The sequence below is a fragment of the Streptomyces sp. NPDC006174 genome, from assembly GCF_040614075.1.
Classification (GTDB): domain Bacteria; phylum Actinomycetota; class Actinomycetes; order Streptomycetales; family Streptomycetaceae; genus Streptomyces.
The window spans coordinates 1-56,824 of record NZ_JBEXTJ010000016.1; the positions used below are offsets into that span (position 1 = coordinate 1).

Here is a 56,824-nt window from a genome sequence, read left to right on the forward strand (position 1 = left end):
GTACCGAAGAGGTACAGGATCAGGTCCTGGTCCAGGGTGATACGTCCGAAGTCCATGGCCACCGTCGTGGTGGTCTTGTCCCCGGTGTGGGTCAGATCGTCGATGCCCGCGGACGCGGACGTCATCACGGCTTCGGTGCGCAGCGGATTGATCTCCGAAACGGCACCGACAAACGTGGTCTTACCCACGCCGAAACCGCCCGCCACCACGATCTTCGCGGAGGTAGTGGCGCGGGCCGTACCGCCGCTAGAGCTTGCGAAGTCCACTGAGCACCCTTTCGAGCAGTGTCACATCCGGCGCGCCGCCGGCCTCTCCGTTGCCCGGCTGGTGGATGGCCACCATGCCGGCTTCCGCCAGGTCCGCCACGAGGATGCGGGCGACGCCGAGCGGCATCGACAGCAGCGCGGAGACCTCGGCCACCGACTTGACCTCACGGCACAGGTGGCAGATCCGCTGGTGCTCGGGGAGCAGCGTCCCCAGATGCGCCGGGTCCGCGGTGGTGCTGACCAGTGCCTCTATCGCGAGCTGGTAACGCGGCCGGGTCCGGCCACCGGTCATGGCGTAAGGACGAACCAGCGGCTGGTCGCCTCCCTCGTCGTACGACGCGTGGTGCAGTGCGCCGTACGGATCGGGTGAGGCGGGTGGCGGGGTCATGAATCCTCCGGGCGTGACAGCAGGTTCTCGGCTTGCCGTCTGCAAGGGGCCGGTGAGGGGACTAAGGCGGCCTGACGGGTGAGGGTTGTGGGCATTACCTGGGGGGATCGTGTCGTGAATCCGCAGGACGGCCGCCTAGTGAAGCAGACTGCCCTGGAGCTCGGCGCGGAGGTCGGGCGTGAGGACGGTGCCCGCACGGTCGACCAGGAGGGCCATCTCGTACCCGACCAGACCGATGTCGGCGTCCGGGTGGGCGAGAACGGCGAGTGAGGACCCGTCGGAGATGGACATGAGGAAGAGGAATCCTCGCTCCATCTCCACAACGGTCTGGCTGACGGCGCCGCCCTCGAAGATCCGCGAGGCGCCCGCGGTCAGCGACGTCAGACCGGAGGCCACGGCCGCCAGCTGATCGGCGCGGTCGCGCGGGAATCCTTCGGACATCGCCAGCAGCAGGCCATCGGCGGAGACCACCACCGTGTGCGACACCCCTGGGGTGTTGTCCACGAAGTTGGTGATCAGCCAGTTCAGATTCTGCGCGGCCTGACTCATGGGGCTCAACTAACGCTCCTGCTGGTGAGTGGGGCCGAGATGGATACTGCCGGTCGACGGGCCGTTGTTGGCCTGCCGTCCCTGCTGGATGCCCCGGCGGAGATTGGTCAGACGACCGCGTACGTCATCGGGCGCACGCGAAACCTGAGGTCCGGACTGGTGATTCTGCTGCTGAGCGGTCCCCGGAACCAAATTGGCGCGGGGAACACGGCGGGGCAGCCCGGAAGTGGTGACCCCGCCGGCGGCCGGCTTCTTGACCCGCTCGGCCTGGCGTACGAGTTCGTCGTTGGGCGAGGCGCGCCAGGAGCTGGTCACCGGAGCCTCGGCCGCACCACGCCGCGGCGTGGGCGGAACGGGTACGCCGGTGGGCTCGGGAGCGGTCGGCGCCTGCGGCTCGGCCGCCTGCTGGCCGCCCTGGCCCGGGCCGTGGAACCAGTTGGTCTCCAGGGTGTCGTACAGCGGCGTACGACCGTCCCCGGGACCGGCCGGCGGCAGGGCCTCCGGCTGCTGCGGGAGCGCGGGACGGTACGGGGCTTCGCCCGCCGGGGACGCCGACGGACGCGGGGCGCCGAAGCCGTTGTCCTCCGGGCCGCGCTGACGCGGCGCGGGCAGGCCCTGGTTCTGGTTCGGCTGGAGCGGCGCGTTGAAGTCGGGCCGCGCGAACTGCGCGGTGGACGCCGGGTCCTGGCCCTGCCGGCCGTAGCCCTGGTTCTGGTTCGGCTGGAGCGGCGCGTTGAAGTCCGGCCGGGCGAACTGCGAGGTCGCGCCCGGGTCCTGGTTCAGCGGGGCGTTGAACGCCTGGTCCTGGCCGGGGCCCGCCGGCCGGGCGAACTGCCCGGTCGCGTCGTGCTCCTCGTGGCCGCGCGGAGCGTCCACGCCCCAGTTGGCGCCCTGGGGGCGCTGCTGCGGGTTGCCGCCGGGCAGCTCGGCCCGGGGACCGCCGGTCGGCGGCAGCTGACGGCCGGGGCCGCCGGGCTGCTGGAAGCCGCCCTGGCCGGGGCCGTTCTGCTCGTGCCGGGCCTGCTGGGGCTGCGGCGCGCCGGGACCCTGCTGGTGCTGGCCCTGCTGCTGGTGTCCGGGGCCCTGACCGGGCTGGTTCTGCTGGTTCTGCGGGGCGAACGCGTTCGAGCGGCCGTTCTGGCCGGGGGCGGCCGGAGCGCCGTGGCCGAACAGGTTCGGCTGACCCGCGTCCGTACGGCCGGGACCATCGCCCTGACCGCGTGCGCCGAGCCGGGCGCCGTTGCCGAAGGCGCCGGAGAGGCCGCCGCCCTGGCGCTGGGGCTCCTGGCCCGGGAAGGGCTGGCCGCCGTTGCCCTGGGGGCCGTTCTGCTGGCCCTGCGGGCGGCCGGGGCCGTTGTCCCGCGCGGGGAGGGCGGCGCGCGGGCCGGAGCCCGCCCCGACCTGGCCGCGCTGGGCGCCGGGTCCTGAGCCGAGGCTCTTGGCACCCGGGCCGCCGGGGCCGCCCGGTCCGCCGCCGATGCCGGGGCGCTGACCGGCGCCCGCACCGTTGCCGTTGCCGGCGAGGAGGCCGCCGGGAGCGGAGCCGTTCTGCTGGCCGGAGCCCTGCTTGGACGGAGGCTGCTTGCCGCCGTGGGCGACGTCGACGGGCAGCATGACCAGCGCGGTCGTGCCACCGGAGTCGGAGGGGCGCAGCTGGATCCGGATGCCGTGACGCAGCGACAGCCGGCCGACCACGAACAGACCCATGCGGCGGGAGACCGAGACGTCCACGGTCGGCGGCTGCGCGAGCCGCTCGTTGATCGCCGCGAGGTCCTCGGGCGAGAGGCCGATACCGGTGTCGTGGATCTCGACCAGCACCCGGCCGTCGGGCAGCGCGTGACCGGTGACCTTGACCTTCGTCTGCGGCGAGGAGAACGATGTCGCGTTCTCCAGCAGCTCGGCGAGGAGGTGCACGAGGTCGTTGACGACCCGGCCGGCGACCTCGGTGGCGGGCACCGCGGAGAGTTCGATGCGCTCGTACTGCTCCACCTCGGAGGCGGCGGCACGGAGCACGTCGACCAGCGGGACGGGACGGGTCCACCGGCGGCCCGGCTCCTCACCCGCGAGGACGAGGAGGTTCTCACCGTTACGGCGCATACGGGTCGCGAGGTGGTCGAGCTTGAAGAGCGAGGAGAGCTGGTCCGGGTCGGCCTCGCGCGACTCCAGCTCGGAGATGAGCGAGAGCTGGCGCTGGATGAGGCCCTGCGAACGGCGCGAGAGGTTGGTGAACATCGCGTTGACGTTGCCTCGCAGCAGAGCCTGCTCGGCGGCGAGGCGGACGGCCTCGCGGTGCACGTCGTCGAGGGCCGCGGCCACCTGGCCGATCTCGTCCCGGGAGTGCACACCGACCGACTCGACGGAGGTGTCGACGTCCTGCGGGTCGGTCTCGGAGAGCTGCTTGACGAGCTCGGGCAGCCGGTCCTGGGCGACCCGGGTGGCGGTGTCCTGGAGGCGCCGCAGCGAGCGGATCATGGACCGGGCCACCACGAAGGCGCCGACCAGCGAGACACCGAGGACGAGGAGGATGACCGCACCGTTGATGATCGCCTCGCGCTGGGAGGCCTCGCGCAGCTCGCGCGCCTTGGCCTCCATGTCGCTGAGGAGGGTGGTCTCGATCGTCTTCATCGCGTCGATCTTGGTGGACGACTGGTCGTACCAGTCCATGTACGAACGCACCTTCGCCCCGTCGATCCCGTTCGGGGTGTCGAGGATGTGCTTGGCGTACATGTTCGCCGCGTTGATCTCGGGGTTGTTCCCGTTGTCCAGCGGCGCCATCAGGTCCACCGCGCTCTCGCCGGTCGACCCGTAGATCGACTTGAACGAGCTGATCGCGCGGGTTTCCTTGTCGAGCGCGTTGGAGCCGAACTGCTTGTCGTTCTCGTTGAGGTGCGGTTCCTTGACCGAACCACCGGGCAGCGCGGCCGCGATGATCGCGCGCTGGATCGAGGCGTACTCCTTGGCGGAGGAGAACGCCGCCAGCGCACGGGTCCGCTTGATCATGTCCGGGTTGCTGGTCGCCTGGGCCATGTCCTGGGACAGGCTGAGCAGCGAGGTGATCAGCTGGCTGTACTGGTCGATGGTGTTGAGCGACGGCGCGCCGTCCTCGTACGCCGACTTGCGGATCGACCGGATGTCGCCGAGCTGCGAGGCGATCTGGGCGACGCTCGCGTGGATGCTCTCCAGCGCGTCGTCGTTCTCGAAGTCGCCGATCTCGTTGGTCGCGTCCAGGAACGCGTCCTTGGCCCGGTCGGTCTTCTCGCGCGGCTGGGAGACCTTGTAGTCGGTCGCCTTGGAGCCGTTGGAGAGCGGACCGGCGGACTGGTCGCGCTCCACCTGGAGGGCCTGCGCGAGCGAGGTCGCCTGCTTGGTCATCTGGGTCAGCAGCTGCATGTGCTCCAGCTGCTGCATGTCGGTCATGGACTCGTTGATCCTCAGACCGCCCAGGCTGGTCGCCGCGACCACGGGGAGGGCGAGGAGTGAGACCAGTCGCGTGCTGATGCGCCAGTTACGGAGCGCTATTCGCGACCCCGTGTCGACCGGGCCGCGGGAGGTGGGAGGCGTGCTCGGCTCGGCTCCGCCGCTCGGTGCGGAGCCCGGGCGCTGGGCACGGTCGCTGTTGTCGCCGGCAGCGGCCGGCCCGGGGTTCTGGGCGTGCTGGGGCGAGGAACCGCGGTCGGTCCCGCCGCGCGGCTCCTGTTCCGCCGGAGCGCTGCCATCCCTCTTGAAACGTCCCTGCACTAGCGTCGCAACCTCTGGACCAGGCGTTCCACCCGCGAACGGACAGAACGGTGTCGGCGTCGTGGGGCGCTGGACGCGCCCCATGGTGGTCGTTGAGTGACCGGCGTACTTCCCCCTCCCGCCGCCCCTCGGCGCTGCGTCGCGCCGCGGTGCGCCGGCCTCAAACCCGCGGCGGTGCGTGGAATTCCAGCACAGTGCAGGATCTCCAACAAGGGCCATGTACCGGGCTGTGACCTGCGTGACACGTTGTGATGAACGAGTAACAAGCAGTGGAGAGTGATCGTGGGTAAAAAGGACGATCGGGGAGGAGTCGCTTAGGGGTGGGGGGTGTCCCAGTCGCGATGATCAGGAGCGGAATAAGGGATTCAGGACGGTAATGTCCGTTTCTTGGGCCATGATCACCTGCCCGGAATAGGTCAATTGTCGATTAGTTCGTGAGCAAACTCACATGATGATCGTCGCCTCATCGCGGTTCCGGCGGGGAATCGGATGTTTAGCCTGACGCTTTACAGGGATGGCGAATCCGACAAGCAGGCGCCGCCGAGGCGGTGCCCTTCACCGACAAGGTCCTGACGGCAGATGAAGACGACGACGATCCGCAACATTGCCAACCCCCGGCGCACCACGCTGGCGCACCTCAAGGACGCCGAGGCGCTGCAGACGCCGTTCCTGCCGGAGCACACCGCCGACCTGCCCACCGTCACGGCCAACCCGCGCCGCACCATCCTCATGGAAGCCCCGGTCGCGGCCGCCCGCTGAGGGCACGGCTGTCCCCCTCACCGCGCCGGGCGAGGCGCTAGCCTGGAGCGTCAGTCTTCAGCCAGCCAGCAAGTGAGGGGCGACAGCATCCCGTGCGCATCGCCAGGTTCTCCATCGACGGCAATGTCGCCTTCGGCGTCGTCGAGGGACAGGGCACCGTGGAATCCGGTGACCTCGTCCTCGACATCATCAAGGGCATCCCGTACGCCGACTTCGAGCTCTCGGGAACCAAGGTCCCGCTGAACAAGGTCCGCCTGCTGCCTCCCGTGCTCCCGAACAAGGTCGTGGCCATCGGCCGCAACTACGCGGAGCACGCCGCCGAGCTCGGCCACGAGGTCCCCGACGCGCCGATCACCTTCTTCAAGCCCACCACCTCGGTGATCGGCTCCGGCGACGCGATCGAGTACCCCTCCTTCTCCAACGACCTGCACCACGAGGCCGAACTGGCCGTCGTCATCGGCCGCATGTGCCGCGAGGTCCCGCGCGAGCGTGTCAAGGACGTCATCCTCGGCTACACCTGCGCGAACGACGTCACCGCCCGCGATGTGCAGCGGCGCGAGAAGCAGTGGGCCCGCGCCAAGGGCTTCGACACCTCCTGTCCGCTGGGCCCGTGGGTGGAGACCGACGTGGACCCGCACGACCTCACCATCCAGGCGACGGTCAACGGCGAGCAGCGGCAGCTCGGCCGCACGAGCGACATGGTCCGCTCCGTCGAGGACCTGATCGTCCACATCACGGAGGCCATGACGCTCCTCCCGGGCGACGTGATCCTCACAGGCACCCCCGCAGGGGTCGGCCCCCTGCACGTCGGCGACGAGGTCGCCGTCACCATCGAAGGCATCGGCACTCTCACCAACAAGGTGATCAAGCGTGGCTAACGCATCCTCCCCCAAGCTCTCGGCTCCGCTCGACCAGGGGGTACCCCCTCGCGTCCGTTTCTGTCCCTCGCCGACCGGCAACCCGCACGTGGGCCTGGTGCGCACGGCCCTGTTCAACTGGGCCTTCGCCCGGCACCACCAGGGCACCCTGGTCTTCCGGATCGAGGACACCGACGCCGCGCGCGACTCCGAGGAGTCCTACCAGCAGCTGCTCGACTCGATGCGCTGGCTCGGCCTGGACTGGGACGAGGGCCCGGAGATCGGCGGCCCGCACGCGCCGTACCGCCAGTCGCAGCGGATGGACCTGTACAAGGACGTCGCCGAGAAGCTGCTCGCCGCCGGGTACGCGTACGCCTGCTACTGCACCACCGAGGAGCTGGACACCCGCCGCGACGCCGCCCGCGCCGCCGGCCGCCCGTCCGGTTACGACGGCCACTGCCGCGACCTCACCGCCGAGCAGAAGGCCGCGTACGAGGCCGAGGGCCGCTCCTCGATCGTCCGCTTCCGGATGCCCGACGAGGCCATCACCTTCACCGACCTGGTCCGCGGCGACATCACCGTCCAGCCGGAGAACGTCCCGGACTACGGCATCGTCCGCGCCAACGGCGCCCCGCTCTACACGCTGGTCAACCCGGTCGACGACGCGCTGATGGAGATCACCCACGTCCTGCGCGGCGAGGACCTGCTCTCCTCCACCCCGCGCCAGATCGCTCTGTACCGCGCGCTCATCGAGCTGGGCATCGCCAAGGAGACCCCCGCCTTCGGCCACCTGCCGTACGTCATGGGCGAGGGCAACAAGAAGCTCTCCAAGCGCGACCCGCAGGCCTCGCTCAACCTGTACCGCGAGCGCGGCTTCCTGCCCGAGGGCCTGCTGAACTACCTGTCGCTGCTCGGCTGGTCGATCGCCGAGGACCGCGACATCTTCTCGGTGGACGAGCTGATCGCGGCGTTCGACATCAAGGACGTCAACGCCAACCCGGCCCGCTTCGACCTCAAGAAGGCCGAGCACATCAACGCCGAGCACATCCGCATGCTCGATGTGAAGGACTTCACCGAGGCCTGCGGCCCCTGGCTGAAGGCCCCGTTCGCGCCGTGGGCCCCGGAGGCCTTCGACGCGGAGAAGTGGACGCGGATCGCGCCGTACGCCCAGACCCGGGTCACGGTGCTCTCCGACATCACCGACAACGTCGACTTCCTCTTCCTGGACGAGCCGGTGGAGGACGAGGCGTCCTGGACCAAGGCGATGAAGGGCGAGCCGGCCGCGCTGCTGACCACGGCCCGCGCCAACCTGGAGGCGGCCGACTGGAGCGATCCGGAGTCGCTGAAGAACGCCGTCCTCACCGCCGGCGAGGCGCACGGCCTCAAGCTCGGCAAGGCCCAGGCCCCGGTCCGCGTCGCCGTGACCGGCCGCACGATCGGCCTGCCGCTCTTCGAGTCCCTGGAGATCCTGGGCCAGGAGAAGAGCCTGGCCCGTATCGACGCGGCGCTGGCCAAGCTGACCGCGTAGACGACGAGGCACCCCGTGGAGGGCCGCAGCCGACCGGCTGCGGCCCTCCACGGCTTTTACCGCTCGCGGCCGACCGCGGGCGGCTAACGTGACGTACATGCCGATCCGAGCCGTGCTCTGGGACATCGACGACACGATCTTCGACTACGCGGGCGCCGACCACACCGGCATGCGGCTCCACCTGGAGGGCGTGGGACTGCCCGAGGCGTACGCGACGGTCGACGAGGCCCTCACCGCCTGGAAGGCGATCACGGTCCGGCACTGGGCCCGTGTCGCGGCCGGCGAGACGGACTTCCTCGGCCAGCGCCGGGACCGGGTGCGGGAGTTCCTCTCGCGGCCGCTGACGGACGCCGAGGCCGACGCGTGGTTCGCCGGCCACCTGTCCCACTACGAGGCCTCCTGGCAGCTCTTCCCGGACGTGCTGCCGGTCCTGGACCGGCTGGCACCCGCCTACCGCCACGCGATCCTCTCCAACTCCAGCACCGACCACCAGCACCGCAAGCTCACCGCGCTCGGCATCCGGGACCGCTTCGAGGCGATGGTCTGCGCGGTGGAGCTCGGCGTCTCCAAGCCGGAGGCCGGAGCCTTCCACGCGGCCTGCGAAGCGCTCGCGCTGGAGCCGCACGAGGTGGCGTACGTCGGTGACGAGCCGGACATCGACGCGAGCGGGGCCGTGGCCGCCGGACTGACCGGGATCTGGCTCGACCGGCGGGGGAGGGGCGGGCGGACGGACCTCGTGACGATCACCGGCCTCGACCAGCTCCCGGGCCTGCTGGCGGGCGATACCCGTTTTGGAGCGCCGGACACCTTCGGGTAATGTTCTTTCTGCGCCGCCCGAGCGGGCCGAAAGATCCGGCCGGGAAGCGCAGACAGAAGTGAAGCCCCCACCAGGGGTTGCATTTCAGTGGGCTATGGTGTAATTGGCAACACTACGGTTTCTGGTACCGTCATTCTAGGTTCGAGTCCTGGTAGCCCAGCGCAGTACCGAGCAAGACCAGCAGTATCCAGCAGGACAAGCCCCCGTTGTGTAGCGGCCTAGCACGCTGCCCTCTCACGGCAGTAGCGCCGGTTCGAATCCGGTCGGGGGTACAGATCCTTCCCGCGAGAACATCTGGGTCGCACCCACGTTCTTGATGCAGGATCGCTAGGGCCCCCGTTGTGTAGCGGCCTAGCACGCTGCCCTCTCACGGCAGTAGCGCCGGTTCGAATCCGGTCGGGGGTACTTGTCACACCATGGGCTATGGTGTAATTGGCAACACTACGGTTTCTGGTACCGTCATTCTAGGTTCGAGTCCTGGTAGCCCAGCGCAAGTCAGCAGTAACCACGCCCCCGTTGTGTAGCGGCCTAGCACGCTGCCCTCTCACGGCAGTAGCGCCGGTTCGAATCCGGTCGGGGGTACAACAGAGCGGTACGGGAAGGCCCTTCACCTCGGTGGAGGGCCTTTTCGCTTGTCCGGGTCAGGGTCGTCCTGAGCCAAGTCGCTTACGTCACAGCCCTGTTGGCAGGGAAAGAAAAGGGCCGCCACGGCGCTGGGGCGGCCTTCCGGAACAGGGGGAGAGACGTCGTACGGGTGTGAGGTCAGCCGGTGCGGCGCAGGGCCTCGCTCAGGCGGGCCGCCGAGTCGATGACCGCCTGGGCGTGCATCCGGCCCGGGTGGCGGGTGAGGCGTTCGATGGGTCCGGAGACCGAGACGGCGGCGACGACCCGGTTCGACGGGCCGCGCACCGGGGCCGAGACCGAGGCGACGCCCGGCTCCCGCTCGCCGATCGACTGGGCCCAGCCCCGCCGCCGTACGCCGGAGAGCGCCGTCGCCGTGAACCTGGCTCCTTGGAGGCCGCGGTGCAGCCGCTCCGGCTCCTCCCAGGCCATCAGGATCTGCGCGGAGGAACCGGCTTTCATGGTGAGCGTCGAGCCGACCGGCACCGTGTCCCGGAGTCCGGACAGCCGTTCCGCCGCCGCCACGCAGATGCGCATGTCGCCCTGCCGGCGGTAGAGCTGGGCGCTCTCGCCGGTGATGTCGCGCAGGTGGGTGAGTACCGGTCCGGCCGTCGCCAGCAGGCGGTCCTCGCCCGCCGCGGCCGCCAGTTCCGACAGTCGGGGGCCGAGAATGAACCGGCCCTGCATGTCCCTCGCCACCATCCGGTGGTGTTCCAGTGCCACGGCCAGCCGATGGGCCGTGGGCCGTGCGAGCCCGGTCGCCGCGACCAGCCCGGCGAGGGTGGCCGGACCGGACTCCAGGGCGCTCAATACCAGAGCTGCCTTGTCGAGAACGCCGACGCCGCTAGAGTTGTCCATACGACGATACTCCCGTCTCACTCTGTGAAACGCAAGTTCAATTTTCGGCGGAAGTTGCGAACCTGTACGGGCGGCCCCACAACGGCCCGCAGCCACCGCCCCGCAGGGGATCCGGACGGCGGCGCACCGAATCTCTAGTTGGGCCGGCGAAGACGCCGGCCGGAGGGAAAGCGATGGGTAGGACACTCGCGGAAAAGGTCTGGGACGACCACGTCGTCCGGCGCGCGGAGGGCGAGCCCGACCTTCTCTTCATCGATCTGCACCTGCTGCACGAGGTGACCAGCCCGCAGGCCTTCGACGGTCTGCGCCAGGCCGGACGTCCGGTGCGACGCCTCGACCTCACCATCGCCACCGAGGACCACAACACCCCGACCCTCGACATCGACAAGCCGATCGCCGACCCGGTCTCCCGCGTCCAGCTGGAGACCCTGCGCAAGAACTGCGCGGACTTCGGCGTACGGCTGCACCCGCTGGGGGACGTCGAGCAGGGCGTCGTGCACGTGGTCGGCCCGCAGCTGGGCCTGACCCAGCCCGGCACCACCGTGGTCTGCGGCGACTCCCACACCTCCACGCACGGGGCGTTCGGCGCGCTGGCGTTCGGCATCGGCACCAGCCAGGTGGAGCACGTGCTCGCCACCCAGACGCTGCCGCTGGCCCGCCCGAAGACCATGGCCATCACGGTCGACGGCGAACTGCCCGAGGACGTCACCGCCAAGGACCTGATCCTGGCCATCATCACCCGGATCGGCACCGGCGGCGGCCAGGGCTACATCCTCGAATACCGCGGCTCCGCCATCGAGAAGCTCTCGATGGAGGCCCGGATGACCATCTGCAACATGTCGATCGAGGCCGGTGCCCGCGCGGGCATGATCGCCCCGGACGAGACCACCTTCGCCTATCTGGAGGGCCGCGACGCCGCCCCCGAGGGCGCGGAGTGGGACGCGGCCGTCGCGTACTGGAAGACCCTGCGCTCGGACGACGACGCGGTGTTCGACGCCGAGGTCGTCATCGACGCCACCGAGCTGGCCCCGTTCGTCACCTGGGGCACCAACCCCGGCCAGGGCGCGCCGCTCTCGGCGAACGTCCCCGACCCCGCTTCGTACGAGGACGCCTCGGAGCGCAACGCCGCCGAAAAAGCCCTGGAGTACATGGGGTTGACCGCCGGACAGCCGCTGCGCGATATCAGCGTGGACACCGTCTTCGTAGGTTCGTGCACCAACGGCCGCATCGAGGACCTGCGCAACGCCGCCGCCATCCTGGACGGCCGCAAAGTCGCCGACGGCGTACGGATGCTGGTCGTCCCGGGCTCGGTCCGGGTCGCGCTCCAGGCCGTCTCCGAGGGCCTGGACAAGGTCTTCACCGGCGCCGGCGCCGAATGGCGGCACGCGGGTTGCTCGATGTGCCTCGGTATGAACCCCGACCAGCTGGCCCCCGGCGAGCGCTCCGCCTCCACCTCGAACCGTAACTTCGAGGGTCGGCAGGGCAAGGGCGGCCGCACCCACCTGGTCTCGCCTCAGGTCGCCGCCGCCACCGCCGTACTGGGCCATCTGGCCTCGCCCGCCGACCTGTCCGACACCCGTACCCCCGCCGGAGTCGCATAGCCATGGAAGCCTTCACCGCACACACCGGCCGGGCCGTCCCGCTGCGCCGCAGCAACGTCGACACCGACCAGATCATCCCGGCCCACTGGCTGAAGAAGGTCACCCGCGACGGGTTCGAGGACGGCCTCTTCGAAGCCTGGCGCAAAGACCCGGACTTCGTCCTCAACCGCCCCGAGCGCCAGGGCGCCTCGGTCCTGGTGGCCGGTCCCGACTTCGGTACGGGCTCCTCCCGCGAACACGCGGTCTGGGCCCTGCAGAACTTCGGCTTCAAGACCGTCATCTCCTCCCGCTTCGCCGACATCTTCCGCGGCAACTCGCTGAAGAACGGCCTGCTGACCGTGGTCCTGGAGCAGAAGGTCGTCGACGCGCTGTGGGAGCTGAGCGAGTCCGACCCGAGCGCCGAGATCACCGTCGACCTGGAGACCCGCCAGGTCCGCGCCGAGGGCATCACCGCCGACTTCGAGCTGGACGAGAACGCCCGCTGGCGCCTGCTCAACGGCCTCGACGACATCAGCCTCACCCTTCAGAACGAAGCGGACATCGCCGCTTACGAGGCGGCCAGGCCGGCCCACAAACCGCGTACAATTGACGCCTGAGCAGCGCTTTTCCATGACTGCGCCCCCTGCCTCCAGGCAGGGGGCGCAGTCGCTTGTTGAGCCCCCCTCGGGCGACAACTCGCCCCAGATGGCACAATCGGTGCATGGAACGCGACAGCCAACTCAAGCTCTATGGCCAAGTCGCCGACCGATTGAAGGAAGCGCACGCGAAGGTGCGTGCACTGCAAGTCCCGGAGAGCGTACGGATGGCGCTCTCCCGGAAGCTGCTGGTCGTCACGGCCGCGGCGAAGCACGATCTCCCGGACGCGGCAAGGCGTCTGGACCGGTTGATGAAGGACCTCGATGAGGGCCGATTCCCCGAAGGTGACTGACACGTGGAACTGCGCATCGGTCGACTTCGTTGCGGCACTAGGGTGATTAGCCCGTTTCGTGTTTGATTTGCGGTATATATCTGCCTAACGTGCGAAAAAGCCTGAACACTTTCGTTCCGGCAATGTCTCCGAAGGGGAAGACGTGAACAAGGCGCAGCTCGTAGAAGCGATTGCCGACAAGGTCGGCGGCCGCCAGCAGGCCGCAGACGCGGTCGACGCGGTACTCGACGCCATCGTCCGTGCCGTTGTCGCCGGGGACCGTGTCTCGGTCACCGGCTTCGGCTCGTTCGAGAAGGTCGACCGCCCCGCCCGGTACGCCCGCAACCCGCAGACGGGTGAGCGCGTCCGGGTCAAGAAGACCTCGGTGCCCCGCTTCCGCGCGGGTCAGGGGTTCAAGGACCTGGTGAGCGGCTCCAAGAAGCTCCCCAAGAACGACGTGGCCGTGAAGAAGGCTCCCAAGGGCAGCCTCTCGGGCGGTTCTTCCGCCGCCCGTACGACGGTCAAGGCCGCCGCCGCCAAGAAGTCGGCCGCCAAGAAGGCCACGGCGAAGAAGACCACCGCCAAGAAGACGGCTCCCGCGAAGACCGCCGCGGCCAAGAAGGCCACCGCCACGGCGAAGACGGCCACGCCGGCCGCGAAGAAGGCGACCACGGCGAAGAAGGCCACCGCGACCGCCAACAAGACCGCGCCCGCCAAGAAGGCCACGGCGAAGAAGGCGCCCGCGAAGAAGACCACGGCGCGCACCACCACGGCCAAGAAGGCCACCGCACGCAAGAAGTGAGACCGGGCAACCGCTCGCTTCGAGGAAACGCGCCGGGCCGGGCTCCCCTCCGGGGGAGCCCGGCCCGCGGGCTGTCCGGGGGCACTTCACCCCCCGTACGGTCTAGAACGTCTGCAGCGTCACCAGCGTGATCCGCAGCGCGGCGCCTTCACCCTCGCCCTCGATCCGCACCCGCTGCCCCGGACGCAGCAGCAGCAGGCCGCCCGCGTCGAAGGCCGGTGCGCCGAACTCCACCGGAGTGCCGTCGTCCAGGAGCACACTGCCGGTCCGGGTCTCGGGGTCGTACGTGTACGAGGTCGCCTGCATGGGCGGCAGCCTATCGGTCCGGGGTCAGAGCCATGAGCCGCTCCGTGTACGGCCCCACTCCGAGCGCCAGCGCCACCTTCAGGTCCTCGCCCGTATCCACGTCCCGGCGTACCGAGTCGACGCCGGGCAGCGTTATTTCCACCGCGCCCGAAGCCAGATGCCGGGCGGCGGACGGGCCGCCGAAAGCGGGGCGCAATTCCGTTCCTCCGGAGCAGGACAGAAATGTCGTTCCGATTCCCGCCGCATCCCGGAGAAATGCCCTGGGAAAAGCGGAGGCAAAATCGAGCACCCGAGCCAATTCGCCGGCGCGCAGGGCCGGCAGATCCGCGTTGAGAGCGGCCACCGGGACGGCGGGCGCGAGGGCCCGTACCGAACGCGCTCCGTACGCCAGCGCGGCGTTGAGCCCGGCCGCCGGGAGGTCCGCCACGATCCGCGCACCGAGCGCCGAAAGGGCCGCGCCGGCCGCCGTATCGTCCGTGACGACCACCACATCCCGCACTCGTGCGCAGGAGAGCGCCGCCGCCACCGTGTCCTGGGCGAAGGCCAGCGCCAGGCGGGGCCGGGCGAGCTCGCCCGCCGCCCGCCCCAGGCGGCTCTTGGCCCGCGCGAGCGGCTTCAGCGGAACGACCAGGGACCAGGGCCCCGCCGGATCGGTGTTCGTGGCGATCTCCCCCTCCGTACGTATGAGGACTTATTCTCGCCTGCCGGTACGACAACCCGGAGGCCCGGCCCCGAAGGCGAGGCGTACGGTGTTCTCGACAGAGGAGGGGCCTGGGGCGAGACTTGACCGTCGGTAGCCGGCAACAGGTCGAGAGTTCCGATGAGGTCCTTAGAGGAAGGTGTCCGAGTGTCCCGCCGCAGAATCGGCTTCTGGTACCGCCTGGCGGCGGTTATCGCCAAGCCGCCATTGGTGGTTCTGTTCAAGCGCGACTGGCGGGGGACGGAACACATTCCGGCCGACGGCGGATTCATCACCGCCGTCAACCACAACTCCTATCTGGACCCGCTCTCCTACGCGCACTTCCAGTACAACACCGGACGCGTGCCCCGCCTCCTGGCCAAGGCCGGCCTCTTCCGCACGCCCTTCGTCGGCATGATGCTGCGCGGCACCGGCCAGATCCCCGTCTACCGCGAGACGACCAACGCGCTGGACGCCTTCCGGGCCGCCGTCGACGCCATCGAACGCGGCGAGTGCGTCGCCTTCTACCCCGAGGGCACGCTCACCCGCGACCCCGACATGTGGCCGATGGCCGGCAAGACCGGCGCCGCCCGGGTCGCGCTGATGACCAAGGCGCCGGTCATCCCGGTCGCCCAGTGGGGTGCCAACCTCGCGATGCCGCCGTACGCCAAGGAGAACAAGCTCCAGCTGTTCCCGCGCAAGACGCTGACGGTCCAGGCAGGTCCGCCCGTCGACCTCAGCCGCTTCTACGATGTCGAGCCGACGCCCGACGTCCTGCGCCAGGCGACCGAGGTCATCATGGCCGCGGTCACCCGCCAGCTGGAGGACGTCCGCGGGGAGAAGGCCCCCGCCGAGCTCTACGATCACCGCAAAGCCCGTGCTGAACAACGGCGCAGGGCGCAGGGAGAGGGATCCACGTGACGCACCCCGTAAAAGCAGCCGTCTTCGGAACCGGCTCATGGGGTACGGCGTTCGCCGTGATCCTCGCCGACGCGGGCTGCGAGGTCACCCTCTGGGGACGCCGCGCCGAGGTCGCCGAGGCCGTCAACACCACGCACACCAACCCGGACTACCTGCCGGGCATCGAGCTTCCCGCCTCGATCCGCGCCACCACCGACCCCGCCGAGGCCCTGCGCGGCGCCGAGTTCGCCTTCCTCGTCGTGCCGTCCCAGACGCTGCGCGCCAACCTCGCCGCCTGGGCCCCGCACCTGGAGCCCGACACCGTCCTGGTGTCTTTGATGAAGGGCGTCGAGCTGGGCACCGCCGAGCTGATGAGCGAGGTCATCGCGGACGTCACCAAGGTCTCCGCCGACCGCATCGCCGTCGTCTCCGGACCCAACCTCGCCAAGGAGATCGCCGAGCGCCGGCCCGCCGCCGCCGTCGTCGCCTGCGCCGACGAGTCCGTGGCCCAGCGCCTCCAGGCCGCCTGCCACACCCCGTACTTCCGGCCGTACACCAACACCGACGTCGTCGGCTGCGAGCTCGGCGGCGCCGTGAAGAACGTCATCGGCCTCGCCGTCGGCATCGCGGACGGCATGGGCCTCGGCGACAACACCAAGGGCTCCCTCATCACCCGCGGCCTCGCCGAGACCACCCGGCTGGGTGTGGCCATGGGCGCCGACCCGCTGACGTTCTCCGGACTCGCGGGCCTGGGCGACCTGGTGGCCACCTGCTCCTCGCCGCTCTCGCGCAACCACACCTTCGGCACCAACCTCGGCCGCGGTATGACGCTCCAGGAGACGATCGCCGTCACCAAGCAGACCGCCGAAGGCGTCAAGTCCTGCGAATCGGTCCTCGACCTGGCCCGCCGCCACGGCGTCGACATGCCCATCACGGAGACCGTCGTCTCCATCGTCCACGAGGGCAAGTCGCCGGTCGTCGCGGTCAAGGAGCTGATGTCGCGGAGCGCCAAGGCCGAGCGACGCTGACTCCTCCCTTACCAGCAGGTACGCTCATCGCGATATGAGCAGCGAGAACCTCCCCCAGAGCCCTGAGCGCCCCGAGAGCCCTGAGCAGCAGCGCCGCAAGCCGCGTGTGGCTGTCGTGTTCGGCGGCCGCAGCTCCGAACACGGCATCTCGGTCGTCACGGCCGGCGCCGTCATGAAGGCCATCGACCGGACGAAGTACGACGTCCTGCCGATCGGCATCACGACGGACGGCCGCTGGGCGCTCACCGCCGACGAGCCCGAACGCATGGCCATCACCGACCGCAAGGTCCCCGACGTGGACCAGCTCGCCGAGTCCACCGAGGGCACCGTCGTGCTCTCGGTCGACCCCGGCAGCCGCGAGGTCGTCTACAGCGAACCCGGCTCGGTGCCCAAGGCGCTCGGCGAGGTCGACGTCGTCTTCCCCGTCCTGCACGGCCCGTACGGCGAGGACGGCACCCTCCAGGGGCTGCTCGAACTCTCCGGTGTGCCGTACGTCGGCGCCGGCGTCCTCGCCTCGGCCGTCGGCCAGGACAAGGAGTACATGAAGCGCGTCTTCCTCTCCTTCGGTCTGCCGGTCGGACCGTACGAGGTCGTCCGGCCCCGTGAGTGGGACCGCGACCCCTCCGCCGTACGCAAGCGGATCGTGGACTTCGCCGGTGAGCACGGCTGGCCGCTCTTCATCAAGCCCGCCCGCGGCGGCTCCTCCATGGGCATCACCAAGGTCGACGAGCTCTCCGGTCTCGACGCGGCGATCGAGGAGGCCCGGCGCCACGACCCCAAGTTCCTGGTCGAGTCGCTGCTGCGCGGCCGCGAGATCGAGTGCGGCGTGCTGGAGTTCGAGGACGGCCCGCGCGCCAGCGTGCCCGCCGAGATCCCGCCGGTCACCGCGCACGAGTTCTACGACTTCGAGGCGAAGTACATCGACTCGGCCGCCGGCCTGGTGCCCGCGCCGCTCACCGAGGAGGAGACCGCCGAGGTCCAGCGGCTCGCCGTCGCCGCCTTCGACGCCACCTCCTGCGAGGGGCTGGTGCGCGCCGACTTCTTCCTCACCGAGGACGGCACCTTCGTCATCAACGAGATCAACACCCTGCCGGGCTTCACCCCGATCTCCATGTATCCGCGCATGTGGCAGGAGAGCGGCGTGAGCTACCCGGAGCTGGTCGACCGCCTGATCCAGGCCGCGTTGACCCGCTCCACCGGACTGCGCTGAGAGACCCGGAAGGCCGGGACGGCCGAGACCGTCCCGGCCTTCCGGGCATGAGGCATCCGTCTTCGTGGACCGGGGGGCGCCGCGGCGCAGTACGATCGCCCCGTCAGCGCGCGGAGGATCACGGTGCCGGGGCGGAGAACCGGCCGCGCCTCCCGCGCGCGGCACCGGACGGGGGTCAGAGGTGGACGACCGGACAGGTCAGGGTGCGCGTGATGCCGTCCACCTGCTGCACTTTGGCGACCACCATGCGGCCGAGCGCGTCGACCGTGTCGGCCTGGGCCCGCACGATCACGTCGTACGGACCGGTGACGTCCTCTGCCTGGATGACTCCCGGAATCTTGGAAATGGTCTCGGCGACGATCGACGCCTTGCCCACCTCGGTCTGAATGAGGATGTACGCCTGTACCACGGAACCTCCAGGGCGGCCACGAGGATCATGTGGGGGAAAGGGACGCCACGTTATCGCGTCGCCGAGGGTGACGGGGAGACCTACGGGGCTTGTGACGTCCACAGCGTGGCGTGCGGAGTGCGGAAGTTGACGTATCCCTTGACGGTACCGACGGTCCTCCTGACGGTACCGACAGCAGTGACGGCTCGCGACCGGGGGCCCGGACGGGTGTCCGGGGCGATAAATGAGAGGTGAGACTCGGTGAAGGGAACCGTGGGCGAGTTGGGGGAGTTCGGGCTCATCAGAGAGCTCACGTCCCGGCTCACCACCACTCCGGCGGTACGGCTGGGGCCCGGCGACGACGCCGCGGTCGTGGCCGCTCCCGACCGCAGGGTCGTGGCCAGTACGGACATCCTGCTGGAAGGGCGGCACTTCCGCCGCGACTGGTCGACGGCCTACGACGTCGGCCGCAAGGCGGCGGCGCAGAACCTCGCCGACATCGCCGCCATGGGCGCCGTGCCCACCGCGCTGCTCCTCGGCCTCGTCGTCCCCGCCGACCTCCCGGTCACCTGGGCCGCCGAGCTGATGGACGGGCTGCGCGACGAGTGCCAGGTGGCGGGGGCCGCCGTGGTCGGCGGCGATGTGGTCGGCGGCGACACCATCACCGTCGCCATCACCGCCCTCGGCGACCTGCGCAACCACGAACCGGTCACCCGCTCCGGCGCCCGGCCCGGCGATGTCGTCGCCGTCACCGGCTGGCTCGGCTGGTCCGCCGCCGGCTACGCCGTGCTCTCCCGCGGCTTCCGCTCGCCCCGCGCCTTCGTCGAGGCCCACCGCCGCCCGGAACCGCCGTACCACGCCGGCCCCGCCGCCGCCGGACTCGGCGCCACCGCGATGACCGACGTCAGCGACGGTCTCGTCGCGGACCTCGGGCACATCGCCGAGGCCAGCAAGGTCCGCATCGACCTGCGCTCCGGCCTCATCGACATCCCCTCGCAGATGTCCGACATCGGCCAGGCCGTCGGCGTCGATCCGCTCCAGTGGGTGCTGACCGGAGGAGAGGACCACGCGATCGTGGCCACCTTCCCGCCGGACGCCAAGCTTCCCGCCCGCTGGAAGGTGATCGGCGAGGTCCTCAACCCCTCCGCCCTGCCCCAGGTCACCGTGGACGGAGCACCCTGGACGAGCACGGGCGGCTGGGACCACTTCGGCGCGATCGAGGACACGTACTAGAGCGCAGGGCGCACGCGTGAACCTATGGGTACGCGCAGGGCTCACGCGTGGACCCGTGGCTCGCGCGTACGCGTACTAGATTGCTGCGTATGCCCATACGTACCGCTGTACCGCCCCGCGTCCTCACCGTCGCCGGATCCGACTCCGGCGGCGGTGCGGGGATCCAGGCCGATCTGAAGACCATGCTCGCCCTCGGCGTCCACGGCATGAGCGTGCTCACCGCCGTCACCGCGCAGAACTCCCTCGGCGTCCAAGGCGCGTGGGAGCTTCCGGTGGACGCCGTACGCGCCCAGTACCGCAGCGTCGTCGACGACATCGGCGTCCAGGCGGTGAAGACCGGGATGCTCGCCTCGGCCGCGCTCGTGGAGACCGTCGCCGAACTCCTCGCCGGGACCGACGCTCCGGTCGTCGTGGACCCGGTCGGCGTCTCCAAGCACGGCGACGCGCTGCTCGCCGCCGAGGCGCTCGACTCCGTACGGACGAAGCTGCTGCCCGTCGCCACGGTGGCCACGCCGAACCTCGACGAAGTGGCGCAGCTCACCGGCGTCCAGGTCACCGACGAGGACGGAATGCGTCGGGCCGCCGAGGAGATCCTCGCGTTCGGACCGCGCTGGGCGCTGATCAAGGGCGGGCACCTGCCCGGGGACGCGGTGGACCTGCTCACCGACGGGAGCGCGGAACACTGGCTGCGCGCCCCCCGCTACGACAACCGGCACACCCACGGCACCGGCTGCACCCTCGCCTCCGCCATCGCCTCCGGCCTCGCGCTCGGCCAGGACGTGCCGACGGCGGTGGAGAGCGCGAAGGCGTACGTCACCGGCGCGATCCGGGCCGGATTCGCGCTCGGCGGCGGCATCGGCCCGGTCGACCACGGCTGGCGGACCCGTCAGGCCGGCTGATCACCGCCGAAGCCCAGGCCGGATGAGCACAGCAAAAAGCCGGTCCACCGAGGTGGACCGGCTTTTTGGGCAACCGGAAGGCTGCGCTACGACGGAGACGTCAGCGCGCGACCTTGCCGGCCTTGATGCACGAGGTGCAGACGTTGAGCCGCTTCGGCGTCCGACCGACCACGGCACGCACGCGCTGGATGTTGGGGTTCCAGCGACGGGACGTACGGCGGTGCGAGTGCGAAATGCTGTTGCCGAAGCTCGGCCCCTTGCCGCAAACGTCGCAGTTGGCAGCCACGGGTCACTCCAAAGACTTCAGATGCACTTACAGTGAATTCCGGCGCGCCGGAATCATTGAATGAAGTGGCGGTACCGGAGGAATGGCCCGACTCTCATCGGGCAACCGAAGCAGCATACAACGCCTGCTTCGGAGATACGAAACTACCACGGGTTGGCCCACCGCCCTCCCGCCCCCTGTCCCTGCCCGGGCCCCGGCAGGCGGGCTAACCTGCGGTGCAGCCCGTTGCCACGGCCGCTTCAAGGAGGACCATCGGTGCCGCAGCTCCCCGACGATCTGGACGCCGTCGCGGTGCGCACCTGGTGCTCACTGGCCCTGGAGGCCCTGGGCCGGGAGCGTGCGGAGATCGACGCGATCAACGTCTATCCCATCGCCGACGGGGACACCGGCACCAACCTCTATCTGACCGTCGAGTCCGCCGCCGCGGCCGTCGAAGCCGTCTTCGCCGCCCATGAGACCGGCACCACCGCGCCCGCCACCGCCGACGCCGTACGCGCCATGGCGCACGGCGCCCTGATCGGCGCCCGCGGCAACTCCGGCACGATCCTGGCCCAGCTGCTGCGCGGCATGGCCGGCGTGCTGGCCGACGGCGGTGACGCGGCCCACCTGCGCCTCGCTCTGACCCGGGCCGCGGCCGCTGCGAGGCAGGCCGTCGCCCACCCGGTGGAGGGCACGGTGCTGACCGTCGCCACGGCGGCCGCCGAGGCCGCGCAGGGGGAGGAGCGGGAGCTGCGCGCGGTGGTGAGCGCCGCGTACGAGGGCGCGCGCGCCGCGCTGGCGAGGACTCCGGAGCAGCTCGCCGTGCTCGGCCGCGCAGGTGTCGTGGACGCCGGAGGACGTGGACTGGTCGCGGTCCTGGGCGCGCTGGTGGAGGCGGTGACCGGGCAGGCGCCGGTACGAGGGCCTCGTACCGGGTCCGCGAAGGCGGCCGCTCCGGTGGACGGCGGATCGGTGGTGGGGCTGCCGGTGGGCGGGGTTCCGGTTCCGGCGGGCGGTGCTGCCGTGGAGGGGCCGCTCGACTGTCCCGAGGATGCGGACGGCGGCGGGCCCGCCTTCGAGGTGATCTACCTCCTGGAGGCCCGTGACGAGCAGGTGGACCGGCTGCGCACCCGGCTCGACGCGCTCGGCGACTCCTTGGTCGTGGTCGGCGGCGACGGGCTCTGGCACGTGCACGTCCATGTCGACGACGCCGGGGCCGCAGTGGAGGCGGGCGTCGAGGCCGGGCGGCCGTACCGGATCCGGATCACCCACTTCGCCACCGAGAACGGCCACGACGTCCGCGTCCAGGCCGAACCGGCCCAGCGCGCGGTGGTCGTCGTGGTCCCCGGCGACGGCCTGGCCGGGCTCTGCACCGAGGCCGGCGCCACCACCGTGATCGCCCGCCCCGGCGAACCGCCCGCCAGCGGCGAACTGGTCGACGCCATCCGCCGCGCCCACGCCCGCGAGGTGGTGCTCCTGCCCAACGACGCGGCCCTGCGCCACACCGCGGCCGCCGCCGCCGAACAGGCCAGGATTGAGGGCGTCAGGGTGGCGCTCGTCCCCACCCGCGCCGCCGTCCAGGGCATCGCCGCGCTCGCCGTCCACGAGCCGGACCGCGGCTTCGACGAGGACGTGGTCGCCATGACCGCCGCCGCCGGAGCCACCCGCTACGCCGAAGTGGCCGTGGCCGAGCGTCAGTCGTGGACCATGGCGGGCGTCTGCCAGGCCGGTGACATCCTCGGCCTGATCGACGGCGACGTGGCCGTGATCGGCGCCGACGTCCCGGCCACCGCCCGCACGGTGCTGGACCGGATGCTGGCGGCCGGCGGCGAGCTGGTCACCCTGGTCCTCGGCGAGGACGTCCCGGACACGGTGGCGGGCGCGCTGGAGGAGTACGTACGTGAGGGCCATCTCGCCGTGGACACCGTCGTCTACCGCGGCGGCCACCAGCGCGCGCCGCTGCTGATCGGCGTCGAGTAGCAGACCTGTCGCCGTGCCCGGCCAACGGTTGTCAGTGCCGTGGTGTGCAATGGATCGCGTGTCCTCGTTCGATGAACCTCTTCTGAAGCTGCTCGGCGGAGCCACCGCGAAGGTGATGGCCGAACACCTCAACCTGCACACGGTCGGTGATCTGCTGCACCATTACCCGCGGCGGTACGAGGAGCGCGGCAAGCTGACCGCGCTGGCCGACCTCCCGCTGGACGAGCACGTCACGGTGCTCGCCCAGGTCGCCGACGCCCGGATCCTGATGTTCAACAACGGCCGCGGCAAGCGGCTTGAGGTCACGCTCACCGACGGCAGCGGCCGCCTCCAGCTGGTCTTCTTCGGCCACGGCGTCCACAAGCCGCACAAGGAGCTGCTCCCGGGCCGCCAGGCGATGTTCGCGGGCAAGGTCTCCGTCTTCAACCGGAAGATGCAGCTGGCCCATCCCACGTACCAACTGCTCGACGCCTCCGACGCCGACGAGGCGACCGAGGCCGTGGACGCCTTCGCCGGACGGCTGCTGCCGATCTACCCGGCCTGCAAGCAGCTCGACTCCTGGCGGATCGCCAAGGCCGTGGACGCCGTCCTGCCGAGTGCGCAGGACGCGGTGGACCCGCTGCCCGCCTCCCTGCGCGAAGGACGCGGCTTCACACCGCTGCCCGAGGCCCTGCTCAAGGTCCACCGGCCGCAGACGAAGGCGGACGTCGAGGACGCCAAGGCCCGGCTCAAATGGGACGAGGCGTTCGTCCTCCAGGTCGCCCTGGCCCGCCGCCGCTACGCCGACACCCAGCTCCCCGCCGTCGCCCGCCGCCCGGTCGCCGACGGCCTGCTGGACGCCTTCGACGCCAAGCTGCCGTTCACGCTCACCGAGGGCCAGGAGAAGGTCAGCAAGGAGATCTTCGACGACCTGGCCACCGAGCACCCGATGCACCGCCTCCTCCAGGGTGAGGTGGGCAGCGGAAAGACGATGGTGGCCCTGCGCGCCATGCTCACCGTCGTCGACGCCGGTGGCCAGGCCGCGATGCTCGCGCCTACCGAGGTCCTCGCGCAGCAGCACCACCGCTCGATCACCGAGATGATGGGCGAGCTGGCCGGCAATTGGGGGCTGTGGCGCGAAGCGCCTCTCGATGAGGGGCGGCGGTCGGGCGACGGTCGGACGCTGGGCGGCTCGGACCGGGGCACCAAGGTCGTCCTGCTCACCGGCTCCATGGGCATGGCCGCCCGCAGGCAGGCCCTGCTCGACCTGGTCACCGGCGAGGCCGGGATCGTCATCGGCACTCACGCGCTGATCGAGGACAAGGTCCAGTTCCACGACCTGGGACTCGTCGTCGTGGACGAGCAGCACCGCTTCGGCGTGGAGCAGCGCGACGCCCTCCGCTCCAAGGGCAAGCAGCCGCCCCACCTCCTCGTCATGACCGCCACACCCATTCCGCGTACGGTCGCGATGACGGTCTTCGGCGACCTGGAGACCTCCGTCCTGGACCAGCTCCCGGCCGGCCGCTCGCCGATCGCCAGCCATGTCGTCCCCGCCAAGGACAAGCCGCACTTCCTCGCCCGTGCCTGGGAGCGCGTGGCTGAGGAGGTGGAGAACGGCCACCAGGCGTACGTCGTCTGTCCCCGCATCGGCGACGACGCGGAGGAGGCCGAGGGGAAGAAGGGCAAGGCCAAGAAGAAGGCCGCCGAGGAGGACCCGGAGAAGCGGCCGCCGCTCGCCGTCCTGGAGATCGCGGACGAGCTCCGTAAAGGCGCGCTGGCCGGGCTGAGCGTCGAGGTGCTGCACGGGCGGATGCATCCGGACGACAAGGACGACGTCATGCGCCGGTTCGCCGCCGGTGACGTCGACGTCCTGGTCGCCACCACCGTCATCGAAGTCGGCGTCAACGTCCCCAACGCCACCGCCATGGTGATCATGGACGCCGACCGGTTCGGCGTCTCCCAGCTCCACCAGCTCCGCGGCCGCGTCGGCCGAGGCTCGGCGCCCGGGCTCTGCCTGCTGGTCAGCGAGGCCCACGAGGCGAGCCCCGCCCGCGCCCGCCTCTCCGCCGTCGCCGCCACGCTGGACGGCTTCGAGCTCTCCCGTATCGACCTGGAGCAGCGCCGCGAAGGCGATGTGCTCGGCCAGGCCCAGTCCGGAGTGCGCTCCTCGCTGCGGATGCTCACCGTCATCGACGACGAGGAGGTCATCGCCGCCGCCCGCGAGGAGGCCGTGGCGATCGTGGCCGCCGATCCGGCGCTGGAGCACCTGCCGGAGCTGCGTACGGTGCTGGCCGCGCTGCTGGACAAGGACCGGGAGGAGTACCTGGACAAGGGCTGAGCCGCCGGGGCCGTCCTGCCGGTGCGGGCCGCACGCCATATCGTGGACGGACAGCCCGTACCCGCCGACGTGGCGACGGCACGCGCCCGCCGCGAGCCACCGCAACCGACCCCGAGGACCCGACACCCATGACCCGCGTGATCGCCGGATCGGCCGGCGGACGCCGCCTGGCCGTACCGCCCGGCACCGGCACCCGCCCCACCTCCGACCGTGCGCGGGAGGGCCTCTTCTCCACCTGGCAGGCGCTGCTCGGCACGCTCGAAGGCGTCCGCGTCGCCGATCTGTACGCCGGTTCCGGTGCCGTCGGCCTCGAAGCGCTCTCGCGCGGCGCCGTCCACGCGCTCCTGGTGGAGGCGGACCGGAAGGCGGTGCGCACGGTCCGGGACAACGTCCGCACGCTCGGCCTGCCCGGAGCCGAGGTCCGCACCGGCAAAGCCGAGCAGATCGTGACAGGACCGGCGCCTTCGCATCCGTACGACATCGTCTTCCTGGACCCGCCGTACGCCGTCACCGACGACGATCTTCGCGAGATCCTGCTCACACTCCGTGCCCAGGGGTGGCTCACGGACGATGCGCTCGTCACGGTGGAACGCAGCACCCGGGGCGGAGAATTCGGCTGGCCCGCCGGATTCGAGCCACTGCGGGCCCGTCGCTACGGCGAGGGAACGCTTTGGTACGGTCGCGCCGCCGCTACGTGCGAAGACGCACGATGACCGGACCGGAGAGCGAGGGAATCACAGTGCGCCGCGCCGTCTGTCCGGGGTCCTTCGACCCCATCACCAACGGACATCTCGACATCATCCAACGAGCCTCCAGGCTGTACGACGTGGTGCACGTCGCGGTGATGATCAACCAGTCCAAGAAAGGGCTGTTCACCGTCGACGAGCGGATCGACCTCATCCGCGAGGTCACCGCCGACTTCGGCAACGTCGAGGTCGAGTCCTTCCACGGCCTGCTGGTCGACTTCTGCAAGCAGCGCGAGATCCCGGCGATCGTGAAGGGCCTGCGGGCCGTCAGCGACTTCGACTACGAGCTCCAGATGGCCCAGATGAACAACGGCCTCTCCGGCGTCGAGACGCTCTTCGTGCCGACCAACCCGACGTACAGCTTCCTGTCGTCCTCGCTGGTCAAGGAGGTCGCGACCTGGGGCGGCGACGTCTCGCACCTGCTGCCGCCCGCCGTCCACGACGCGCTCACGAAGCGGCTGGGCGAACGCTGAGCGGCTGACGGTCCGTCACCAGGTGTCGGGCGGCCGTCGACTGGCCTTACAGTCGTCCCGTCCGTCTCCAACGGAGCAGCAGCTTCAACAGAGCAGCAGAGAGTGGCGAGCACACGGTGGACGTGCAGAAGAAGCTCGACGAGATCGTCGAAGCGGTCGGGAACGCCCGCGCCATGCCCATGTCGGCCTCGTGCGTGGTCAACCGCGCCGAGCTGCTCGCCATGCTCGAAGAGGTGCGCGAGGCCCTGCCCGGCTCGCTCGCCCACGCCCAGGAGCTGATCGGCGGCCAGGAGCAGTTCGCCGAGCAGGCCCGGCAGGAGGCCGAGCGGATCATCCAGTCCGCGCACGCCCAGCGCTCCTCGCTGATCGCCGAGACCGAGATCGCCCGCCAGTCGCAGAGCGAGGCCGACCGGATCCTCTCCGAGGCCCGCCGCGAGGCCGAGGAGGTCCGGGCCGAGGCCGACGACTACGTCGACAGCAAGCTCGCCAACTTCGAGGTCGTCCTCACCAAGACCATCGGCTCCGTCGACCGCGGCCGCGAGAAGCTGCTCGGCCGGGGCCGTGGCCTGGACGAGCAGGGTTACGAGGACCCCGACTTCACCGAGGCCCCCGAGCGCAGCGCCGACCCGGAGACGCTGAAGCAGCGGGCCGACGCGTACGTGGACGCCAAGTTCGGCGCCTTCGAGGCGGTCCTCGCCAAGACCCTGGAGGCGGTCGGCCGCGGCCGGCAGAAGCTGCACGGCCGCCTCGCCACCGACGACCTCGGGGCCCACATGGCCGCCCAGGACGCGGCGGGCGCCCAAGGCCACACCAGCGACGCCGACTACCTGACCGGCCTGGCCGAGCTGGCCACGCCCGAGCCCCGGCAGGCGCCTCAGCAGCCGCTCTACCAGGAGCAGCCGCAGCCCACGCAGGCCGGGCCGACCTACGCGCAGCCGGAGTACGGACAGGCCGAGTACGCGCAGGCGTCGTACGGCTACCAGGAGCAGCAGGCGCAGGACCCGTACGGCTACCAGCAGGTGCCGGACCCGTACGCGGCCTACCAGCAGCCCGCCTACGACCCGAACCAGTACGCGCCGCAGCCGCAGCAGGCCCAGCCCGACTACGGCTGGCAGCAGCAGCCCCAGGCGCCCGCCCAGCAGAACCAGGGCGCGCTGGACGAGACCAGCCTCTTCGACACCGGCATGATCGACCTGGAGCAGCTGCGCCGGTACGAAGAGGGCCGCTGACCCCGAGCGCCGACGGGCCGAACTGGTCCGATTGGGTGCTGAGCGGTCCGTCCAGTATCCTGAATCCTCGGTCGCGCATAGGTCCGTGATCTCGGCTGCCCGTTTCGCCTGACGAAGCGGAGACGGTACGGCTCAGGACCGGAAGACGGCCCCTCCCCTCAGCAGCGAGCACGACAGCCATGATCCGAAAGCAGGAGAAGCCCTGAACGGCAACCTCGACCACCGCAGCCCTCTCGTGTTCGATACGCGCGAGCTGGGTCGGCGTCCTGGTGCCATGAAGCGGCTCTCCCGCACGGTGGACGCACCCGGTTCACCGGTCCTCGGGATCGACGGCGTCATCGGTGTGCCGGAAGGCGCGCCGCTGGAGCTGGACCTCCGGCTCGAGTCGGTCATGGAAGGGGTGCTCGTCACGGGGACCGCCCGTGCGAGCGCCGAGGGGGAGTGCGTAAGGTGTCTGGAGCCGCTGACCGTAGAGGTCGACGCGGATTTCCAGGAGATGTTCTCGTACCCTGACGCCGATGACCGGGGCCGCCCTGCGGACCCGGCCGACGACGCCGAGGACGACGAGGACAGGTTCTTCCTCGAGGACGGCTTGTTCGACCTCGAGTCAGTGCTGCGTGACGCGGTAGTGCTCGCACTGCCCATGCAGCCGGTGTGCAAGGAGACCTGTGCCGGTCTGTGTTCCGAATGCGGAATCAGGCTGGACGAGAACCCGGACCACCACCACGACGCCGTCGACATCCGTTGGGCGGCACTGCAAGGACTCGCCGAGACCGTTCAGGACGGCGAGAAGGACAACATGGGCGGCGCCGAACCTGGCGTCGACGAGAAGCAGGAGAAGTAGCCGTGGCTGTTCCGAAGCGGAAGATGTCGCGCAGCAACACGCGCCACCGCCGGTCGCAGTGGAAGGCTGCGGTCCCCACCCTGGTTTCGTGCGAGCGTTGCCAGGAGCCGAAGCTCCAGCACATTGCGTGCCCGAGCTGCGGCACCTACAACAAGCGCCAGGTCCTCGAGGTCTGAGCGGCTGGTGAGAGGCCCGATGTCTGAGTTGTCCAGCGCCAAGAAGCAGGCAGACAACGTCAACACAGCCTCGTCCCCCACGCTTCTGGAAGGGCGGCTCGGGTATCACCTCGAGTCCGCCCTTCTGGTGCGTGCGCTGACCCACCGTTCGTACGCGTACGAGAACGGCGGTCTGCCCACCAACGAGCGGCTCGAATTCCTCGGGGATTCGGTGCTCGGCCTGGTGGTCACGGACACGCTGTACCGCACCCACCCCGACCTGCCCGAAGGCCAGCTGGCCAAGTTGCGGGCCGCGGTGGTCAACTCGCGTGCGCTTGCGGAAGTGGGCCGCGGCCTCGAACTCGGCTCCTTCATCCGGCTCGGCCGCGGTGAAGAGGGCACGGGTGGCCGGGACAAGGCTTCCATCCTCGCCGACACACTGGAAGCAGTGATCGGCGCGGTCTATCTCGACCAGGGCCTCGGCGCGGCCTCGGAGCTGGTCCACCGGCTCTTCGACCCGCTGATCGACAGGTCCTCGAACCTCGGTGCCGGCCTGGACTGGAAGACCAGCCTCCAGGAGCTCACCGCGAGCGAGAGCCTCGGAGTCCCCGAGTACCTCGTCACGGAGACCGGCCCGGACCACGAGAAGACCTTCACTGCTGCTGCTCGCGTCGGTGGTGTCTCGTACGGCACCGGCACCGGCCGTAGCAAGAAGGAAGCGGAGCAGCAGGCGGCCGAGTCCGCCTGGCGCGAGATCAGCGCCGCCGCTGAGGCACGGCAGGCCGCGGAGAAGTCCGCCGCGGCCGACGGAGGGGCCGCCGACACCCCTGCCGACCCGTCGCCGGACACGGACGCCGCTCCGGCCTGAAGCAGAACCCCGAACCCCTCGGTGCGCACGCGCACCGAGGGGTTCTCCCTGTCCCGGGGAGCCGGTCCTGTGCTCCCGTACTGCCGTCGTCGTGTCTGGAGTGGTCCACCGTGCCCGAGCTGCCCGAGGTCGAAGTCGTACGCCGGGGCCTGGAGCGCTGGGTCAGTGGCCGGACCGTCACCGATGTCGAGGTCCTGCACCCGCGCTCGGTCCGCCGGCACCTGGCGGGCGGGGTCGACTTCGCGGCCCGGCTGCGCGGGGTCCGGTTCGGTACGGCGATGCGGCGCGGCAAGTACCTCTGGGTGCCGATCGACGAGGCCGCCTCCTCGCTCCTGGGCCACCTCGGCATGAGCGGCCAGCTGCTGGTGCAGCCCACCGAAGCGCCCGACGAGAAGCACCTGCGGATCCGGCTGCGGTTCGACGACGCGCTCGGCACCGAGCTGCGCTTCGTCGACCAGCGCACCTTCGGCGGCCTCTCGCTCCACGACCTCACCGCCGACGGCCTGCCCGACACCATCGCGCACATCGCCCGGGACCCGCTCGACCCGCTCTTCGACGACGCCGTGTTCCACACGGCCCTGCGCCTGCGCCGTACGACGGTCAAGCGCGCGCTCCTGGACCAGTCGCTGATCAGCGGCGTCGGCAACATCTACGCGGACGAGGCGCTCTGGCGCGCCAAGCTCCACTACGACCGGCCGACCGCGACCCTCACCCGCCCGAAGTCCGCCGAGCTGCTCGGCCACGCCCGGGACGTGATGAACGCGGCCCTCGCGCAGGGCGGCACCAGCTTCGACAGCCTGTACGTCAACGTGAACGGCGAGTCCGGCTACTTCGACCGCTCGCTCGACGCGTACGGCAGGGAGGGCGAGCCGTGCCGCCGCTGCGGGACGCCGATGCGCCGGCGCGCGTGGATGAACCGGTCCAGCTATTTCTGCCCGCGCTGTCAGCGGCCGCCGCGCGTCTCGTCGTAACGCGTCCGGGCGGCGAGTACGTCGTCCATCCGTCCTTCGACGAGATGGATCAGCCCGAGGAGCCGCTCCGCGACCTCGCGGCCGAGCGGGGTCAGCTCGTAATCCACGCGAGGCGGGTTGACCGGCTGCGCCTCCCGCAGCACGAGCCCGTCGCGCTCCAGGGCGTGGAGCGTCTGGGAGAGCATCTTCTCGCTGACCCCGTCGACCCGGCGGCGCAGCTCGTTGAACCGGAGGCTGCCTTCGTACAGCGCGCCCAGCGTCAGACTGCCCCAGCGGCCGGTGGCGTGCTCCAGCGTGGAGCGTGAGGGGCACTGCCGGGAGAAGACGTCGAAGGCGAGATCGTCCGTATCGCTGGCCATATCAACAGCTTACGCCCGCATAGCGCTCACCTTGAGGGAGCGCTGTGCGGGCGTAAGCTGTTGGGCGCCTGCGGGTCAGAAGCCGAAGTTCTGGACCCACCACGGGCCGCCGGAGCCCTCGTGGATGCCGATGCCGATCGTCTTGTAGTCGCAGTTGAGAATGTTCGCGCGGTGGCCTTCGCTGTTCATCCAGCCGTCCATCACGGCCTGGGCGTCGGCCTGGCCGCGGGCGATGTTCTCCGCGGCGAGCCCCTGCACACCGGCCTGCGCGGCCCGGTCCCAGGGAGTGTCGCCGTCCGGGTCGGTGTGGTCGAAGAAGCCGCGGGCCGCCATGTCCTCGCTGAAGTTCTGGGCGAGCGAGGTGAGTGCGGTGCTGGTGGTCAGCGGGGAGCAGCCGACCTTCGCGCGCTCCTGGTTCACCAGCGCCAGCACTTCGGCGCGGGCGGAGGTGTCGGACGGCGAAGGAGCGGGCTTCTTGCTGGGCGGCGGCGGGGCCACGGTCTTCTTCGGCGGGGCCGGGGCCTTGGTCGCCGGGGCGGTGCTCTTCTTCGGGGCCGTGGTGGGCGCCTTCGACTCCTTCGACGCCGTGGCGGCCGGCTTCTTGGTGGGCGTTGCGGAGGAGGGTACGGCCGACTTGGACGGGGTTTTCGAGGCGCTGGTGGAGGGCGACTTCGAGGGCGTCGTGGACGGTGTCGTGGACGGCGACTTCGAGGCGGCCTTGGACGGAACTTCGGGACGCTCGCTGCCGCGGCTGGCGGGGGAGGAGGAGCGGTCGGCCGGGGCGCTGGAGCCGCCCTGCTGCGTCAGCAGGTCGGGCGCGCCGCCGGTGCGCACCTGGTCGGCGGCGGTGGAGCCGCCCGAGGTGTAGGTGTCGCCGCCCGGGAGCAGGCCCGAGGCTACGGCGACCGCGCCGACCGCCATCGCGGCCGAGGCGCCGAGGAGTCCGGTGCGCACGGGCACCGCGGACTTCTTCTTCCGGCGCGTGCCCCGGTGCCGCGAAGCTGCTCCGGCCGCGGGCTCTTCAGCGGCGGGGCCTGCGGCGGATCGTCGGTGGCGTCCCATGCGCTGTGCCTTCCTGATGCTCCGGATGTCGCGGCGACGTCACCCGATAACCGGTCGATCTTGATCCCGATACTCACCCGATCGAGTGAGGCTATTGCGACGGGACTGTACGCCATGGCTCAAAGGGGCCGCCGTGCTCTTGGAGCAATTGGCCGGTTAGCGTTCGGGCATGAACGAAGAAGCACGGCTGGTCGTCTGGGTACGCGGCCGAGTGCAGCAAGTAGGCTTCCGCTGGTTCACCAGGGCAAACGCTTTGGAGATCGGCGGACTCGTGGGCTTTGCACTCAATCTCGACGACGGCCGGGTGCAGGTGGTCGCCGAAGGATCACGTGACAATTGCCACCGCCTGCTGGATTGGCTGCGCTCCGCCGACACACCCGGGAGCGTGGACGGCGTCACTGAGATCTGGGACACCCCGCGCGGCGGTTACGAAGGATTCGCCATCCGCTGATACGGGCTCGCGCCGGCGCCTTCGATCCGCTCGGTGAAGGCACCGCAGCGAACGGTCACGGACCGGCCTGCCGGAGCCTCGCACCCGAAATGACCTGCGAAAGGACCGCGCGGCGGCCGATGGTTGCCAGATGCGGCATGTCGTGCAAGGCTGCGGCATTGACGAAGATCCTCACCCCGGTCGGGGTCCCGCAGGAGAGTCGCGCCGCATGATCGTCCGGCCGCGCGCCCCCGGGACACCTGGCTCCACAGGGTGTGATCGTGTTGACCGTCAAACTTTTTGGTGAGACGCTGAAAACCCCGCGCACCTTAGCTGTTCGGTAGAGCTGATATGCAGCAGAACCGCAGTGGTGACAGAGCCCTGCCGAGCACCGCGGGTGCGATCCCCTGACGACCCACACCGCATCGGTCGGTCACTCATTGTGGAGGACCATCCATCATGGCAAAGGCGCTTCTCGGTTACGTCGGCGGTTCCGACCCGCGACTCCTCGCCGAGATGCGACGGCTTCAGCAGCGCGTCCAGGACCTGGAATCCGAGCTCAACCGGATCCAGGACGAGAACGACGCGCTCAACGCCGCCGCTCAGCACCAGGAGTCGTTGCTCGACAGCATCGACATCGACGTACCCCAGGGCGAGCCTGCGCTGACCTGACCGGTGGCCCCATCGGGCCGGTCGGGCTGAGCAGTGCTCATCAGCCTCGGAACATCTCTCCATATCTGATCCGTCCTGCGTCACGGATCGCCGTCCCCGGACGACCGGCTCCCTGACCGACAGGGCCGCCTGTGTCCGGACACCGGTAACGCATCCGCTCGGTTGCCGTGGCGATACGCCGTGCAGGACCGCACGGATCGGGCAACAGGATCACGCGCCAGGATCCACGCACCAAGATCTACAGGGACGCCTCGGCGTCCCTTTTTTCTTTGCCCGGACCCCCCGGCCCCGGCCGTACCCCCCTCGCCTACCGTCTGATGTGCCCTGCACCTTCATCACCGAAACCGAGCGGGAAAGGTAGAGTCCGGCGGCGTGCACCTCAAGGCCCTGACCCTGCGTGGTTTCAAATCGTTCGCGTCCGCCACCACCCTGCGGTTCGAACCCGGGATCACCTGTGTCGTCGGGCCCAATGGATCGGGAAAGTCCAATGTGGTGGACGCCCTCTCCTGGGTCATGGGAGAACAGGGCGCGAAATCCCTGCGCGGCGGCAAGATGGAAGACGTGATCTTCGCCGGGACGACCGGGCGGCCTCCGCTCGGCCGCGCCGAAGTGTCGCTCACCATCGACAATTCCGATGGTGCACTGCCCATCGAGTACGCCGAAGTGACGATCACGCGGATCATGTTCCGTAATGGCGGCAGTGAATACCAGATCAATGGTGACACCTGCCGACTGCTGGACATCCAGGAACTCCTCTCCGATTCCGGTATCGGCCGCGAGATGCACGTCATCGTCGGCCAGGGCCAGTTGGACTCCGTCCTGCACGCCGACCCGATGGGCCGCCGGGCCTTCATCGAGGAGGCGGCAGGCGTCCTCAAGCACCGCAAGCGGAAGGAGAAGGCGCTCCGGAAGCTCGACGCGATGGGCGCCAACCTGGCCCGCGTCCAGGACCTCACCGACGAGCTGCGCCGCCAGCTCAAGCCGCTCGGCCGGCAGGCCGCCGTCGCCCGCCGGGCCGCCGTCATCCAGGCCGACCTGCGCGACGCCCGCCTCCGCCTCCTCGCCCACGACCTGGTGACCCTCCGTGACGCGCTCCGCGACGAGATCGCCGACGAGGCCGAGCTGAAGAAGCGGAAGGACGCGGCGGAGGCCGAGCTGAAGGCGGCGCTGTCCCGGGAGGCCGAGCTGGAGGGCGAGGTACGGCGCCTCGCGCCGCGGCTCCAGCGGGCCCAGCAGACCTGGTACGAGCTGTCCCAGCTGGCCGAACGGGTCCGCGGCACGGTCTCGCTGGCCGACGCACGCGTCAGGAGCGCCACCGAGGCGCCTTCGGAGGAGCGCCGGGGCCGCGACCCGGAGGACCTGGAGCGCGAGGCCGCCCGCATCCGCGAGCAGGAGGCGGAGTTGACGGCGGCCCTGGAGGCGGCCGAACACGCGCTGGAGGACACCGTCGCCCACCGCGCCGACCTGGAGCGCGAGCTGGCCGCCGAGGAGCGCCGGCTCAAGGACGCCGCCCGCGCCATCGCCGACCGACGAGAGGGCCTGGCCCGGCTGAACGGCCAGGTCAACGCCGCCCGCGGCCGGGCCGGTTCGGCGCAGGCCGAGATCGACCGGCTGGCCGCATCGCGCGACGAGGCCCAGGAGCGGGCGGTGACCGCTCAGGAGGAGTACGAGCAGCTCAAGGCCGAGGTCGAGGGCCTGGACGCGGACGACGAGGAGCTGACCGCCCGCCACGAGGAGGCCAAGCAGGCCCTCGCCGAGGCCCAGGCCGCCCACAGCACCGCCCGCGAGGAGGCGACGGCCGCCGAGCGCAGGCGGGCGGCGGTCGCGGCGAGGCACGAGGCGCTGGCCCTGGGGCTGCGCCGCAAGGACGGTACGGGAGCGCTGCTCGGCGCCCGCGACCGGCTCGCCGGGCTCCTCGGCCCCGCCGCCGAACTGCTCACCGTCGAGCCCGGCTACGAGGTCCCGGTCGCCGCCGCACTCGGCGCCGCGGCGGACGCGGTGGCGGTGACGGACCCGGCGACGGCCGCCGAGGCGATCCGCCTGCTGCGCGAACGGGACGCCGGGCGCGCGGCGATGCTGCTGGGCGGCGGGCCGGCGGAGGGCGTGGTCGCCGGTCACGTACCGGAGCAGGCTGGCGCACACGTGCCGGGCGAGGAGTATGCCGCCGCCCAGCTGCCGGCGCAGAGCGGCACACCCGGCGGCACGGAGGCCCGTGTGCCGGGCGGTACGGAGACCGAGGCCGGCGCCCACGGCCGTACCGGAGCCGTCACCACCCTCACCGCACCCGCCGTCGCCGACCTCCTCGCCGGCCCCGCGTCCCTCATGGACGCCGTCCACCGTCTCGTACGGGACACCGTCGTCGTGGCCACGCTGGAGGACGCCGAGGCCCTCGTCGCCGCGCACCCCGGGATCACCGCCGTGACCGGTGAAGGGGACGTGCTCTCCGCGCACTTCGCGCACGGCGGGTCCGCCGGTGCGCCCAGTCTTCTGGAGGTGCAGGCCTCCGTGGACGAGGCCGCCGCCGAGCTGGCCGACCTGGCCGTGCGGTGCGAGGAGCTGGCGGAGGCGCAGCGGCTGGCGGGGGAGCGGCGGACGGGGTCGGCCGCGCTGGTCGAGGAGCTGGGTGAGCGGCGGCGGGCGGCCGAGCGGGAGAAGTCGGGCGTCGCGCAGCAGCTCGGCCGGCTCGCCGGGACGGCCCGGAGCGCGGCGGGCGAGGCCGAGCGGATGACCGCGTCCGCCGCCCGCGCCCAGGAGGCGCTGGAGCGGGCGGTGGAGGAGGCGGAGGAGCTGGCCGAGCGGCTGCTGGTGGCCCACGAGGCGCCGGTGGAGGAGGAGCCCGACACCTCCGTACGGGACCGGCTCGCCGCCGACGGTGCCAATGCCCGCCAGACCGAGATGGAGGCCCGGCTCCAGGCCCGTACGCACGAGGAACGCGTCAAGTCGCTGGCCGGACGCGCCGACGGGCTCGACCGGGCGGCCCGCACCGAACGTGAGGCCCGCGCCCGTGCCGAGCAGCGCCGGGCCCGGCTGCGCCACGAGGCTGCCGTGGCCTCCGCCGTCGCCTCGGGCGCCCGTCAGCTGCTGGCGCACGTCGAGGTCTCCCTCGTACGGGCCGACCAGGAGCGGACCTCGGCCGAGGCGGCCAAGGGCGAGCGGGAGCGCGAGCTGGCCGCCGAGCGGAGCCGGGGCCGTGACCTGAAGGCCGAGCTGGACAAGCTCACCGACTCCGTCCACCGCGGCGAGGTGCTCGGCGCGGAGAAGCGGCTGCGCATCGAGCAGCTGGAGACGAAGGCCCTGGAGGAGCTGGGCGTGGAGCCGGCCGGGCTCGTCTCCGAGTACGGCCCGGACCAGTCGGTGCCGCCGTCGCCGGCCGCCGAGGGCGAGGAGCTGCCGGAGGACCCGGAGCATCCGCGTAACCTGCCGAAGGCGTTCGTACGCACCGAACAGGAGAAGCGGCTGCGGTCGGCCGAACGGGCGTACCAGCAACTCGGGAAGGTGAATCCGCTCGCCCTGGAGGAGTTCTCGGCACTGGAGGAACGGCACCAGTTCCTCTCGGAGCAGCTCGAAGACCTGAAGAAGACCCGGGCCGATCTGCTCCAGGTGATCAAGGAGGTCGACGAGCGGGTCGAGCAGGTGTTCACCGAGGCGTACCGGGACACCGCCCGCGAGTTCGAAGGCGTCTTCGCGCGGCTCTTCCCGGGCGGCGAGGGACGGCTGATCCTGACCGACCCGGAGAACATGCTCGCCACCGGAGTGGACGTCGAGGCGCGTCCGCCGGGCAAGAAGGTGAAGCGGCTCTCGCTGCTCTCGGGCGGCGAACGGTCCCTGACGGCCGTGGCGTTGCTGGTCTCCATCTTCAAGGCGCGGCCCAGTCCCTTCTATGTGATGGACGAGGTCGAGGCCGCGCTCGACGACACCAACCTCCAGCGGCTGATCCGGATCATGGAGGAGCTCCAGGAGAGTTCCCAGCTGATCGTCATCACCCACCAGAAGCGGACGATGGAGGTCGCCGACGCGCTGTACGGCGTCTCCATGCAGGGTGACGGCGTGTCGAAGGTGATCAGTCAACGGCTCCGCTGACCCGGTCGGCCTGGCCGCCGACTTTTTACCGAATCATCAGAGGTTCGACGCACCATTTCTGCGGACCTGGGTACACGTCGCTCCGACCCCACTGTTTGACTTCGTTTCTTGAACGCATAACCTCTGCAAAGTTGATTTCGCCTTCAAGTGGTGGCGGGCCGGATGTTGTGCCCCACTGGGAAGGCTCACCCCCCCACGTCTGACTTGCGGCCAGGCATCAGGAGTTCATGTGACCAGCGCAGCGAACGGACCGGCATCCGGAGCCCGAGAGGCCCATCCGGACCACCTCGGCCATGTCATCTTCATCACGGCGGCCGCGGCGATGGGCGGCTTCCTCTTCGGTTACGACAGTTCCGTCATCAACGGGGCCGTCGAGGCGATCCGCGACCGGTACGACATCGGCTCCGGGACGCTCGCCCAGGTCATCGCCATCGCGCTGATCGGCTGTGCGATCGGCGCCGCCACCGCCGGCCGGATCGCGGACCGGATCGGCCGCATCCGCTGCATGCAGATCGCCTCGGTGCTCTTCACCGCCAGCGCCATCGGTTCCGCGCTGCCGTTCGCGCTCTGGGACCTGGCGATGTGGCGCATCATCGGCGGCTTCGCCATCGGTATGGCCTCCGTGATCGGCCCGGCCTACATCGCCGAGGTCTCGCCGCCCGCCTACCGCGGCCGGCTCGGCTCCTTCCAGCAGGCCGCGATCGTCGTCGGCATCGCCATCTCGCAGCTGGTCAACTACGCCGTCCTCCAGATCGCCGACGGCGACCAGCGCGGTGAGATCCTGGGCCTGGAGGCCTGGCAGTGGATGCTCGGTGTGATGGTCGTACCGGCCATCCTGTACGGCCTCCTCTCCTTCGCCATCCCCGAGTCCCCGCGCTTCCTCATCTCGGTCGGCAAGAAGGCCGAGGCCCGCAAGATCCTCGAAGAGGTCGAAGGCGACAAGATCGACCTCGACGCCCGTGTGGCCGAGATCGAGACCGCGATGCATCGCGAGCACAAGTCCTCCTTCAAGGACCTGCTCGGCAACCGCTTCTTCTTCCTGCCCATCGTCTGGGTCGGCATCGGCCTGTCGATGTTCCAGCAGCTCGTCGGCATCAACGTGGCGTTCTACTACTCGGCGACGCTGTGGCAGTCCGTCGGCATCGACCCGACCGACTCGTTCTTCTACTCGTTCACCACCTCGATCATCAACATCATCGGCACGGTGATCGCGATGGTGCTGGTGGACCGGGTGGGCCGCCGGCCGCTCGCGCTGGTCGGCTCGGTCGGTATGGCCATCGCGCTCGCCGTCGAGGCGTGGGCCTTCTCCGCCGACCTGGTCGACGGCAAGCTGCCGGAGACCCAGGGCGTGGTGGCGCTGATCGCCGCCCACACGTTCGTGCTCTTCTTCGCGCTGTCGTGGGGTGTCGTCGTCTGGGTCTTCCTGGGCGAGATGTTCCCGAACCGCCTGCGCGCCGCCGCGCTCGGCGTCGCCGTCTTCGCGCAGTGGATCGCCAACTGGGCGATCACCGCCAGCTTCCCGAGCCTGTCCGAATGGAACCTCTCGGGGACGTACATCATCTACGCCTGCTTCGCCGTGCTCTCCATCCCCTTCGTGCTCAAGTTCGTGAAGGAGACGAAGGGCAAGACGCTGGAGGAGATGGGCTAGTCCCTTTCATGTCCACGCGCTGCCCTGGTTCACGGCTGAACCGGGGCAGCCGGCGTTTTCAGCGCCTCGCAGAACAGCCGCAGACTCCGCCATCCCTCCTCCACCGGCATCCCGCCGCAGAGCGGATGCAGCACCGGCGAATCCGCGTCCAGCGCCTTGAGCTCCTCCGGCGTGACGATCCGGTACACGCCCTCCTCGCGCAGCTCCGCCACCGTCGTGGCCGCCGAGCGCACCGCCGAGCGGATGTCCTTGGACTGCCAGGAGGCGTACGTCCGGGCCTCGTGCAGCAGGTGCTCCCCGTACAGCGCCCACGTCCGCTCCGGGTCATCGGAGACCTGGAGCAGTGGTGTCCGGGCCGCGGGCATCATGCAGAAACCCTCCGTCCCGTACGCCTCCCGCTGCTGGTGGTAGTACGCCTCCAGCTCCGGCAGATGCGCGCTCGGGAAGAGCGGCAGCCCCAGCCGCGCCGCCCGCCGTGCCGCCGCCCGTGAGCTGCCGCCGACCAGGAGCATCGGATGCGGCCGCGTGTACGGACGCGGCGTGACGCGTACCGTACGGCCCCGGTACGGGAACGGCTCGCCGCTCCACGCCGCCAGCAGCGTCTCCAGCAGCTCGTCCTGGAGCTTTCCGCGCCGCCCCCACTCCACGCCCGCCCGCTCGTACTCCTCGGGCCGGTAGCCGATCCCCGCGACCGTCACCAGCCGTCCCGCGCTCAGCAGGTCCAGCACCGCGATGTCCTCCGCCAGTCGCAGCGGATCGTGCAGCGGGCCGATGATCGCCGACACGGTCACCGCGATCCGGTGGGTGGCGCCGAAGACCGCGCCGGCGAAGGTGAACGGCGAAGGCAGCCAGCAGTTCGCCACCCCGTGGTGCTCCTCGGTCTGCACCGTGTCGACGCCGTGCTCGTCGGCGTACGCCGCCATCTCCAGGGCGGCGCGGTAGCGGGCCGAGAGGGTTACGGGGGTGGCTTCGGGATCGACGAGATTGAACCGGACCACGGTGAGGGCCATGACGGGTCTCCCTTTCGCCGGGTGGGCGGGGCTCGCCTCAAGGGCTGGGCGGGGTGCACCGTAGCTGACGTTCCGTCAGAAAGGTAGAGATGGTCGACGGGCATTACCGCCAAAAGGTGCATCCGGATCCGGTGGACCGCCCGGCGGTGTGCGGGGCCGTGCCCGTACGTCGGCCGTGGCCGATACTGGACGGGTTATGGAACTCGTCGAAATCGTCATCCTCGCTGTAGTCATCGCCCTGGCCGCCGTCGGCCTGGTCGGCGGGCTCGTGGTCGGCAGCCGCAAGAAGCGGAAGCTGCCGCCACCGCCGCCGTCCACGCCGACCATCACTCCTCCCGCCGAGCCGAAGGTCGGCGAGGAGGCCGAGACGCCGCGCGACGAAGCGCGGCGCACCATCGACGAAGTCGGCCTCCCGGACGCCACCGCGCCCGTCGAGGAGGCCCCGGTCGTCGAGGCTCCGGCGCCGCCCGCGCTGGAGATCCCCGAGCCCACCGAGGGCCGGCTCGTCCGGCTCCGCGCCCGGCTCGCCCGCTCGCAGAACTCGCTCGGCAAGGGGCTGCTCACGCTGCTGTCCCGGGACAACCTGGACGAGGACACCTGGGAGGAGATCGAGGACACCCTCCTCACCGCCGACGTCGGCGTCGCTCCCACCCAGGAGCTGGTCGAGCGGCTCCGCGAGCGCGTCCGCGTGCTCGGCACCCGCACGCCCGAGGAGCTGCGCACGCTGCTGCGCGAAGAGCTGATCACCCTGCTCGGCCCGGACTTCGACCGCGAGGTCAAGACCGAGGGCGGCGCCGAGACACCGGGCGTCGTCATGGTCGTCGGCGTCAACGGCACCGGCAAGACCACCACCACCGGCAAGCTGGCCCGGGTGCTCGTCGCCGACGGCCGCAGCGTGGTCCTCGGCGCGGCCGACACCTTCCGCGCCGCCGCCGCCGACCAGCTCCAGACCTGGGGCGAGCGCGTCGGAGCCCGTACGGTCCGTGGGCCCGAGGGCGGCGACCCGGCCTCGATCGCGTACGACGCGGTCAAGGAGGGCATCGCCGAGGGCGCCGACGTGGTCCTCATCGACACCGCCGGCCGCCTGCACACCAAGACCGGGCTCATGGACGAGCTGGGCAAGGTCAAGCGGGTCGTGGAGAAGCACGGTCCGCTGGACGAGATCCTGCTCGTCCTGGACGCCACCACCGGGCAGAACGGCCTCGTGCAGGCGCGCGTCTTCGCCGAGGTCGTGGACATCACCGGCATCGTCCTCACCAAGCTCGACGGCACCGCCAAGGGCGGCATCGTCATCGCGGTCCAGCGCGAGCTGGGCGTACCGGTGAAGCTGATCGGGCTCGGCGAAGGTGCGGACGACCTGGCTCCGTTCGAGCCGGGCGCCTTCGTGGACGCGCTGATCGGCGACTGACCTCCCTCGCGTACGGCGGACGGGCGGCGGCTCCCACGAGGAGCCCGCCGCCCTTCCGCCGTTTCCGTACGCGCTACGAGCGGTGGCAGCTGTACGCCAGCGCGCCCAGCAGCAGTCGCGCCTGCGGGGGAGCGGCGGCGGTGTCCAGCACCGGCGGCCGCAGCCAGCGGACCGGGCCGAGGCCGCCGAGGTCGGACGGCGGTGCGGTGATGTGCGCGCCCGGCCCGAGCGCCCGCAGGTCCAGGTCCGCGTCGTCCCAGCCCATCCGGTAGAGCAGGCCCGGCAGCTCGGCGGCGGCCCCGGGCGCGACGAAGAACTGCGCCCGGCGGGCCGGCGTCACCGCCACCGGCCCCGGCGGCAGCCCCATCCGCTCCAGCCGCACCAGTGCCCGCCGTCCGGCCTGCTCCGCCACGTCCAGGACGTCGAAGGTCCGGCCCACCGGCAGCAGCATCGAGGCGCCCGGTGTCTCGGCCCAGGCGTCCGCCGCCGCGTCGAGACCGGTGCCCGCCGGGACCTCCCGGGCGAAGCCCAGCGGATGCGCGCCAGGGGCCGGACAGGCCCGCCGGCCGCAGGAGCACGCGCCGTCGCGGGCGCGGGTGCCGGGCGCCACGGCCCAGCCCCAGAGTCCGGTGTACTCGGCCACCGCGGTGGCCTCGGCGCCGCGGCCTCGCCGCCGTACGCCGGAACGTTTCTCGCGGATGCCGCCGATCGTGAAGCCCATGCCCCCTCCAACGGGTCCGACTCATCGGTGGTTACGACCCGGAACGCTCGGGTAATCCTCCGTCGCCGCAACTCGATCGAGTGGCGTGCGCCGTAGTGCGCGAGGTGGTGCGGCACGGCGCGTGCGCCCCTGAGTGCGTCCGTACGCTCGCCATCGGTCGTGGTGTCCCAAGTCAAGCGCGCCAGAAGGCAGTCGGGTTCATTCGAAGGGGTGGCGAATGGTGGCGTTTCCGCAATCCCCCTCGCGGGAGGGGTGATCGTAGGATTACCGTCGGTACACGAGCTCTGGGAGAATGTGCGGTCACGGGTATGCCTCGGGCAACCCGGTTTCCAGTTCGATCGTGGCAACTCCCGTACGGACAGCACCGATGCTGGGCATTCTGAGAGTGGTTCGCGCGATTGAGGATGCGACGGGGAGGATTCGGCGTGATGGGGGCGTTCCGGTGAGTGGCAGCGGCGCAGGCGATACGGATGGCGGCAAGCGTCCCAACGGTCAGTTGGGGTCGTGGTTCGTGCGCAGTGGCTGGTCCAAGGGTGAGCTGGCGCGCCAGGTGAACCGGCGGGCGCGCCAGATGGGCGCCTCCCACATCAGCACCGACACCTCCCGGGTGCGGCGCTGGCTCGACGGCGAGCAGCCGCGCGAGCCGATCCCGCGCATCCTCTCCGAGCTGTTCTCCGAGCGGTTCGGCGCGGTGGTCGCCGTCGAGGACCTCGGGCTGCGCACCGCGCACCAGTCACCCTCGGTGGCCGGTGTCGACCTGCCGTGGGCGGGCCCGCAGACCGTCGCCCTGCTCAGCGAGTTCTCCCGCAGCGACCTGATGCTCGCCCGTCGGGGCTTTCTCGGCAGCTCGCTCGCGCTGGCCGCCGGACCCGCCCTGATCGAGCCGATGCAGCGCTGGCTGGTGCCCGTCCCGGCCAGAGGCCCGGGCCAACCGGAGTCGGAGGCCGCCGCCCGCAGGCCCTCCCGGCTCTCCAACCCCGAGCTGGAGCTGCTGGAGGCGACCACCGAGATGTTCCGGAAGTGGGACGCCCAGTGCGGCGGCGGACTGCGCCGCAAGGCCGTCGTCGGGCAACTCCACGAGGTCACCGACCTGTTGCAGGAGCCGCAGCCGGGCGCCACCGCCAAGCGCCTCTTCCGCTGCGCCGCCGAACTGGCCGAGCTGGCGGGCTGGATGAGTTACGACGTAGGCCTCCAGCCCACCGCCCAGAAGTACTTCGTGCTCGCGCTGCACGCCGCCAAGGAGGCCGGGGACAAGTCGCTCGGCAGCTACATCCTCTCCAGCATGAGCCGCCAGATGATCCACCTGGGCCGTCCCGACGACGCCCTGGAGCTGATCCACCTCGCGCAGTACGGCAGCCGCGACTGCGCCACCTCCCGTACACAGGCCATGCTGTATGCGATGGAGGCCCGCGCGTACGCCAACATGGGCCAGCCCGGCAAGTGCAAGCGGGCCGTCCGGATGGCCGAGGACACCTTCCTGGACGCCGGACTGGACGGCGAGCCCGAGCCCGACTGGATCCGCTTCTTCTCCGAGGCCGAGCTCAACGGCGAGAACGCCCACTCCTACCGTGACCTGGCCTATGTCGCCGGCCGCAGCCCCACCTACGCCTCGCTCGCCGAGCCCGTCATGGAGAAGGCCGTCGAGCTGTTCGGCGAGGACGACGAGCACCAGCGCTCCTACGCGCTCAACCTCATCGGCATGGCCACCGTCCATCTGCTCCAGCGTGAGCCCGAGCAGTCCACCGTCCTCGCCGGACAGGCCCTGAAGATCGCCAAGAAGGTCCGTTCCGAGCGCGTCAACACCCGGCTGCGCAAGACCGTCGACACCGCTGCCAGGGACTTCGGCGATGTCGCCGATGTCGCCCGGCTCACCGATCTGCTCAGCGAACAGCTGCCGGAGTCCGCCGAAGCGGTCTGACCCGGCACCACGGCCCCGGCCGCGGCACCTCCTCCGTACAGCCCGACTCGGCTCCCCCATCGCCTGGTCACCCGGAGAGGAGCCGTGGCCGGTTCGCGTATCCGGGTTCTCCGAGCCGCTCGGCGGCGTTTCAACCGGACCGTATGCGGCGTGGGCTGCATGGTAGGCAGCGCACCGGACCCGCCACCCGGGATTCATTCCGACGTAACACGCACCATCTCTTCGTCACGCTCGCGAAACATCGTGCGGCATCCCCGGAAACGGCGCTCCGCCAATCTCATGGCGCACAGGCGGTCTCCGGCCATGATCCGCCGGACACCTCCTGACCGGCCCGCACCTTCCCAGTGGTCCCGCAGCTTTCCCCCGCACGCCGCGGCCGCTCCGACGACGAGGAGACGCCGATGCCCCAAGGCATCACGACGCTTGCCGCAGACGCCCCAGAGCTGTCTGCCGCCAACACCGGGTTCATGCTCATCTGCTCGGCCCTGGTGATGCTCATGACCCCCGGCCTGGCCTTCTTCTACGGAGGCATGGTCCGCGTCAAGAGCACCCTCAACATGCTGATGATGAGCTTCATCAGCCTCGGGATCGTCACGATCCTGTGGGTGCTCTACGGATTCAGCCTCGCTTTCGGCTCCGACGTCGGCTCGGTCATCGGCTGGAGCTCGGACTACGTCGGCCTCAGCAACATCGGCGTCACCGAACTCTGGGACGGCTACACCATCCCGGTGTACGTCTTCGCCGCCTTCCAGCTGATGTTCGCCGTCCTCACCCCCGCACTGATCAGCGGTGCGCTCGCCGACCGCGTGAAGTTCACCGCGTGGGCGCTCTTCATCGTCCTGTGGGTCACGATCGTCTACTTCCCGGTCGCCCACTGGGTCTGGGGTTCGGGCGGCTGGCTCTTCGAGATGGGCGTCATCGACTTCGCCGGCGGTACGGCGGTCCACATCAACGCGGGTGCCGCGGCCCTCGGCGTGATCTTCGTCATCGGCAAGCGCATCGGCTTCAAGAAGGACCCGATGCGGCCGCACAGCCTGCCGCTCGTCATGCTCGGCGCGGCCCTCCTCTGGTTCGGCTGGTTCGGCTTCAACGCCGGATCCTGGCTCGGCAACGACGACGGCGTCGGTGCGGTCATGTTCCTCAACACCCAGGTCGCCACCGCCGCCGCCGTTCTCGGCTGGCTCGTCTACGAGAAGCTGCGCCACGGCTCCTTCACCACCCTCGGCGCCGCCTCCGGCGCGGTCTCCGGCCTCGTCGCCATCACTCCGGCGGGTGGTTCCGTCTCGCCGCTCGGCGCCATCGCGGTCGGTGCCATCGCCGGTGTCCTGTGCGCCATGGCCGTCGGCCTGAAGTACAAGTTCGGTTACGACGACTCCCTGGACGTCGTCGGCGTCCACCTCGTCGGCGGCATCATCGGCTCCATCCTGGTCGGCTTCTTCGCCACCGGCGGCGTCCAGTCCGACGCCAAGGGCCTGTTCTACGGCGGCGGTGTCGAACAGCTCGGCAAGCAGGTCGTCGGCGTCGTCGCGGTCCTCGCGTACTCTCTGGTCGTCTCCGGCCTCATCGCGCTGGTGCTCCACAAGACCATCGGGATGCGGGTCTCCGAGGACGACGAGATCTCCGGCATCGACCAGGTCGAGCACGCCGAGACCGCATACGACTTCAGCGGCGCCGGCGGCGGCACGGTCTCCCGCAGCACCGCCCCCGCGACGGACACGACGGCAGCACCGAAGGCAAAGAAGGTGGACGCATGAAGCTCATCACCGCGGTCGTGAAGCCCCACCGGCTGGACGAGATCAAGGAGGCCCTCCAGGCCTTCGGCGTCCAGGGGCTGACTGTCACCGAAGCGAGCGGTTACGGGCGTCAGCGCGGCCACACCGAGGTCTACCGGGGCGCCGAGTACACCGTCGACCTGGTCCCGAAGATCCGTATCGAGGTCCTCGTCGAGGACGAGGACGCCGAACAGCTCATCGAGGTCGTCGTCAAGGCCGCCCGTACCGGCAAGATCGGTGACGGAAAGGTCTGGAGCGTCCCGGTCGAGACCGCCGTCCGCGTACGGACCGGCGAGCGCGGCCCGGACGCCCTCTGACGGAGGCTCCCGCCGGGCGCCGGACCTTCCTCCGGCTCCCGGCCCGACGCCCCCCGACGGACGGCCCCGCACACCGGACGGGCGCCCCTGACCGAGGCCCCACCGAACGGAAGGCACCTGGGTGACGAGCACCGAAGCGATCACCGAAAGCGAAGACTCGGGACCCAGCGGCTACGCGGCGGCCCGGCTGCGCCTCCTCCACCAGGAGACGCGGTCCGGGCCGCCGCGCCGTGCCGCCCTCGCCCGCCTCACCGACGACTGGCTCACCGGCCTGTTCACGGCGGCGGCCGGCCGCGCCGGCGTCCGCGGCGCGGCCCTGGTCGCCGTCGGCGGCTACGGCCGCGGCGAACTCTCCCCGCGCAGCGACCTCGACCTGCTCCTCCTGCACGACGGCAGCGCCGACCCGGCGGCCATCTCGGCTCTCGCGGACGGCATCTGGTACCCGGTCTGGGACCTGGGCCTGGCCCTCGACCACTCCGTACGCACGCCCGGCGAGGCCCGGAAGACGGCCGGCGAGGACCTCAAGGTCCAGCTCGGCCTGCTGGACGCCCGACCGGTCGCCGGCGACCTCGGCCTGGTCGCCTCCCTGCGCACCGCGATCCTCGCCGACTGGCGCAACCAGGCGCCCAAACGCCTCCCGGCCCTCCATGAGCTCTGCCAGGAACGCGCGGAACGGACGGGCGAGCTCCAGTTCCTCCTGGAACCCGACCTCAAGGAGGCCCGCGGCGGCCTCCGCGACGCCACGGCCCTGCGCGCGGTCGCCGCCTCCTGGGTCGCGGACGCCCCGCGCGAAGGGCTCGACCAGGCCCGCCGCACCCTCCTGGACGCCCGCGACGCCCTCCACCTCACCACCGGCCGCGCCACCGACCGCCTCGCCCTCCAGGAACAGGACCAGGTCGCCGAGGCGCTCGGCCTGCTCGACGCCGACGCGCTGCTGCGCCAGGTGTACGAGGCCGCGCGGACGGTCTCGTACGCCACCGACGTCACCTGGCGCGAGGTGAACCGGGTGCTGCGCGCCCGCTCGGTCCGGCCCCGGCTCCGCGCCATGCTCAGCGGTTCTCTCGGAGCAACCAAGCCCGCACCCGAGCGCGCTCCGCTCGCCGACGGCGTGGTGGAGGCCGACGGCGAAGTGGTCCTGGCCCGCGCCGCACGGCCCGACCGCGACCCGGTCCTCACGCTGCGCGCCGCAGCGGCCGCCGCCGAGGCCGGACTGCCGCTCTCCCGCCACCTCGTACGCCATCTCGCCACCACCGTCCGGCCGCTGCCGGTCCCGTGGCCGCCGGAGGCCCGTGAGGAGCTGGTCACGCTGCTCGGCGCGGGGGAGTCCACCGTCGGCGTCTGGGAGGCGCTCGAAGCGGAAGGGATCATCACCCGGCTGCTGCCCGACTGGGAGCGCGTCCACTGCCGGCCGCAGCGCAACCCCGTCCACACCTGGACCGTCGACCGGCACCTGGTGGAGACCGCCGTCCGCGCCGCCAACCTCACCCGCCGCGTCCACCGGCCCGACCTCCTCCTGGTCGCGGCCCTCCTCCACGACATCGGCAAGGGCTGGCCCGGCGACCACTCGGTGGCCGGCGAGGTCATCGCCCGGGACATGGCCACCCGGATCGGCTTCGACAAGCACGACGTGGGCGTCATCGCCACCCTCGTACGCCACCATCTGCTGCTCGTGGAGACCGCCACCCGGCGCGACCTGGACGACCCCGCCACCGTGCGGTCGGTCGCCGAGGCCGTCTCCACCGCCTCCACGCTGGAGCTGCTGCACGCCCTCACCGAGGCCGACGCGCTCGCCACCGGCCCCGCCGCCTGGTCCACCTGGCGGGCCTCCCTCGTCACCGACCTGGTCAAACGCGTCGCCGCCGTCCTAGCCGGTGAGGCCCCGGAGGAGCCGGAGGAGGCCGCGCCCAGCGCCGAGCACGAACGCCTCGCGATCGAGGCCCTGCGCACCGGCGAACCCGTCCTCACCCTGCACACACACGCCGAGGAGCCCGCAGGCGACGGCGAGGTGGAGCCGGTCGGCGTCGAGCTGCTCATCGCCCTGCCCGACCGGCCCGGCGTGCTGCCCGCGGCCGCCGGAGTCCTCGCCCTGCACCGCCTCACCGTGCGCGCCGCCGACCTGCGCGCGGTGGAACTGCCCAACGAGGTGGGCGAGACGGCGGACCTGCTGCTGCTCAGCTGGCGGGTGGCGGCCGAGTACGGCTCCCTCCCGCAGGCGGTCCGGCTCCGCGCCGACCTCGTACGCGCCCTGGACGGCTCGCTGGACATCCGGGCCCGGCTCGCGGAGCGGGAGGCCGCCTATCCGCGCAGACGAGGCGTGAAGGCCCCGCCGCCCCGGGTCACCGTCGCGGCGGCCGGATCCCGCCGCGCCACCGTCATCGAGGTGCGCGCCCAGGACGCCCCGGGCCTGCTGCACCGCATCGGCAACGCCCTGGAAGTCAGTGCCGTACGGGTGCGCAGCGCCCATGTCTCCACCCTCGGCGCCAACGCGGTGGACGCCTTCTACGTCACCGGCACCGACGGCGAACCGCTGCCGGAAGTCCGGGCCGCCGAGGTCGCCCGGGAGGTCGAGAAGGCCCTCGGCTGACGCGTACGACGCTTTTGTACCGCCCTCGCCCGGCACCGGATCCGGGCGAGGGCTTGGTGTTCTCCGGGGGCCGGATACCCTGGAGGGCGACTGACCTGCCCCGCCCCCGACCCTGAGGACCGACGAGCGCCGTGTTCGATACTCTCTCCGACCGCCTTAGCGCGACTTTCAAGAACCTCAGGGGCAAGGGCCGCTTGTCCGAGGCGGACATCGACGCCACGGCACGCGAGATCCGTATCGCCCTGCTGGAAGCCGACGTCGCCCTGCCCGTGGTCCGGGCCTTCATCGCCAACGTGAAGGAGCGGGCGCGCGGCGCCGAGGTCTCCCAGGCGCTGAACCCGGCCCAGCAGGTCGTCAAGATCGTCAACGAGGAGCTCGTCGGCATCCTCGGCGGCGAGACCCGGCGGCTGCGGTTCGCCAAGACCGCGCCCACCGTGATCATGCTCGCCGGTCTCCAGGGTGCCGGTAAGACGACGCTGGCCGGAAAGCTCGGCTTCTGGCTCAAGGGCCAGGGCCACTCGCCGCTGCTCGTCGCCTGTGACCTCCAGCGTCCCAACGCCGTCAACCAGCTGAGCGTCGTCGCCGAGCGCGCCGGCGTCGCGGTCTACGCCCCCGAGCCCGGCAACGGCGTCGGCGACCCGGTCCAGGTCGCCAAGGACTCCATCGAGTTCGCCAAGGCCAAGGTCCACGACATCGTCATCGTCGACACCGCGGGCCGCCTCGGTATCGACCAGGAGCTGATGAGCCAGGCCGCGGACATCCGCGACGCCGTCAGCCCGGACGAGATCCTCTTCGTCGTCGACGCGATGATCGGTCAGGACGCGGTCAACACCGCCGAGGCCTTCCGCGACGGCGTCGGCTTCGACGGCGTGGTGCTCTCCAAGCTCGACGGTGACGCCCGTGGTGGCGCGGCCCTGTCGATCGCCCATGTCACGGGCAAGCAGATCATGTTCGCGTCGAACGGCGAGAAGCTGGAGGACTTCGACGCGTTCCACCCGGACCGGATGGCCTCCCGCATCCTCGACATGGGTGACCTGCTCACTCTGATCGAGCAGGCGGAGAAGACGTTCAGCCAGGAAGAGGCCGCCAAAATGGCCTCGAAGCTGCAGTCCAGCAAGGGCGGCAAGGACTTCACCCTGGACGACTTCCTGGCCCAGATGGAGCAGGTCCGCAAGATGGGCTCCATCTCCAAGCTGCTCGGGATGCTGCCCGGCATGGGGCAGATCAAGGACCAGATCAACAACATCGACGAGCGCGACATCGACCGCACCGCCGCGATCATCAAGTCGATGACGCCCAAGGAGCGCGCCGAACCGACGATCATCAACGGTTCGCGCCGGGCTCGTATCGCCAAGGGTTCGGGCGTCGAGGTCTCCGCGGTCAAGAGCCTGGTGGAGCGCTTCTTCGAGGCCCGCAAGATGATGTCGAAGATGGCCCAGGGCGGCGGCATGCCCGGGATGCCGGGGATGCCCGGCATGGGCGGGGGTCCCGGCCGTCAGAAGAAGCAGATCAAGCAGGCCAAGGGCAAGCGCAAGAGCGGCAACCCGATGAAGCGCAAGGCCGAGGAGGCCGCCGCCGCGGAGCGCCGCGAGCAGGCGGCGGCGCAGGGCGGCGCGTTCGCGCTGCCGGCGCAGGAGGACAAGAACTTCGAGTTGCCGGACGAGTTCAAGAAGTTCATGGGCTGATCGGCTTACTTGAACCGCGCGTAAGGGGCGCCCTCTCTCGAGGGCGCCCCTTACGCGCGTTCGCGACGACTTCTGTCAGCTCACGTCGTGCACACCAGGTAACGGAAGACGTTCGGCATCCACACCGTGCCGTCCGGGCGCCTATAGGGATGCAGCGCCTCCGCGACCTCCTTCTCCACCTGGGAGCGGTCGGTGGCCCGTACGGCGGCGTCGAAGAGGCCGGTCGACAGCAGCCCGCGCACCGCGCTGTCCGGATCCGCGTATCCGAACGGGCAGGAGACCCGTCCCGAGCCGTCCGGCTTCAGTCCCGCCCGCGTCGCCACGTCCTCCAGATCGTCCCGGAGGGTCGGCCGCCACCCGCCGGGACGCGGTGGCCGCGCGGACTCCGTCAGCCGGGCCGCGACCCGCAGCACCGGCGCCGTGGCACACCGCTCCGGCGGGCCCCACCCGGTCAGCACCACGGTCGCGCCCCGGGCCGCCAGCGGCAGCGCCGCCTCCAGCGCCGGCACCAGCCCCTCGGAGTCACCGGCCGCGCAGCCGATCGGCTCGAACACGGTGATCAAGTCGTACGGTGCCCCGTCGGCGCCCGAAGGGAACCCGTCGTCGTGCAGCCGGGCCCGGTGCGCGGGCGCACCTTCCGCGCCCTCGTCGGGCAGCAGCCGCGCACGCGCCAGCGCCAGCCGCTCCCGGTCGGAGTCCACACCCGTCACCTGCGCCCCCCGGGCCGCCGCGACGAGCAGGGCGAGCCCGGAGCCACAGCCGAGCGACAGCATCCGGGTGGCGGGTCCGACTTCGAGCCGGTCGTACACCGCCTCGTAGAGCGGTGCCAGCATGCGTTCCTGGATCTCGGCCCAGTCGCGGGCACGGGTACCGGCATCCGCCGGCGCGGAGGGATCCGCGTCCCGGAGGTTCCGGACGAGCGTTGGTGTCATGGAAAGCGCCCCAATCCGCCAAGAGGTCGATCTTGCCCGAGTGGACGGCCCCCGTATGCGTATGTCCGCACCCCCCGTATGCCAGGGAACTGCGCATCGGCCGTTCCGTCCAGGGGGCGTGGGGCACTGTTCGCGTACCCCGGCCGTGCGCCTCTCCGAATCAGTCTTACCCGACACCGGGCACCGGGCACGTCGAACGGCCCGCCGGGTACGCTCACCGGCAGACCCGTAAGTGGCGCCGCGCGCCGGCGCACCGCACATCCATGCGCCGGGCGCACCGCACGCTGTGCACCACCTTGGTGCGAGCTGTGCGGCTTCTCCGCAGTTCGGCGCACCCGCCCGCCTCCGGACGCATCCAGGACACATCACGGGCAACTGACTGGTACGTGCAAATTATTTGGGATGCCCCGGAATAGGAACACCACGGCACTCGGACTCGTTGTCACGACGTGAGCACGACACCACCTGTACTTGCCGCAGAGCTGGCACAGGCGTGGGCCGACATTCAGCGGTACCACCCCGAGCTGCCGGATCTAGCCGCGCCCGAGTCCCTGATCGGAGAGTCCTCGTCCGCCTGTGGCGCCGAGCTCTCCTTCGAGCGACTGCTCCACGAGGCAGTCCACGGCATCGCCGCCGCGAGAGGAGTCCGTGACACTTCACGCGCCGGCCGCTACCACAACCGACGCTTCCTCGCGATCGCCGAGGAGCTGGGCCTCGACCATGCCGAGGAGCCCCACCCCAGCAGCGGATTCTCCCTGGTCACGCTGAATCCCGAAGCCAAGCGCCGGTACCGCCCGACCACCGAACGGCTCCAGCGCGCCCTCAAGGCGCACACGGTCGCCACCGCCGCCGACACCAAGCGCTCCTTCAGAGGCCCGGCCGCCCGGCACGGTTCCTCCGGAGGCGGCGTCCGGGTCAAGGCCGTCTGCGACTGCGGACGCAACGTCCGCGTCGTCCCGTCGGTCCTGGCCCAGGCCCCGATCGTCTGCGGTGGCTGCGGCAAGCCGTTCCAGATCCCGGAAGCGGCGGTCGCGGTGGGGTGAGGTCGAGCGGTGTGGCAGAATGGTCAGCTGTACTCGACAGCCGCACAGGACCCCTCTCTCCTCCGGCTGACGCGTCCATCGGGCACTCCGAGTACCGCAACCCCACGTGGCATCTAGTTGTGCCCAACCACGTCAGAGACCAGGAGACACCACTTCCGTGGCAGTCAAGATCAAGCTGAAGCGTCTGGGCAAGATCCGTTCGCCTCACTACCGCATCGTCGTCGCCGACTCCCGTACCCGCCGTGACGGCCGGGCCATCGAGGAGATCGGCCTGTACCACCCGGTGCAGAACCCCTCGCGCATCGAGGTCAACGCAGAGCGCGCGCAGTACTGGCTGTCCGTCGGCGCCCAGCCGACCGAGCCGGTCCTCGCGATCCTGAAGCTCACCGGTGACTGGCAGGCCCACAAGGGCCTCCCGGCCCCCGCGCCGCTGCTGCAGCCGGAGCCCAAGGCCGACAAGCGCGCGCTGTTCGAGGCGCTGACCTCGGACGGCGACGAGGCCAAGGGTGAGGCCATCACCCCCAAGGCCAAGAAGTCCGACAAGAAGGCGGACGAGGCGGCTGACGCTGCCGCGTCCACCGAGTCGACCGAGGCCTGAGCATGCTCGAGGAGGCTCTCGAGCACCTCGTGAAGGGCATTGTCGACAACCCCGACGACGTGCAGGTGGCCTCGCGCACCCTGCGCCGCGGGCGCGTGCTGGAGGTCCGGGTCCACCCCGAGGACCTCGGCAAGGTGATCGGCCGTAACGGCCGTACCGCCCGCGCTCTGCGGACCGTCGTGGGCGCCATCGGCGGCCGTGGCATCCGGGTCGACCTCGTCGACGTGGACCAGGTCCGCTGACCGCAGTTGAACACCGGCCAGGGCCGGGGAGGGCTTTCGAGCCTTCCCCGGCCTTTGTCGTCGGCCATTCCCGCGACAGGTCGGGTCCCCACCCCAGCAATCGGAGAACAGCGTGCAGTTGGTAGTTGCGCGGATCGGCCGCGCCCACGGCATCAAGGGCGAGGTCACCGTCGAGGTACGAACGGACGAGCCGGAGCTGCGGCTCGGGCCCGGTGCCGTCCTGGCCACCGACCCGGCGGCCACCGGCCCGCTGACCATCGAGTCGGGCCGGGTGCACAGCGGCAGGCTGTTGCTGCGCTTCGAGGGCGTGAGCGACCGTACGGGCGCCGAAGCGCTGCGCAACACCTTGCTGATCGCCGACGTGGACCCGGAGGAACTGCCCGAGGACGAGGACGAGTTCTACGACCACCAGCTGATCGACCTGGACGTGGTGCTCACCGACGGTACCGAGATCGGCCGGATCACCGAGATCTCCCACCTGCCCTCGCAGGACCTCTTCATCGTGGAGCGCCCGGACGGCAGCGAGGTGATGATCCCCTTCGTGGAGGAGATCGTCACCGAGATCGACCTGGAGGAGCAGCGCGCGGTCATCACCCCGCCGCCCGGCCTGATCGACGAGAGCGAGGCCGTGGTGGCCTCCTCCCGTGACGAGGAGGCGGAGTCCGAGGAGTCCGACGAGGCGCCGAAGGGCGACGCCTGATGCGGCTCGACGTCGTCACGATCTTTCCCGAGTACCTGGACCCGCTGAACGTCTCGCTGGTCGGCAAGGCCCGCGCCCGCGGCGTACTGGACGTCCATGTCCACGACCTGCGCGAGTGGACGTACGACCGGCACAACACGGTCGACGACACTCCGTACGGCGGCGGCCCCGGCATGGTCATGAAGACCGAGCCGTGGGGTGACGCGCTGGACGAGGCGCTGGCCGACGGCTACGAGTCCGGCGCGCACGCCCCGGTCCTCGTCGTGCCCACGCCCAGCGGTCGCCCGTTCACCCAGGAGCTGGCCGTCGAGCTCTCCGCGCGGCCCTGGCTGGTCTTCACACCGGCCCGGTACGAGGGCATCGACCGCCGGGTGATCGACGAGTACGCCACCCGCGTCCCGGTCGTCGAGGTCTCCATCGGTGACTACGTGCTCGCCGGCGGGGAGGCCGCCGTTCTGGTGATCACGGAGGCGGTGGCCCGGCTGCTGCCCGGCGTCCTCGGCAACGCCGAATCCCACCGCGACGACTCCTTCGCGCCCGGCGCCATGGCCGACCTCCTGGAGGGCCCCGTCTACACCAAGCCGCCCGAGTGGCGCGGCCGGGGGATCCCGGACGTCCTGCTCAGCGGCCACCACGGGAAGATCGCGCGCTGGCGGCGGGACCAGGCCTTCGCCCGGACCGCCCTCAACCGGCCCGATCTGATCGAGCGGTGCGAGGCGAGCGCCTTCGACAAGAAGGACCGCGAGATCCTCTCCATCCTCGGCTTCTCACCGGAGCCCGGCGGCCGATTTTGGCGCAGGCCACCGGCCGTGGAAGAATAGGCCGCTGCTGTACGTCCGGTGTGCGCCCCTGCCACAGGGGGAAAGACGCCCGCCCGACGCGATCAGCACTCCTTCACTCCTCTCGACATCCCGTCGATGACCTGTGGCATCGGCGAAGAAAGCAGAACTCATGACTTCCCTGCTCGATGGCGTCAACGCCGCCACCCTCCGGTCGGACCTCCCGCCGTTCCGCCCCGGTGACACCGTCAACGTCCACGTGCGAGTGATCGAGGGCAACCGCTCCCGTATCCAGCAGTTCAAGGGCATCGTCATCCGCCGTCAGGGCTCGGGCGTCAGCGAGACCTTCACGGTCCGCAAGGTCTCCTTCAGCGTCGGCGTCGAGCGCACCTTCCCGGTCCACAGCCCGATCTTCGAGAAGATCGAGCTCGTCAGCCGCGGTGACGTCCGTCGCGCCAAGCTGTACTTCCTCCGTGAGCTCCGCGGCAAGGCCGCGAAGATCAAGGAGAAGCGCGACAACTGATCTGCCGCCGGCGGGTGACCGGCAAGGCACCCTCTGGCGTCCACAGCGCGGCCGGATAGGATTCGGCCCCGATGGAGACGCAAGCAGAGCACTCGGAGCGCGATCGCTCCTCGGAACCCCGTACCGGGTCCGAGGAGGGGTCGCGCTTCTCGCGTTTCCGGGGCGCTGCCGCGGTCGTACGGCCCTGGCGGCGGCGCGTCCTGGTCGTGGGGGTGGCGGGTGTGGCCGGGCTGCTGCTGTTCAGCGCCTTCGTGGTCCAGCCCTTCCTGATCCCGAGCGGCTCGATGGAACCCACGCTGCGGGTCGGGGACCGGGTCCTCGTCAACAAGCTGGCGTACCGCTTCGGCGCCGAGCCCGAGCGCGGCGATGTCGTGGTCTTCGACGGGACCGGTTCCTTCGTACGGGAGGACCTGGGCGCGAACCCGGTGGCCGAGCTGGCGCGCGGGGCGGCGGCTTCCCTGGGGCTGGCCGAGCCTCCTGACACCGACTTCGTGAAGCGTGTGGTGGGCGTGGGCGGTGACCGGGTCGTATGCTGCGACGCGGGCCGGCTCCGGGTGAACGGGGTGGCGGTGGACGAGACGTACCTCCATCCCGGGGACACCGCCTCCGGGGCGCCGTTCGACATCGTCGTCCCGCAGGGCACGCTCTGGATGCTGGGCGACCACCGCAGCCGCTCCAGCGACTCCCGCGACCACCTCGGATCGCCCGGCGGCGGGATGGTCCCGGTCGAGCGGGTGATCGGCCGGGTGGACTGGCTGGGCTGGCCGCCCGGCCGGATCGGCGGCCTTCAGGGGACCGGCGCCTTCGACGGCGTACGGGAGCCCGGCAGGGCGCATGGGTAACCGCGGGCGTCCGCGCGGCGCCCCGGCCCCCGACGCGTCCCTGCCGACCGGGAGCCGGCCCACCACGCCCCGCTCGCTGCCGACCCGGGCCGAGCGCCGCAGGCTCGCCAAGAAGGTCCGGCGCAAGCGGCGCAGGTCCGCGGTGAAGGAGATACCGGTCCTCATCGTGATGGCGCTGCTGATCGCGCTCGTCCTGAAGACCTTCCTCGTCCAGGCGTTCGTGATCCCGTCCGGATCGATGGAACAGACCATCAAGATCGGTGACCGCGTCCTGGTGGACAAGCTGACTCCGAACTTCGGGTCGAAGCCGCAGCGCGGTGACGTCGTCGTCTTCAAGGACCCCGGCGGCTGGCTCCAACAGGAGGACGCGACCGGCAAGGAGGACCCGCCGGTCGGGGTCAAGCAGGCCACCGAGGCGCTGAAGTTCATCGGGCTGCTGCCCTCCGACGACGAGCAGGACCTGATCAAGCGCGTGGTCGCCGTCGGCGGCGACACCGTGAAGTGCTGCGGCACCGACGGCCGCGTCACCGTCAACGGCGTACCGCTGACCGAGTCCTATCTGCATCCGGACGACCGGCCCTCGACCGTGCGGTTCGAGGTGGACGTCCCGGCGGGCCGCCTCTTCATGATGGGCGACCACCGGTCCAACTCCGCCGACTCCCGCTTCCATCTCGACGAGCCCGACAAGGGCACGGTCTCCGAGGAAGAGGTGGTCGGGCGGGCCGTCGTGATCGCCTGGCCGTTCTCCAACTGGACCACCCTGGAGGAGCGCGAGACCTTCGCCGCCGTGGCCCGGGCGAGCGGATCGGAGGCTGCGATTCCGGGGCCGTCGCATAGGGTTGCCACTCTGGATCGCGACGGAATGGTCCGGCTCCCGACCCCTGCGGAACTCCCGCTCGTTATGGGAGTGGTGGGCCTGCGCCGGATCGGTCGCGGGCAGTGGCACGTACTGAGGAGTGGATGTGGGGGATTTGGCGGTCGGCGCACGATCCGGACACGACGAACCCGAGGACCGGCCGGAGCGCGACGACTCTCCCGCGGGCGGAACGGCGGTCCCGCCGGACGGTGACGGCGGTGGTGATTCGGGCGGTGACGGCGGCACTCCGGGCGGTGGCAGGCCTCCTCGGAGGCAGCGCTCCTTCTGGATGGAGCTGCCGCTGCTCATCGGGATCGCGCTGATTCTGGCGTTGTTGATCAAGACCTTCCTGATCCAGGCGTTCTCGATCCCCTCGGACTCGATGCAGAACACCCTGCAGCGCGGCGACCGGGTGCTGGTCGACAAGCTGACCCCCTGGTTCGGCTCCGAGCCGGAGCGCG

55 protein-coding genes and 5 tRNA genes (1 of these 60 cut by a window edge) are annotated in these 56,824 nt (G+C 70.7%); 46 read left to right on the forward strand and 14 right to left on the reverse strand.

Going from position 1 to position 56,824, the window contains the following annotated elements; all coding sequences use genetic code 11:
* From ABZ267_RS29125 to ABZ267_RS29140, 4 genes are all read right to left on the reverse strand, one after another.
* The coding region (locus ABZ267_RS29125) for an ATP/GTP-binding protein (protein ID WP_208623652.1) at positions 1-266 on the reverse strand (266 nt) is incomplete at its 3' end.
* Positions 247-654 carry a DUF742 domain-containing protein gene (locus ABZ267_RS29130; protein ID WP_015611637.1) on the reverse strand — a complete coding sequence of 136 codons (408 nt, stop codon included), beginning with the start codon at positions 652-654 and terminating at the stop codon, positions 247-249. The genes ABZ267_RS29125 and ABZ267_RS29130, both read right to left, overlap by 20 nt.
* Before the next feature lie 135 nt (positions 655-789).
* Complete coding sequence (locus ABZ267_RS29135; RefSeq protein WP_003966009.1) at positions 790-1,212, reverse strand: roadblock/LC7 domain-containing protein; 423 nt, start codon at positions 1,210-1,212, stop codon at positions 790-792.
* Positions 1,213-4,941 carry a nitrate- and nitrite sensing domain-containing protein gene (locus ABZ267_RS29140; RefSeq protein WP_356899733.1) on the reverse strand — a complete coding sequence of 1,243 codons (3,729 nt, stop codon included), beginning with the start codon at positions 4,939-4,941 and terminating at the stop codon, positions 1,213-1,215.
* Between the two features lie 579 nt (positions 4,942-5,520).
* Here ABZ267_RS29140 and ABZ267_RS29145 point away from each other — a divergent pair.
* The 9 genes from ABZ267_RS29145 (at position 5,521) to ABZ267_RS29185 (ending at position 9,484) form a co-directional block, all read left to right on the forward strand.
* Positions 5,521-5,700, forward strand: a complete 180-nt coding sequence (locus tag ABZ267_RS29145; RefSeq protein WP_356752651.1) for a hypothetical protein — start codon at positions 5,521-5,523, stop codon at positions 5,698-5,700.
* 92 nt (positions 5,701-5,792) lie between these two features.
* The gene (locus ABZ267_RS29150; RefSeq protein ID WP_356752653.1) at positions 5,793-6,578 is read left to right on the forward strand and encodes a fumarylacetoacetate hydrolase family protein; all 786 of its coding nucleotides are present in this window, start codon (positions 5,793-5,795) and stop codon (positions 6,576-6,578) included.
* Positions 6,571-8,085: a glutamate--tRNA ligase gene (gltX, locus tag ABZ267_RS29155; RefSeq protein ID WP_356752655.1), complete on the forward strand. Its 1,515-nt coding sequence runs from the start codon at positions 6,571-6,573 to the stop codon at positions 8,083-8,085. The genes ABZ267_RS29150 and gltX overlap by 8 nt, the downstream gene beginning before the upstream one ends.
* Positions 8,086-8,182: 97 nt before the next feature.
* A complete protein-coding gene (locus ABZ267_RS29160; protein ID WP_356752657.1) occupies positions 8,183-8,902 on the forward strand; it encodes an HAD family hydrolase in 720 nt (239 codons plus the stop codon).
* Positions 8,903-8,990: 88 nt separating this feature from the next.
* A tRNA-Gln gene (locus ABZ267_RS29165) sits at positions 8,991-9,062 on the forward strand.
* A gap of 39 nt (positions 9,063-9,101) precedes the next feature.
* Positions 9,102-9,174: transfer RNA gene (locus tag ABZ267_RS29170), tRNA-Glu, on the forward strand.
* Positions 9,175-9,234: 60 nt separating this feature from the next.
* Positions 9,235-9,307: transfer RNA gene (locus ABZ267_RS29175), tRNA-Glu, on the forward strand.
* 12 nt (positions 9,308-9,319) lie between these two features.
* Positions 9,320-9,391, forward strand: a tRNA-Gln gene (locus ABZ267_RS29180).
* Positions 9,392-9,411: 20 nt separating this feature from the next.
* Positions 9,412-9,484: transfer RNA gene (locus ABZ267_RS29185), tRNA-Glu, on the forward strand.
* A gap of 180 nt (positions 9,485-9,664) precedes the next feature.
* Here ABZ267_RS29185 and ndgR read toward each other — a convergent pair.
* Positions 9,665-10,381: an IclR family transcriptional regulator NdgR gene (gene ndgR / locus ABZ267_RS29190; protein ID WP_003966003.1), complete on the reverse strand. Its 717-nt coding sequence runs from the start codon at positions 10,379-10,381 to the stop codon at positions 9,665-9,667.
* 173 nt (positions 10,382-10,554) lie between these two features.
* Between ndgR and leuC the strand changes: the two genes are divergently transcribed.
* From leuC to ABZ267_RS29210, 4 genes are all read left to right on the forward strand, one after another.
* Positions 10,555-11,982 (forward strand): 3-isopropylmalate dehydratase large subunit, encoded by a 1,428-nt coding sequence (gene leuC / locus ABZ267_RS29195; protein ID WP_356752659.1) that lies wholly within the window; start codon positions 10,555-10,557, stop codon positions 11,980-11,982.
* A 2-nt stretch (positions 11,983-11,984) separates the two neighbouring features.
* Entirely contained in the window at positions 11,985-12,578 is a 594-nt protein-coding gene (leuD, locus tag ABZ267_RS29200) for a 3-isopropylmalate dehydratase small subunit (protein ID WP_356752661.1), read from the forward strand.
* Positions 12,579-12,682: 104 nt separating this feature from the next.
* A complete protein-coding gene (locus ABZ267_RS29205) occupies positions 12,683-12,910 on the forward strand; it encodes a hypothetical protein (protein ID WP_015611645.1) in 228 nt (75 codons plus the stop codon).
* A gap of 142 nt (positions 12,911-13,052) precedes the next feature.
* A complete protein-coding gene (locus tag ABZ267_RS29210; protein WP_356752663.1) occupies positions 13,053-13,691 on the forward strand; it encodes an HU family DNA-binding protein in 639 nt (212 codons plus the stop codon).
* 102 nt (positions 13,692-13,793) lie between these two features.
* Here ABZ267_RS29210 and ABZ267_RS29215 read toward each other — a convergent pair whose 3' ends face one another.
* Both ABZ267_RS29215 and cofC read right to left on the reverse strand, forming a co-directional pair.
* On the reverse strand, positions 13,794-13,997 hold the full coding sequence (locus ABZ267_RS29215) for a hypothetical protein (RefSeq protein WP_356752665.1): 204 nt from the start codon (positions 13,995-13,997) through the stop codon (positions 13,794-13,796).
* Positions 13,998-14,007: 10 nt separating this feature from the next.
* Entirely contained in the window at positions 14,008-14,682 is a 675-nt protein-coding gene (gene cofC / locus ABZ267_RS29220) for a 2-phospho-L-lactate guanylyltransferase (RefSeq protein ID WP_356752884.1), read from the reverse strand.
* 162 nt (positions 14,683-14,844) lie between these two features.
* On the opposite strand from cofC, the gene ABZ267_RS29225 reads away from it, so the two are divergent.
* From ABZ267_RS29225 to ABZ267_RS29235, 3 genes are read left to right on the forward strand one after another with little or no spacing between them, the layout of a single operon-like run.
* A complete protein-coding gene (locus tag ABZ267_RS29225; protein WP_356752667.1) occupies positions 14,845-15,597 on the forward strand; it encodes a lysophospholipid acyltransferase family protein in 753 nt (250 codons plus the stop codon).
* Positions 15,594-16,604, forward strand: coding sequence for an NAD(P)H-dependent glycerol-3-phosphate dehydrogenase (locus ABZ267_RS29230; RefSeq protein WP_356752669.1), 1,011 nt, complete (start codon positions 15,594-15,596; stop codon positions 16,602-16,604). The genes ABZ267_RS29225 and ABZ267_RS29230 overlap by 4 nt, the downstream gene beginning before the upstream one ends.
* A gap of 34 nt (positions 16,605-16,638) precedes the next feature.
* Positions 16,639-17,814, forward strand: a complete 1,176-nt coding sequence (locus ABZ267_RS29235) for a D-alanine--D-alanine ligase family protein (protein WP_356752671.1) — start codon at positions 16,639-16,641, stop codon at positions 17,812-17,814.
* A gap of 175 nt (positions 17,815-17,989) precedes the next feature.
* On the opposite strand, the gene ABZ267_RS29240 is transcribed toward ABZ267_RS29235, so the two are convergent.
* A complete protein-coding gene (locus tag ABZ267_RS29240) occupies positions 17,990-18,223 on the reverse strand; it encodes an Lrp/AsnC ligand binding domain-containing protein (RefSeq protein WP_015611652.1) in 234 nt (77 codons plus the stop codon).
* 240 nt (positions 18,224-18,463) lie between these two features.
* Between ABZ267_RS29240 and ABZ267_RS29245 the strand changes: the two genes are divergently transcribed.
* Positions 18,464-19,435 carry a thiamine-phosphate kinase gene (locus tag ABZ267_RS29245; protein ID WP_356752673.1) on the forward strand — a complete coding sequence of 324 codons (972 nt, stop codon included), beginning with the start codon at positions 18,464-18,466 and terminating at the stop codon, positions 19,433-19,435.
* 89 nt (positions 19,436-19,524) lie between these two features.
* Entirely contained in the window at positions 19,525-20,334 is an 810-nt protein-coding gene (gene thiD / locus ABZ267_RS29250) for a bifunctional hydroxymethylpyrimidine kinase/phosphomethylpyrimidine kinase (RefSeq protein ID WP_356752675.1), read from the forward strand.
* A 100-nt stretch (positions 20,335-20,434) separates the two neighbouring features.
* On the opposite strand, the gene rpmB is transcribed toward thiD, so the two are convergent.
* Positions 20,435-20,620, reverse strand: a complete 186-nt coding sequence (gene rpmB / locus ABZ267_RS29255) for a 50S ribosomal protein L28 (RefSeq protein WP_003965989.1) — start codon at positions 20,618-20,620, stop codon at positions 20,435-20,437.
* Positions 20,621-20,875: 255 nt separating this feature from the next.
* On the opposite strand from rpmB, the gene ABZ267_RS29260 reads away from it, so the two are divergent.
* From ABZ267_RS29260 to mutM, 9 genes are all read left to right on the forward strand, one after another.
* Complete coding sequence (locus ABZ267_RS29260) at positions 20,876-22,579, forward strand: DAK2 domain-containing protein (protein ID WP_356752677.1); 1,704 nt, start codon at positions 20,876-20,878, stop codon at positions 22,577-22,579.
* A gap of 49 nt (positions 22,580-22,628) precedes the next feature.
* Positions 22,629-24,896: an ATP-dependent DNA helicase RecG gene (gene recG / locus ABZ267_RS29265; protein ID WP_356752679.1), complete on the forward strand. Its 2,268-nt coding sequence runs from the start codon at positions 22,629-22,631 to the stop codon at positions 24,894-24,896.
* Between the two features lie 128 nt (positions 24,897-25,024).
* Positions 25,025-25,609, forward strand: a complete 585-nt coding sequence (rsmD, locus tag ABZ267_RS29270; protein WP_356752681.1) for a 16S rRNA (guanine(966)-N(2))-methyltransferase RsmD — start codon at positions 25,025-25,027, stop codon at positions 25,607-25,609.
* Positions 25,610-25,635: 26 nt separating this feature from the next.
* On the forward strand, positions 25,636-26,115 hold the full coding sequence (coaD, locus tag ABZ267_RS29275) for a pantetheine-phosphate adenylyltransferase (RefSeq protein WP_356752886.1): 480 nt from the start codon (positions 25,636-25,638) through the stop codon (positions 26,113-26,115).
* Positions 26,116-26,231: 116 nt separating this feature from the next.
* Positions 26,232-27,344 carry an ATP synthase F0 subunit B gene (locus ABZ267_RS29280; protein WP_356752683.1) on the forward strand — a complete coding sequence of 371 codons (1,113 nt, stop codon included), beginning with the start codon at positions 26,232-26,234 and terminating at the stop codon, positions 27,342-27,344.
* A gap of 235 nt (positions 27,345-27,579) precedes the next feature.
* The gene (locus ABZ267_RS29285; RefSeq protein ID WP_356752685.1) at positions 27,580-28,188 is read left to right on the forward strand and encodes a DUF177 domain-containing protein; all 609 of its coding nucleotides are present in this window, start codon (positions 27,580-27,582) and stop codon (positions 28,186-28,188) included.
* Between the two features lie 2 nt (positions 28,189-28,190).
* On the forward strand, positions 28,191-28,364 hold the full coding sequence (gene rpmF, locus ABZ267_RS29290) for a 50S ribosomal protein L32 (protein WP_003965982.1): 174 nt from the start codon (positions 28,191-28,193) through the stop codon (positions 28,362-28,364).
* Positions 28,365-28,383: 19 nt separating this feature from the next.
* The gene (gene rnc / locus ABZ267_RS29295) at positions 28,384-29,211 is read left to right on the forward strand and encodes a ribonuclease III (protein ID WP_356752687.1); all 828 of its coding nucleotides are present in this window, start codon (positions 28,384-28,386) and stop codon (positions 29,209-29,211) included.
* A gap of 110 nt (positions 29,212-29,321) precedes the next feature.
* Positions 29,322-30,182, forward strand: a complete 861-nt coding sequence (mutM, locus tag ABZ267_RS29300) for a bifunctional DNA-formamidopyrimidine glycosylase/DNA-(apurinic or apyrimidinic site) lyase (RefSeq protein WP_356752689.1) — start codon at positions 29,322-29,324, stop codon at positions 30,180-30,182.
* Here mutM and ABZ267_RS29305 read toward each other — a convergent pair.
* Positions 30,155-30,541: a helix-turn-helix domain-containing protein gene (locus ABZ267_RS29305; RefSeq protein ID WP_356752691.1), complete on the reverse strand. Its 387-nt coding sequence runs from the start codon at positions 30,539-30,541 to the stop codon at positions 30,155-30,157. The genes mutM and ABZ267_RS29305 overlap by 28 nt on opposite strands.
* A 75-nt stretch (positions 30,542-30,616) precedes the next feature.
* On the reverse strand, positions 30,617-31,603 hold the full coding sequence (locus tag ABZ267_RS29310) for a CAP domain-containing protein (protein ID WP_356752692.1): 987 nt from the start codon (positions 31,601-31,603) through the stop codon (positions 30,617-30,619).
* 169 nt (positions 31,604-31,772) lie between these two features.
* Here ABZ267_RS29310 and ABZ267_RS29315 point away from each other — a divergent pair, with 169 nt between their 5' ends.
* From ABZ267_RS29315 to ABZ267_RS29330, 4 genes are all read left to right on the forward strand, one after another.
* The gene (locus ABZ267_RS29315) at positions 31,773-32,054 is read left to right on the forward strand and encodes an acylphosphatase (protein ID WP_356364007.1); all 282 of its coding nucleotides are present in this window, start codon (positions 31,773-31,775) and stop codon (positions 32,052-32,054) included.
* A 438-nt stretch (positions 32,055-32,492) separates the two neighbouring features.
* A complete protein-coding gene (locus ABZ267_RS29320) occupies positions 32,493-32,705 on the forward strand; it encodes a hypothetical protein (protein WP_003965973.1) in 213 nt (70 codons plus the stop codon).
* A 372-nt stretch (positions 32,706-33,077) separates the two neighbouring features.
* Positions 33,078-36,785: an AAA family ATPase gene (locus ABZ267_RS29325; protein WP_356752695.1), complete on the forward strand. Its 3,708-nt coding sequence runs from the start codon at positions 33,078-33,080 to the stop codon at positions 36,783-36,785.
* A 229-nt stretch (positions 36,786-37,014) separates the two neighbouring features.
* Complete coding sequence (locus tag ABZ267_RS29330) at positions 37,015-38,433, forward strand: sugar porter family MFS transporter (protein ID WP_356752697.1); 1,419 nt, start codon at positions 37,015-37,017, stop codon at positions 38,431-38,433.
* 29 nt (positions 38,434-38,462) lie between these two features.
* Here ABZ267_RS29330 and ABZ267_RS29335 read toward each other — a convergent pair whose 3' ends face one another.
* On the reverse strand, positions 38,463-39,443 hold the full coding sequence (locus tag ABZ267_RS29335) for an LLM class flavin-dependent oxidoreductase (protein ID WP_356752699.1): 981 nt from the start codon (positions 39,441-39,443) through the stop codon (positions 38,463-38,465).
* 196 nt (positions 39,444-39,639) lie between these two features.
* Here ABZ267_RS29335 and ftsY point away from each other — a divergent pair, with 196 nt between their 5' ends.
* Positions 39,640-40,851, forward strand: coding sequence for a signal recognition particle-docking protein FtsY (gene ftsY / locus ABZ267_RS29340; protein WP_356752701.1), 1,212 nt, complete (start codon positions 39,640-39,642; stop codon positions 40,849-40,851).
* A gap of 73 nt (positions 40,852-40,924) precedes the next feature.
* Here the strand turns inward: ftsY and ABZ267_RS29345 are convergent, their stop codons facing one another.
* A complete protein-coding gene (locus ABZ267_RS29345) occupies positions 40,925-41,572 on the reverse strand; it encodes a bifunctional DNA primase/polymerase (RefSeq protein WP_356752703.1) in 648 nt (215 codons plus the stop codon).
* Between the two features lie 442 nt (positions 41,573-42,014).
* Between ABZ267_RS29345 and ABZ267_RS29350 the strand changes: the two genes are divergently transcribed.
* From ABZ267_RS29350 to ffh, 5 genes are all read left to right on the forward strand, one after another.
* On the forward strand, positions 42,015-43,490 hold the full coding sequence (locus ABZ267_RS29350; RefSeq protein WP_356752705.1) for a hypothetical protein: 1,476 nt from the start codon (positions 42,015-42,017) through the stop codon (positions 43,488-43,490).
* A 401-nt stretch (positions 43,491-43,891) separates the two neighbouring features.
* Complete coding sequence (locus ABZ267_RS29355) at positions 43,892-45,244, forward strand: ammonium transporter (RefSeq protein WP_356752707.1); 1,353 nt, start codon at positions 43,892-43,894, stop codon at positions 45,242-45,244.
* Positions 45,241-45,579, forward strand: coding sequence for a P-II family nitrogen regulator (locus ABZ267_RS29360; protein WP_003965965.1), 339 nt, complete (start codon positions 45,241-45,243; stop codon positions 45,577-45,579). The genes ABZ267_RS29355 and ABZ267_RS29360 overlap by 4 nt, the downstream gene beginning before the upstream one ends.
* Before the next feature lie 121 nt (positions 45,580-45,700).
* Entirely contained in the window at positions 45,701-48,163 is a 2,463-nt protein-coding gene (locus ABZ267_RS29365; protein ID WP_356752709.1) for a [protein-PII] uridylyltransferase, read from the forward strand.
* 131 nt (positions 48,164-48,294) lie between these two features.
* On the forward strand, positions 48,295-49,848 hold the full coding sequence (gene ffh / locus ABZ267_RS29370; protein WP_356752711.1) for a signal recognition particle protein: 1,554 nt from the start codon (positions 48,295-48,297) through the stop codon (positions 49,846-49,848).
* A gap of 80 nt (positions 49,849-49,928) precedes the next feature.
* On the opposite strand, the gene ABZ267_RS29375 is transcribed toward ffh, so the two are convergent.
* The gene (locus ABZ267_RS29375; RefSeq protein WP_356752713.1) at positions 49,929-50,780 is read right to left on the reverse strand and encodes a methyltransferase domain-containing protein; all 852 of its coding nucleotides are present in this window, start codon (positions 50,778-50,780) and stop codon (positions 49,929-49,931) included.
* Positions 50,781-51,229: 449 nt separating this feature from the next.
* On the opposite strand from ABZ267_RS29375, the gene ABZ267_RS29380 reads away from it, so the two are divergent.
* The 9 genes from ABZ267_RS29380 to lepB (ABZ267_RS29420) form a co-directional block, all read left to right on the forward strand.
* Positions 51,230-51,823 (forward strand): hypothetical protein, encoded by a 594-nt coding sequence (locus ABZ267_RS29380; protein ID WP_018509633.1) that lies wholly within the window; start codon positions 51,230-51,232, stop codon positions 51,821-51,823.
* A 157-nt stretch (positions 51,824-51,980) separates the two neighbouring features.
* A complete protein-coding gene (rpsP, locus tag ABZ267_RS29385; protein WP_356752715.1) occupies positions 51,981-52,421 on the forward strand; it encodes a 30S ribosomal protein S16 in 441 nt (146 codons plus the stop codon).
* 2 nt (positions 52,422-52,423) lie between these two features.
* Entirely contained in the window at positions 52,424-52,663 is a 240-nt protein-coding gene (locus tag ABZ267_RS29390; RefSeq protein ID WP_066978740.1) for an RNA-binding protein, read from the forward strand.
* Positions 52,664-52,775: 112 nt separating this feature from the next.
* Complete coding sequence (gene rimM / locus ABZ267_RS29395; protein WP_356752717.1) at positions 52,776-53,363, forward strand: ribosome maturation factor RimM; 588 nt, start codon at positions 52,776-52,778, stop codon at positions 53,361-53,363.
* Positions 53,363-54,184 (forward strand): tRNA (guanosine(37)-N1)-methyltransferase TrmD, encoded by an 822-nt coding sequence (gene trmD, locus ABZ267_RS29400; protein WP_356752719.1) that lies wholly within the window; start codon positions 53,363-53,365, stop codon positions 54,182-54,184. Before rimM ends, trmD begins: the two co-directional genes overlap by 1 nt.
* Positions 54,185-54,314: 130 nt before the next feature.
* Complete coding sequence (rplS, locus tag ABZ267_RS29405) at positions 54,315-54,665, forward strand: 50S ribosomal protein L19 (RefSeq protein ID WP_356752721.1); 351 nt, start codon at positions 54,315-54,317, stop codon at positions 54,663-54,665.
* A 71-nt stretch (positions 54,666-54,736) separates the two neighbouring features.
* Positions 54,737-55,507, forward strand: coding sequence for a signal peptidase I (gene lepB / locus ABZ267_RS29410; protein WP_356752722.1), 771 nt, complete (start codon positions 54,737-54,739; stop codon positions 55,505-55,507).
* Positions 55,500-56,576, forward strand: coding sequence for a signal peptidase I (gene lepB / locus ABZ267_RS29415; protein WP_356752724.1), 1,077 nt, complete (start codon positions 55,500-55,502; stop codon positions 56,574-56,576). The genes lepB (ABZ267_RS29410) and lepB (ABZ267_RS29415) overlap by 8 nt, the downstream gene beginning before the upstream one ends.
* Positions 56,479-56,824 carry the start of a signal peptidase I gene (gene lepB, locus ABZ267_RS29420; RefSeq protein WP_356752888.1) on the forward strand. Its footprint extends 569 nt past the window's final position, so the window shows 346 of its 915 coding nt (coding positions 1-346); the start codon lies at positions 56,479-56,481; the stop codon falls past the right edge of the window. Before lepB (ABZ267_RS29415) ends, lepB (ABZ267_RS29420) begins: the two co-directional genes overlap by 98 nt.

What these genes read in the sequence shown, in the direction of transcription:
- ABZ267_RS29130 (WP_015611637.1), bottom strand. Translation starts at nt 654, where the DNA reads ATGACCCCGCCACCCGCCTCACCCGATCCGTACGGCGCACTGCACCAC.
- ABZ267_RS29145 (WP_356752651.1), top strand. Translation starts at nt 5,521, where the DNA reads ATGAAGACGACGACGATCCGCAACATTGCCAACCCCCGGCGCACCACG.
- ABZ267_RS29160 (WP_356752657.1), top strand. Translation starts at nt 8,183, where the DNA reads ATGCCGATCCGAGCCGTGCTCTGGGACATCGACGACACGATCTTCGAC.
- ndgR (WP_003966003.1), bottom strand. Translation starts at nt 10,381, where the DNA reads ATGGACAACTCTAGCGGCGTCGGCGTTCTCGACAAGGCAGCTCTGGTA.
- leuC (WP_356752659.1), top strand. Translation starts at nt 10,555, where the DNA reads ATGGGTAGGACACTCGCGGAAAAGGTCTGGGACGACCACGTCGTCCGG.
- leuD (WP_356752661.1), top strand. Translation starts at nt 11,985, where the DNA reads ATGGAAGCCTTCACCGCACACACCGGCCGGGCCGTCCCGCTGCGCCGC.
- ABZ267_RS29205 (WP_015611645.1), top strand. Translation starts at nt 12,683, where the DNA reads ATGGAACGCGACAGCCAACTCAAGCTCTATGGCCAAGTCGCCGACCGA.
- ABZ267_RS29215 (WP_356752665.1), bottom strand. Translation starts at nt 13,997, where the DNA reads ATGCAGGCGACCTCGTACACGTACGACCCCGAGACCCGGACCGGCAGT.
- ABZ267_RS29235 (WP_356752671.1), top strand. Translation starts at nt 16,639, where the DNA reads ATGAGCAGCGAGAACCTCCCCCAGAGCCCTGAGCGCCCCGAGAGCCCT.
- thiD (WP_356752675.1), top strand. Translation starts at nt 19,525, where the DNA reads ATGCCCATACGTACCGCTGTACCGCCCCGCGTCCTCACCGTCGCCGGA.
- recG (WP_356752679.1), top strand. Translation starts at nt 22,629, where the DNA reads ATGGATCGCGTGTCCTCGTTCGATGAACCTCTTCTGAAGCTGCTCGGC.
- rsmD (WP_356752681.1), top strand. Translation starts at nt 25,025, where the DNA reads ATGACCCGCGTGATCGCCGGATCGGCCGGCGGACGCCGCCTGGCCGTA.
- rnc (WP_356752687.1), top strand. Translation starts at nt 28,384, where the DNA reads ATGTCTGAGTTGTCCAGCGCCAAGAAGCAGGCAGACAACGTCAACACA.
- ABZ267_RS29305 (WP_356752691.1), bottom strand. Translation starts at nt 30,541, where the DNA reads ATGGCCAGCGATACGGACGATCTCGCCTTCGACGTCTTCTCCCGGCAG.
- ABZ267_RS29310 (WP_356752692.1), bottom strand. Translation starts at nt 31,603, where the DNA reads ATGGGACGCCACCGACGATCCGCCGCAGGCCCCGCCGCTGAAGAGCCC.
- ABZ267_RS29315 (WP_356364007.1), top strand. Translation starts at nt 31,773, where the DNA reads ATGAACGAAGAAGCACGGCTGGTCGTCTGGGTACGCGGCCGAGTGCAG.
- ABZ267_RS29320 (WP_003965973.1), top strand. Translation starts at nt 32,493, where the DNA reads ATGGCAAAGGCGCTTCTCGGTTACGTCGGCGGTTCCGACCCGCGACTC.
- ABZ267_RS29335 (WP_356752699.1), bottom strand. Translation starts at nt 39,443, where the DNA reads ATGGCCCTCACCGTGGTCCGGTTCAATCTCGTCGATCCCGAAGCCACC.
- ftsY (WP_356752701.1), top strand. Translation starts at nt 39,640, where the DNA reads ATGGAACTCGTCGAAATCGTCATCCTCGCTGTAGTCATCGCCCTGGCC.
- ABZ267_RS29345 (WP_356752703.1), bottom strand. Translation starts at nt 41,572, where the DNA reads ATGGGCTTCACGATCGGCGGCATCCGCGAGAAACGTTCCGGCGTACGG.
- ABZ267_RS29355 (WP_356752707.1), top strand. Translation starts at nt 43,892, where the DNA reads ATGCCCCAAGGCATCACGACGCTTGCCGCAGACGCCCCAGAGCTGTCT.
- ABZ267_RS29360 (WP_003965965.1), top strand. Translation starts at nt 45,241, where the DNA reads ATGAAGCTCATCACCGCGGTCGTGAAGCCCCACCGGCTGGACGAGATC.
- ABZ267_RS29375 (WP_356752713.1), bottom strand. Translation starts at nt 50,780, where the DNA reads ATGACACCAACGCTCGTCCGGAACCTCCGGGACGCGGATCCCTCCGCG.
- ABZ267_RS29390 (WP_066978740.1), top strand. Translation starts at nt 52,424, where the DNA reads ATGCTCGAGGAGGCTCTCGAGCACCTCGTGAAGGGCATTGTCGACAAC.
- trmD (WP_356752719.1), top strand. Translation starts at nt 53,363, where the DNA reads ATGCGGCTCGACGTCGTCACGATCTTTCCCGAGTACCTGGACCCGCTG.
- rplS (WP_356752721.1), top strand. Translation starts at nt 54,315, where the DNA reads ATGACTTCCCTGCTCGATGGCGTCAACGCCGCCACCCTCCGGTCGGAC.
- lepB (WP_356752722.1), top strand. Translation starts at nt 54,737, where the DNA reads ATGGAGACGCAAGCAGAGCACTCGGAGCGCGATCGCTCCTCGGAACCC.
- lepB (WP_356752724.1), top strand. Translation starts at nt 55,500, where the DNA reads ATGGGTAACCGCGGGCGTCCGCGCGGCGCCCCGGCCCCCGACGCGTCC.